This is a genomic window from Filobacillus milosensis, from assembly GCF_004402015.1.
GTDB lineage: Bacteria > Bacillota > Bacilli > Bacillales > Alkalibacillaceae > Filobacillus > Filobacillus milosensis.
The window spans coordinates 173,014-230,684 of the sequence record NZ_SOPW01000001.1 but is presented as its reverse complement, the minus strand read 5'-3'; the positions used below and the strand labels follow the sequence as shown (position 1 = coordinate 230,684).

Sequence of the window (57,671 nt, the reverse complement as noted above, 5' to 3'; positions counted from 1 at the left end):
ATATGGATATTGAATATCCAGATGTAGACCCGTTTCCAGTTATTAAACAGCTGAATATGGAAAAAGAAGTATTAGGCTTTATTATTAGTCCGCATCCTCTTTCATATATTCGTCGCGCCTTAAAAAGAAAAGGAATGCTAACCATCAAAGAGTCAATTGCACGAAAAGGATCGTATGTATTCTTAATTGCTAGCATTAGTTCCATACATCACATCAGAACTAAACGTGGGGAACAAATGGCTTTTTTAACAATCAGAGATGAAACAGAAGAAATTGATTCAGTTATGTTTCCAAAATTACATCGAGAAGTCCATCGCTGGTTAGAAGAGGACCTGTTCATCCAAATTAAGGGTAAGGTTGATGAACGGAATGGAAAAACACAAATTATTTTAAATGAAATTCATCCATTTGAAATAGACCAATTACCAAAGACTAGTGATGCTCAAATCTTTATAAGAATAGGAGAAGGAAATGAGCAGGCTTATTTAAACAAAATTTATGACATTAGCAAACAATATGAAGGGAATACACCAGTAGTGATTTATGATTCCATCAGAAATAGAACCTATCAACTTTCTGAGCAGTATGATTTGCCAGAAGATGAGAACGTTATATCGGAACTGAACCATATTTTTAATGAAGAGAATGTAAAAATTAAACGTACATTTAACTAATTGAAATGCTTTACACTTGTAGGTGTTTTGTTATAATGAATTAAGCTACATAAGAGTGGTCTGACCACTCCGAAATAAGTCTCAGTTTACAAAGGAGAGGTTCTCGTGACGAATCTAAAAGAAGAAGCACTACACTTGCACAAAGTCAATCAAGGGAAATTAGCTACTCATTCAAAGATTCCTATTCGTAACGAAAAAGATCTAAGCTTAGCGTACTCACCGGGAGTCGCGGAGCCTTGTAAAGCGATATATGACAATAAAGATGCTGTATATGATTTTACAATGAAAGGCAACATGGTTGCAGTTGTAACTGATGGTTCAGCTGTATTAGGACTAGGAAATATTGGTCCAGAAGCAGCTTTGCCAGTTATGGAAGGAAAAGCTGCACTTTTTAAAGGGTTTGCAGGGGTAGATTCTTTCCCTATTGCACTAAATACAAATGATGTCGACGAAATTGTCAATACCGTCAAATTAATGGAACCTACATTTGGTGGTGTTAACTTGGAAGATATCGCAGCTCCTAACTGCTTTCAAATTGAAGACCGCTTGAAGAAAGAGACGAATATTCCTATTTTTCACGATGATCAGCATGGTACAGCCATTGTTACAGCTGCTGGTCTAATTAATGCATTACGTCTAAACGGCAAGTCATTCTCAGAAATTAAAGTTGTTGCCAATGGTGCGGGTGCTGCTGGAATTGCAATTATAAAACTTTTATATAATTTTGGTGTACGCGATATTATCATGTGTGATTCCAAAGGAGCGATTTTTGAAGGACGCTCATATGGAATGAATCCAGTGAAGGACGAAGTCGCACGACTCACAAATAAAGATAAGGTTGAAGGGCCTTTAGAAGAAGTCATTAAAGATACAGATGTGTTTATTGGTGTATCTGTTGGCGGTGCTTTAACGAAAGAAATGGTAGAAAGCATGAATCAAGATCCTATTATTTTTGCTATGGCTAACCCAGACCCAGAAATTATGCCTAACGACGCAAAAGCTGCAGGAGCCAAAGTAATCGGGACAGGTCGTTCAGACTTTCCTAACCAGGTTAATAACGTTTTGGCTTTCCCGGGAATTTTTAGAGGGGCTTTAGATGTTCGTGCTACCAGAATTAATGAGCGAATGAAGGTTGCCGCTGCAAAAGCTATTGCAGATTTAGTAGGTGATCAGCTATCTGAGGATTATGTAATTCCAAATCCTTTCGATCCACGTGTCGCTCCAGCTGTAGCCAGTGAAGTCGCTCGTGCTGCAATGGAGTCAGGTGTAGCTAGAATTCAAGTGGATCCTGAACAGGTGAAAAAACGTACAAAGGAATTAACCTCTATTGACAATTCCTAAGAATACTCTTGAGGTGCTAAGATGACTAATTCATCAAAAATTAAAGTTTATCAAGAGGTTTTGGAACAAATACGTTTCTATATTGAAAAACATCAACTTTCAGAAGGTGACAAATTACCTTCTGAAAGAGAATTATCTGAACAATTGAATGCAGCTCGCTCATCTGTAAGGGAAGCACTTAGAGCCATTGAATTACTAGGATTAATAGAAACGAAACATGGTGAAGGGACCTTCTTAAAAACATACCGACCATATCAAACTGTAGAATTGTTAGCCACATTTGTATTAAGGGAATCTACCACGAAGAATGAACTTTTAGAAGTTATGGAAATGTTAGAACATCAATGTTTGATAAAGGTTCAAGAAGTTATAACAGATAATGAAATTGACATCTTGGAACAAGAAATATTGATGCATGAGGAAGAACACTTGCATACTTATGTTTTCAATTATTTTTTTGAAAAAGTTAAAAATCAATTGTTGCTCAAAGTATGGCATTTAATCAATAATTTTGTTCAAGCATCGCATGAATTAACACCAGATCAGAATTATTATTTACACTTATTGAAATTAATTAAAGACAAGAATTCCGTAGAAATCTCAGGACTTTTGAAAGATTTTTATCAGCAAAATTACGTCAATGCACGCTAGATTAATAACGACCTTAATCGAATGAATCAAAGTTATTTTTACGATGAATTCCGACAAACTTTTTAACTAAAATTTTATATAGTTGTGAGTAGCTTGTTTCAATAGGGAGGAATCCGATTTGTTAAAAGATCTTTTTAATAAAAAGAAAAAATACGCAACAGTAAATAAAAACGATGAGCGAGAAGATGTACCCGAAGGCTTAATGGTCAAATGTCCATCTTGTCGTCAAATCTTTTACCGTAAAGAAATAGAGAAAAATCTAATGGTTTGTTTAAATTGTGATCATCATCACCAAATGACTTCACGTGAGCGAATTGATCATTTAATGGGTCATACATTTGAAGAATGGGATGAAGATATGGTTTCACAGAATCCATTAGATTTCCCTGAATATCTAGAGAAGTTAGAGAAAGACCGTAAAAAAACTGGGATTAATGAAGCAGTTGTTACAGGAAAAGGGTATATTAATGGCCAACAGACAGCCATCGCCGTGATGGATTCACGCTTCAGAATGGGAAGTATGGGTTCAGTTGTTGGTGAAAAAATTGCAAGAGCCATTGAAAAAGCAAGAGAAGAACAAATTCCATTTATTATCTTTACAGCTTCTGGCGGAGCACGTATGCAAGAGGGTGTACTTAGTCTAATGCAAATGACTAAAACCTCTGTTGCATTAGAACGCTTTAATCGTTCAGGTGGTTTATTTATTTCTTACATGACAAACCCTACAACTGGTGGTGTTTCAGCAAGCTTCGCCTCATTAGGTGATTATAATTTTGCTGAACCAGGGGCATTAATAGGGTTCGCAGGTCGAAGAATCATTGAACAGACGATTCGTGAAAAGTTGCCAGATGATTTTCAAACGGCAGAATTCTTATTTAATCATGGGCAATTGGATCAAGTTATTCACCGTTCGGATATGAAAGAGATTTTAACTAACATACTTGAAATTCACCAGACTGGAGGTGGCATGTCATGAAGCATGTTTTACCGTTCGAAAAACCTGTCGTCGAATTAAAAGAAAAAATTGCTGAACTTAGAAAGTTTACAAATGAAAGTGATATTGACCTTTCTGATGAAATTAATAAATTAGAAAGCCGTTTAGAAAGTCTAGAGACTGAAGTTTATGGAAACATGTCTCCTTGGGATCGTGTTCAAATGGCTAGACATCCAGAACGTCCAACTTCACTTGATTATATTGGACAATTGTTTACCAATTTTCTAGAACTTCATGGTGACCGCTATTATGGTGATGATGAGGCAATAGTAGGTGGTATCGCAAAATTTGAGGATACCCCTGTCACTGTTATTGGGCATCAGCGTGGTAAGGACACGAAAGAAAATATCCGTCGTAATTTTGGGATGCCACATCCTGAAGGGTACCGCAAAGCATTGCGTTTAATGTACCAAGCTGAAAAATTTAATCGTCCTATTATTACGTTTATTGACACTAAAGGTGCTTATCCAGGTAAAGCTGCCGAAGAGCGAGGACAGAGTGAGGCCATTGCGAAAAATTTAAGAGAAATGGCAGGTCTGACTGTACCGATCATCTGCATCGTTATTGGTGAAGGTGGAAGTGGTGGTGCTTTAGGTATTAGTGTTGGTGACCGTTTATTCATGCTTGAAAATTCTACTTACTCAGTAATCTCACCTGAAGGAGCAGCTGCGCTATTATGGAAAGATTCTAACTTAGCACAAAAGGCTGCGGAATCAATGAGGATTACTTCGTATGACCTTAAAGAACTTGGTGTTATTGATGATGTAATCGGAGAAATTCAAGGTGGAGCCCATCGAAATATTAAAGAGCAATCGGAGGCCATTCGAAATACTCTACGTGAAGCTCTCAATGAGTTGAATCAACAATCAGAAGATGCTTTATTAGAAGGAAGATGGGAGAAATATCAACAAATTGGCGCAGTCACATCAATTGTTCGGAGCTGATGATTCAGCTCCGTTTTTAATTTTGGCGCTATTAAATCTTAATGTTGTTAAATCGTTTAAAAATTTCTAACTTTTGATTGATACAGCGTTAGCATGGTATTTATAGTTTATATGATTTAAAATAGAGCACATAATGAATGAACGAGGTGTTTTGAATGAAAAGAATTGGAATTCTGACTAGTGGCGGCGATGCACCTGGCATGAATGCAGCGATTCGCTCAGTTGTGAGAAGTTGCATTTACAATGATATAGAAGTCTATGGTATTTTTTATGGTTACCAAGGATTAATTGAAGGTGAAATAAAACCATTACATATTGGATCAGTTGGTGACATCATTCAAAGAGGAGGCACCATGCTGTACTCTTCTCGTTCAGAAGAATTCAAAACAGAAGAAGGACAGCAAAAAGCCATTGATCAGCTTGATGCACATGGTATAGAAGCATTAGTCGTTGTTGGTGGTGATGGTTCCTTTAGAGGGGCTCAGAAACTGACAGAAAAAGGTGTACCATGTATAGGAGTACCTGGAACGATTGACAATGATATTCCTGGTACGGATTATACGATTGGTTTTGATACGGCATTAAATACTGTTATTGAAGCAGTTGATAAAATCCGTGATACAGCTACTTCTCATGAACGGATTTACGTTATCGAAGTCATGGGACGTGAAGCAGGTGATTTAGCATTATGGGCAGGCTTAGCCGCAGGTGCTGAAAGTATTTTAGTTCCTGAGTTTCCGCCCAACGTGGACGACGTGATCGATAAAGTAAAACGCGGTCATGAACGTGGAAAACGGCACAGTATTATTATGGTCGCTGAAGGAGCAGGTAGTGCGGTTGATTACGCTGAACAGATAAAAAATAAGTTGAATTTAGAAACTCGAGTAACAGTCTTAGGCCATACTCAGCGTGGAGGATCACCTACTGCTTTTGACAGAGTATTAGCTAGTCGATTAGGTGGTTTCGCCGTTGATTTATTGAGGAATGGAGAAAAAGGTAGAATGGTGGGTTATGAAAATAATAAATTAGTTCATCATGATATTATCGAAGCTTTAAAACTAGAAAATAAAATCTCAAAAGATTTATATAATCTTTCGAATCAGTTATCAATTTAGGAGGGCATATTGTTATGAATAGAACAAAAATTGTATGTACGATTGGGCCTGCCTCAGAATCTGTAGATACATTAAAACAGTTAATTGATGCGGGAATGAATGTAGCTCGTTTGAATTTTTCACATGGAGATCATGACGAGCAGCATCAACGAATCCAAAACATTCGTCAAGCAGCTAAAGAAACAGGTAAGTCTATAGCTATACTATTAGACACAAAAGGACCGGAAATTCGCACAGGATTTTTTGAAAACGGTGCAACTGAGTTAACAAAAGGTTCGACTGTAACGTTAACAATGGATGAAGTAAAAGGAACTAATGAACGATTCACTATTACTTATAAAGGATTAATTGACGATATCGAAGAAGGTAGACAAATCTTATTAGATGATGGACTCATTGCTTTAGAAGTCACTGAAGTTCGTAAAAATGAAAATGAGATTGTGACGAAAGTTCTTAACACAGGAACGATTAAAGATCGTAAAGGTGTCAACGTTCCAAATGTAAAAGTAAATTTACCAGGAATCACTGACAAAGATGCTAGAGACATTTTATTCGGTATTGAAGAAGGAGTAGATTTCATTGCAGCATCTTTTGTTAGAAGACCGACAGATGTATTAGATATTCGAGAGTTATTAGAAAAGAATAGAGCAGATCATATTAAAATTATCCCTAAAATTGAAAATCGCGAAGGTGTAGAGAATTTAGATCAAATCATTAAAGTTAGTGATGGGATTATGGTAGCACGTGGGGACTTAGGTGTAGAAATTCCTGCTGAAGAAGTGCCATTTATTCAAAAGACAATGATTCAAAAGTGTAATTTAGCTGGAAAGCCAGTTATTACGGCAACACAGATGTTGGATTCTATGCAACGAAACCCAAGACCAACGCGTGCTGAAGCGAGTGACGTAGCTAACGCCATTTATGATGGTACAGATGCCATTATGTTGTCAGGTGAAACAGCAGCGGGAGATTACCCGGTAGATGCCGTGACAACAATGTACAATATTGCTGTTTATACTGAGAAAACTTTAGTTAATCAATCATTAACAGAAGAGCGTCTATTAGAATCTGATCTGACCATTACGGATGCGATTAGTCACTCTGCAGCAAGTCTGGCTAAAGATCTATCTGTTAAAGCGATTATCACACCAACGGAAAGTGGAAATACAGCTAGAATGGTATCGAAATATCGTCCACAGGCGCCAATCGTTGCAGTGACTTCACAAGAACATGTAAGTCGCCAATTAAGCCTTGTATGGGGTGTTCACGCTATTCAAGGTGACCGTGTAGATACTACAGATGAGATGCTGGCTTTAGCTATTGATAAAGGATTAGATTCAGAATTATTTAGTCATGGTGACCGTGTTGTAATTACAGCTGGTGTTCCTGTAGGTGAAAGTGGAACGACTAACTTAATTAAAGTACATGTAGTCGGGAATGTTGTGGCTAAAGGCCAAGGAATCGGACAGTCAGGTGCAGCTGGAAAAGCATTTGTAACGACTGATTCATCTCGATTAGAGAAAGAATTTAAAGAGGGAGATATTCTAGTAACTTCTGGTACTGATAGAGACATGATGACTTATATTAACAAAGCATCTGGAATTATCACTGAAGAAGGTGGTTTAACTAGCCATGCAGCTGTAGTTGCATTAAATGTTGGAATTCCAGTTGTCGTAGGAGTAAAGGATGCCATGAAGTTAATTAAAGATGGAGAAGAGATTACGATTGATCCATCTAATGGAAATATCTATCAAGGACGTACAAGCGTCATCTAAAATAAGGGGAATGCCAAATGTTTCGTATCTTGTTTTTGTTAATTGTTGTGATTTCTGCGGTTGAGATAGCTTTATTTGTTTGGCTGGGTAATGTATTTAATGTGTGGTTTGTATTATTTGGAATCATTCTAACAGGCATTACTGGAGCATATTTAGCTAAAAATCAGGGGCTAGGCACGCTTAGTCGAGCGCAATATGAGCTCGGTCATGGACGTGCACCAACAGAAGAAATAATTGACGGTATTGCCATTCTAGTTGGTGCAGTCCTTTTATTCACACCGGGGTTTGTTACAGATGCGATAGGGTTTCTATTGTTAATACCACAAACTCGTAAGCCTGCTAAAGTTTGGTTGAAGAAAATTTTATCTGAGATGTTTCGAAAAGGTTCTATTAAAGTTTTTCGGAATTATTAGATTGGGTTAAAATATAATCTAAAGCTGATTGAGTCACACCAGATTGGGTTAGAGCTCGAAAACTGACAACTGCAATCGGTCCTAGTAAAAAACCTAACAATCCAAAGAAATTAACGAAAACAAATAAAACGATTATAAGCATTAAGGGATGGATTCCTATTGAAGAGCCTATTAATTTAGGCTCTATTATATTACGAGTAATAATTAGTATGATGTATAATATGCTAATTTCTATTGTTAATAAATAACTACTCGTTATAAATAAGTACAATAACCATGGTACAAATAATGCACTAACCCCGATAAAAGGTATTAAGTCTAATATAATAGCTATACATGCTATTGCAAGAGCATGTCTCACATCAAAAAATGTTAGTCCGATTAAGACCATTGACCCTGTAATAAACACAATGATCAATTGTGCTATCGCATATTTTTTAACCAAGGCAATAAAATTGATTTTCATCGAAGACATTTTTTCTTTAATGGCTTGGGGCATGCTCTTTTTTACAGTTTTAAGCCATTTAGGGCCATCAGCACTAATGAAAAAGGTGCTAATGAAAATGAATAATAGATAATAGCTACCTTTTAAGACATTTGTAATACTAGACATTACATTGTTTAAGAGAACAATTAAGAGCTGTTGACTATACTCCTTTAATGTCCTGACCGCTTCTGTAATTATCTCTTTTAAAAATTGCTGAGATTGAGGTTGTACAGAATTAAAGTAAGAGGATATTAGTTGATAGGATCTTTCGATTGTTTGTGCACTAATTTGTTCGAGTTTTATAAATAACTCATCAATTGAGTCAGGCATGATTCGAATTAAGTATTGTAACAGGTGAATGAGTTCAACTAAGCTAAAAGAAATAAATGTTATGAAACAAAGTAAGATCAGAAATAATACAGTTAACACAGACAGTTTACGATTTAAATGAAACTTCTTCTGAATAACTTGTACTACTGGATTAATCATTAATGCAATAATTAAACTGACAGCGAACGGAAAAAGGAATTCAAATACATAATAAACAAGTAGAGTTATGGTAATTAGCCAAGCTATTAATTTAAATAGATTAAGGTAATTAACGGCCATTTATATATTCCTTTCAAACGTTTATAGCATAGAAAGTTGGGATAATTCATGCTGTCATCATCAACATTGTTTTTACTTATTCTATTAGGGCTTGGTTTTATAGCAAAAAACCAGGCAATTTTGATTGCCGTTTACATTTTATTAGGCATAAAATTATTAAAATTAGATGATAAAATATTTCCTTATTTAGAAGCAAAAGGGCTATTTATAGGGGTAGTTATTATTACTGTAGCGGTATTAGTACCTATTGCTACTGGAGAAATAGGTTTTAACGAATTATTAGAAAGTATTAAATCATACTACGCTTGGATTGCATTAGCGGCAGGTATGTTTGTGGCTTACGTTGCAAAAGATGGATTGCAATTATTAGCAAATGATCCGCACTTAACAGCAGCACTCATAATAGGCACCATATTAGCTGTTGTTTTCTTCCAAGGTGTGGCAGTCGGACCATTAATAGGAGCTGGAATAGCATATTTAGCTATGCAGGTAGTCGACTCCATAATTAGAATATTCTCTTAAGTTTATTTCGATTTTTAAAAGGGAATATATATAAATATCTATGCAAATCTTAAAGATAATATTATTTTTAGGCAGAAAGATTTCACATTCATTTGAAATTTGTTTATAATGGTCTGTGGGACAAATGCTAGAGGAATAATAGATGAAAGTGTGTTTACATACACTTATTGCTCTATGATTAAATTGTGGAAAAGGAGAGAGATACTATGTCAAATCCTAAAGGTCTTGAAGGTATCGTAGCAACTGAATCTTCAATTAGTTCAATTATTGATGACAAGTTGACATATGTTGGCTATGATATTGATGATTTGGCTGAGAATTCAAGCTTCGAGGAGATTATTTACTTACTTTGGAATCAGAAATTACCTACGAAATCTGAGTTAGATTCTTTCAAACAAGAACTAGCTGACAACATGAGCCTTCCTCAAGAAATTATTGATCATTTAAAATCTTATGATTTATCAACAGTTCATCCAATGGCTGCATTAAGAACAGCTATTTCCATGCTTGGTTTATATGATGATGAAGCTGATGTTATGGAGGAAGAAGCTAACCGCAGAAAAGCTCTTCGTTTGCAAGCGAAAATTTCTACAATCGTAACAGCATTCGGGCGCATTCGTAAAGGTGAAGAGCCTGTATCGCCAAAGAAAGACTTAGGTTTTGCTGCCAACTTCTTATACATGTTAAAAGGACAAGAACCTAAAGACATTGAAGTTAAAGCATTTAATAAGGCATTAGTATTACACGCCGATCATGAGCTAAACGCTTCTACATTTACGGCACGTGTATGTGTAGCTACACTATCAGATGTTTATTCTGGTGTAACAGCTGCAATTGGCGCACTTAAAGGGCCATTACACGGTGGAGCGAATGAACGTGTAATGAAGATGTTATCTGAGATTGGCGATGAAGATAAAGCAATAGACTACATTGAAGAAAAATTAGCTAATAAAGAAAAAATCATGGGTATGGGACACCGTGTTTACCAAAATGGTGATCCACGTGCTAAACACTTAAAAGAAATGTCTAGACAATTAACAGAAATCACTGGTAACTCTAACTGGTACAATATGTCGGTTAAGATTGAAGATTACATTAAAGAAAATAAAGGTTTACCAGCGAATGTTGACTTCTACTCAGCATCTGTTTATCACAGTTTAGGTATTGACCATGATTTATTTACACCTATTTTTGCTGTTAGCCGTGTGTCAGGTTGGTTAGCGCATATCCTAGAACAATATGCAAACAACCGTTTAATTCGTCCACGTGCTGACTATGTGGGTCCAAGCAAACAAGCTTATACCCCGATTGAGCAACGATAATTCCAGAAGCCGGGTTAACCGGCTTTTGTGATGTTTAAATTTAAAAAAAGATGATATGCAATCTAGGAGGTTATGACTTTGACTAAAGGTGAAAAAATTACAGTTGAAAATGGGAAAATGAATGTTCCTAACAATGCAATTATTCCTTACATTGAAGGAGACGGAACAGGTCCAGATATCTGGGCAGCAGCTTCTCGTGTATTAGAAGCAGCAGTAGATAAAGCATATAACGGTGAAAAAAGCATCGAATGGAAAGAAGTTCTAGCTGGACAAAAAGCTAAAGATAACACAGGTGAATGGTTACCAGCAGAAACTTTAGATACGATTCGTGACTACAAAATTGCAATTAAAGGACCTCTAACAACACCAATTGGTGGCGGTATTCGTTCTTTAAACGTAGCTCTACGTCAAGAATTAGATCTATTTACTTGTTTACGTCCTGTTAAGCACTTCTCAGGCGTACCATCTCCAGTTAAACGACCTGAAGATGTAGACATGCAAATCTTCCGTGAAAACACAGAAGATATCTATGCAGGTATTGAGTGGCAAGAAGGAACTGATGAGGTTAAGAAGGTAATCAACTTCATTCAAAACGAAATGGGCGTTAGCAAAATCCGTTTCCCTGAGACTTCAGGTATCGGTATTAAGCCAGTTTCAAAAGAAGGTACTGAGCGTTTAGTACGTTCTGCGATTGAGTACGCTTTAAATGAAGGTAAGAAGAGCGTAACTCTAGTACACAAAGGTAATATTATGAAGTTCACTGAAGGTTCATTCAAAGCATGGGGTTATGACCTTGCTGAGCGTGAATACGGTGATAAAGTCTTCACTTGGAAAGAATATGACCAAATCGTTGAAGATAAAGGACGCGAAGCTGCAGACCAAGCACAAAAAGCAGCTGAAGATGCAGGTAAGATCATCGTTAAAGATGCAATTGCTGATATCTTCCTACAACAGATTCTAACTCGTCCTAAAGAGTTTGATGTTGTTGCAACAATGAACTTAAATGGTGACTACATTTCGGATGCACTAGCTGCACAAGTTGGTGGAATTGGAATTGCACCAGGTGCGAATATTAACTACGAATCAGGTCATGCTATTTTTGAAGCGACTCACGGTACTGCTCCAAAATATGCAGGTCTTGATAAAGTTAACCCATCTTCAGTTATCCTATCTGGTACTTTAATGTTAGACCACTTAGGCTGGAGAGAAGCTAGTGAACTAATCCATAAAGCAATGAATAAAACTATTGCAAGCAAAGTTGTAACTTATGACTTCGCTCGTTTAATGGACGGTGCTACTGAAGTTAAGTGTTCTGAGTTCGGTGACGAATTAATTAAGAACATGGATTAATATTATTTGGGAGGAGGACACCCAATGACAATTAAGCGTAGAAAAGTGTCTGTAATTGGCGCTGGTTTTACTGGTGCCACTACAGCACTCATGGTAGCTCAAAAAGAATTAGCAGACGTTGTGTTAGTTGATATTCCAGACATGGAAGATCCAACAAAAGGTAAAGCATTAGACATGTTAGAGGCAAGTCCTGTACAAGGATTTGATTCCAACATTATGGGTACGTCAAACTACGAGGATACAGAAGGGGCAGATGTTGTAGTAATCACTGCAGGTATCGCAAGAAAACCTGGAATGAGTCGTGATGATTTAGTTGCAACAAACTCAAAGATTATGAAGTCTGTAACTAAAGAAATTGTTAAATACTCACCAGATTGTTTTATTATCGTCCTAACTAACCCTGTAGATGCTATGACATATTCTGTGTTCCAAGAAGCCGGTTTCCCTAAAAATCGAGTAATCGGTCAATCAGGGGTGCTGGATACAGCACGATTCCGTACGTTTGTAGCACAAGAACTAAATGTATCTGTTAAAGATATCACAGGTTTTGTGTTAGGTGGACACGGTGATGACATGGTCCCAATGCTACGTTATTCTTTTGCAGGCGGTATTCCATTAGAAAAATTAATTTCTAAAGAACGCCTGGATGAAATTGTTGAACGTACACGTAAAGGTGGCGGTGAGATTGTTGGACTGCTAGGTAATGGTTCAGCTTATTATGCACCTGCTGCCTCAATTACGGAAATGGTCGAAGCTATCTTAAAAGACCAACGTCGCATCCTGCCATCTATAGCTTATCTAGAAGGTGAATATGGCTATAGCGGTATGTACTTGGGTGTACCGACAATCCTAGGGGGCAATGGTCTTGAAAAAATCATTGAACTCGATTTAAACGAAGAAGAAAAAGCTCAATTAGACAAATCAGCTGATTCGGTTAAAAATGTCATGAAAGTATTAGCTGATAATGAATAATCACGTTATAATAAAGCTCGAGGAAAAAATACTTTCCTCGAGTTTTTATATTTATGATCTTATCTCGCGCATCATGCAGATATATTATTCAGTTTGCGCGATTTATTATCTACTTTTTTAGAAGAGGATGGACTTCAATGATTCTAATGATTGATCATGAGGACTCATTTACATATAATTTGGTTCATTATTTGGAAGAAACGGGACAAGACGTCAAAGTTATACACCATCAAGACATAACAGACATTAATATAGAAAAATTAAATCCTCAGGCAGTCATATTGTCTCCGGGGCCAGGTCATCCAAGTGAACAAAAAGATTCCATTAATTTGGTACATGCCCTTAAAGAGACTGTACCTTTACTAGGTGTATGCTTAGGTTTTCAAATTATAGTTGAAGCCTTTGGAGGGAGTGTTATTGAAGCAAGCAGACCAATGCACGGCAGAATAGACCAAATCACGCATGATAGAAAATATATTTATAACACTTTAGATGCCCCTCTTCAAGTTACGCGGTATCATTCTTTAATTGCAGATGAGCAATCTTTTCCTGAAGAATTAATGGTTACAGGAAGATCATCTTCTGGTGAGATTATGTCATGTCGACATAAACACTACCAAATTGAAGGGGTACAATATCATCCTGAAGCCATATTAACAAAGCATGGAAAACAACTACTGCAGAATTTTTTAGATCTAGAGCACGGAGTGAAAGTTAATCATGTCTAAACAAATTTTACATTTTAAACAAAAGTGGTTAGAGGACAATACATATCTTTTTGAAGAACCAGTTGATTTTGTTATTGCGAATAAACTTGAAGAAGTTATTCCTGCATTAAACAAAGTAGAGAAATACTCGAGGAAGAATTACTATGCGGTAGGGTATGTAAGTTATGAAGCATCACCTGCGTTTAACCCAAGGATGAAAACGTTTAAAGAAACTAGACTTCCACTCGTTTATTTTGGAATCTATAAAGATTATTGTAAAGATTACAAGGTAGAAAAAGAATTTAACCATGAATTAACTTGGGAAAGTGACACGTCGCGTGATCAGTATAATCAGGCTATTTCTCAAATTCACGAAGCTATTAAACAAGGGATTAGTTATCAAGTGAATTATACGTTACGTCTTTTAGCTGAGTTTGAATCCCTTAATACGAGTGCTCTGTATGAACAATTAAGACAGTCTCAACAAGCAAATTATACTTGCCACTTGAATTTTGATAACTTTGAAATTATTTCTGTTTCTCCAGAATTATTTTTTTCATGGGATGGTCGACAAATTGAGACTAAACCGATGAAAGGTACAAACAAACGCGGTCTAACTTATGATGAAGATCAAGTAAATAAAAAGCAATTAAGTGAATCGGAAAAAGATAAGGCTGAAAATGTTATGATTGTGGATTTATTAAGAAATGATTTATCAAAAATAGCACAACGAGGATCTGTAAATGTTCCGAACTTATTTGAAATAGAACCATATCCAACGGTTTATCAAATGACATCAACCGTGACAGCCGATACACGAGATGATATTTCGCTAACGAACATTTTTGAATCAATTTTCCCCTGTGGATCCATTACAGGTGCACCCAAAGTAAGTACCATGGAATTAATAAATCAGCTTGAAACTTCGCCGAGAGAAGTATATTGCGGGGCTGTAGGTATGGTTACACCTGATCAAAAGGCAATTTTTAATGTGCCAATACGAACGGTATGGGTTGATCACACTGAAAAGCAGGCGGTCTACGGAGTGGGTGGAGGTATCACTTGGGATTCAACATCGGATGGTGAATACGATGAAACCATTGCAAAAGCTCAAGTATTAAAACAAACACCTGATAACTTTCAATTACTTGAGACAATGAAAATAATTGATGGAAAATTAATGTTCTGGGGTGAACATAAAAAACGTCTAAGTCAATCTGCTGAATATTTTCAATATAAGTGTTCAATAGAAGAAATTGAGTACGCAGTATTTGAAACAGCATCTAAAAATATAGATGGTAACTACAAACTAAGGTTATTGCTCTCTGCAGATGGAAAAATTGATTTGGAAGTCAAACCATTATATGAGTTTCCAAAGCAATTAACAACAGCATTATCTAAAAAACCGATCAATAAAAATGATGTTTTATATTATCACAAAACCACTTCACGTATGAATTATGAAAAGCATAAAGAAGAGGGTTATGACGAAACCCTATTATGGAATGAGGAAGGGTTTGTCACTGAGTTTATCAATGGAAATTTAGTTTATGAGTTAGATGGTCAATACTATACACCGCCAATTTCTGATGGTCTATTAGCTGGTACATATAGGCAGCATTTGTTAAACAAAAATAAAATTAATGAGCGCTCTATATTAGTTTCAGACTTATCAAAAGTAGACCAGCTATGGTTTATTAACAGTGTAAGAGAATGGGTGGGAGTTAAAGAAATAGAGGGTCTGTGAAAAACATTAAATACAATCTATATTAAAAAGTGACTAGAGTAAATGTTAGTCACTTTAATTTTCTGTTGAGTTATGAAAAAGATAGTCAGAGTGTAATATCAGTTGAGAAGAATTATGGTAAAATGTATATATATAATATTTACAGATAATTTTGTATTTTAAATAAAGGGGGATATTACAATGTCTGAACAAGAAAATGTTGTATTAGATAAAGAAGAAAAAGGGAAAATTAAAACTGATATTAAGCGATTGGAAGGTGAGCCAACTGCTGCCTTCAAAGGTGCAGCTTGGTCAGCGTTATTAATCGGTGCGATTTCTTATTTAATTGGATTGTATAATGCCACCATGCAGTTGAACGAAAAAGGATATTATTTTGCAATTTTAATGTTTGGTTTATATGCTGCTGTATCACTTCAAAAAGCAGTAAGAGACAAAGAAGAGGGAATACCTGTAACAAGTGTTTATTATGGAGTTAGTTGGTTTGCCTTAATTATAGCTATATCTTTAATGGCCATTGGTTTATACAATGCAGGGAGTATTACATTAAGTGAAAAAGGGTTTTATGGAATGGCTTTTGTACTTAGCTTATTTTCTGCAATTACTATTCAGAAGAACATTAGAGATACACAATTGGCAAGAAATAAGAATTAATTTGGAATTCGAGTTATTAATTATTACCCAACTACATAAATGGATTATTCGTGAAAGGACTTAGACATTTTAAGTCCTTTTTTGTTGTTTAAATGGAATTTATTAACTTCCCACAATTTTATTGAAGATTGATATATTAGATATTAGTTACTTAAAGTTAGTAATACTACATACTAGAAAGGTTGCTCAATACATTGGATAGCATATTAGTAATTCTTAAATATGTCGTACAAACCTCTATGATTTTAGGTGGGATAATATTTATATATTGGTTTCAGTACTCAGCAGAAGCAAAAACAATTTGGACTACAAAAATAAAAAGGTTGAACAATCAACCTCTAAATGAAAAAGAGAAAGAAATAAAATCGTCAAATTCAATTGAAATAATAAAAAATGGATCAAAGTTATTAAAGATCTGGACTAGCTTGTTATGTATCTCAATCATTTCAATAATCTTAATGATTATAATAATTCTGTAAGCCACACATGTAATTAGTTGAATGTGTGGCTATTCAGAATCAAATATTTAACTTTGATTAAGCTTCAAAAACCATTTCTCCCCAATAAATGTTAGAATCATAACTATGATTGAAACAATAACGATAAGAATATCTGATTGAATTTTCACCCATAGGAATGCGGCTAATACAATCCCATCTAGAATTAATGCCGTACTAACTATAAAACGATTGGCATGAATTTCCCCTTTTAGTTTAACTAAAACACCCCAATGTATAATCATATCCATCACCAAATATAAAATAGCGCCCATAGATGCTATTCTACTCAAATCAAATAATACAGTTAATACCATTGCAACAACAATAGTGTAAACCAGAGTGTGTCTTTGGATATGTCCAGGCATTCCAAAATGACTGTGTGGAATTAAATCCATATTGGTTAACATAGCTAACATACGTGAAACAGCAAACACACTTGCTATAATTCCAGAAATAGTTGCAATTATAGCGATAATCACTGTAAACCACACACCTAAGTTGCCTAGAGCTGGTTCAGCTGCGGCTGCCAGAGCATAGTCTTTTTTCTCAATGATTTTATCTAATGCTAAATTACTTGAGACAGCCCAGGCTAATAAAATATATACAATGAGACTAATTATAATGGAAAACATGATCGCTAGTCCGACATTCTTCTTTGGTTTTTTAATTTCCGCACCTTGATTTGTAATTGTTGTAAATCCTTTAAAAGACAATATCGTCAATGCTATTGCAGCAATAAACCCAGCAATAGTTGTATCTGGAGCTTGTCCACTACTTTCAGCCGGACTCAGTGCAAAGTTGGCAACGATCAGCCCTGCACCTGCAAAAATAAGTAATCCAATGATTTTAAGTAAGGATACAAAAGAAGTAAATGATTGAATAAATTTATTTCCTGATATATTAATTAGGAATGCTAAGATGAGTAAACCAACACCTAATATGGGAACCCAATAGCTATTCTCCCCTACATCAAATAGCTGTAAGGTATAGTTACCAAAAGTTCTAGCCACTAAGCTTTGATTTATAACCATAGAAAAGGCCATTAATAGTGCAGCAAATGCTGTCAAAGTACCTTTGCCATATTCTTTAACTAAGTACATCCCAATTCCACCAGCAGATGGGTAAGCATTACTTAACTTAATGTAAGAATAAGCACTAAAACCTGTTACTATTCCACCTAAGATAAATATTAACGGAAACCACTTACCACCTAGTTCTGCAACTTGACCTAATAGGGCAAAAATACCAGCACTAATCATGACGCCAGTTCCTAGCCCAATTGCTCCAATAAGTGTGATGCTATTCTTTTTATATTGAGTTTCTCTTTCCATAAATTCACCTCCATAGTAAACTATTGTATATTTAGGTTTACCCAACAATTGTGCAGAAAATGTGCAAATGACTTATTAGCACTCATCTTTTTAGGAATATTAAATGAAAGAAATAATTTTGAAGCTAAATAGTGTATTTAAAATGAAGAGCAAATATCTAAGGTAAATTATTATGAGACAGCTGTATTGTCAAAAATAAATAAAATTTCTGCATAGAAAATGGATATTTAGTTGATATAATGTCTTTAGTATTATTACGGAGGTAGGAAACAGATGAAGAAGAAAATATTGATCGTGATTAGTATATTAAGTTTAATTATTTTAATTGGATGTAATTCAAACAATAATGAAAATGAAACAACTAAAGGAAAGGAAGAAATTTCAGAAGAAAAAGAGAATGAAGAGATGCAAAACGTAGAACAAAGTTCGAATTTGAAAAAATTAAAGGATGAACAATTAACTCATGTACACGGTATGGGATATATTGAAGGCGGCAATAAACTATTATTTGGAACTCATGCTGGACTAAGAGTTTATAAAGATGATGAGTGGTATGAAACTACTGAAAATATTAACGATTACATGGGGTTTTCAGTAGTGGATCAGGGATTCTATACTTCAGGCCACCCCGGTGCACAATCAGACTTGCCTAACCCGATTGGTTTACAAAGAAGCTTTGATGGTGGACAAACTTTAGAGAGTGTGGGCTTTGAGGGGAAAACTGATTTCCACTTTTTAGCTGTCGGTTATAAAAGCCATGATATTTTCTTATATAACCCCAGCCCTAATTCTAAATTGGAACAAGGCTTTTATTTGAGTCAAGATGATGGTGAGTCTTGGGAAAGCATAAATGCAAGTAATGTAGAGGGTGATTACATGAGTATTGCTGTACATCCATCGAATTCAGATATACTTGCAATCGCCTCTGTTGGAGGGATTTATCTTTCAGAAGATGGTGGGAAAAACTTCGAATTGTTAACTGAAAAAGCACAGGGAGTTGGTGTCTTCTTTAATGAAAGCACACTATTTTACTCCACTTATAAAAATCAAGCTTCTTTAACAGCTTATCAATTACAAAGTAAAGATAAAGTTGAGAAAAATTTACCTGATTTAGGGGAAGATGCTCCTGTAATGATCGCACAAAATCTAAAGAACCTTGATGAATTTGCGATATATACCTATGTAAATGAAAATGTTTTTATTAGTAAAAATGATACAAAAAGCTGGAAACAAATTTCTGAAAGTGGTCGTGTTCAATAAATAATGATGAATAAACTTTCGTTTAAAATTGGTATGTTGTTCTTTGTATTCATAGTTTTGGTTGAGGTATTATTGTTTTTCGTATTATACACGAACTTAGCTAATAATCAGGTAGATGAAGTTATGGATAATTTACTTGCTAGAGGGAATACACATCGAGATGTTCTTGAAGATAACTATAGTCGTTCAACAATGGATCACGTCAGAATCATGGAAGCTGCATCAGACTTTGTGGTGGTCATCACTGATACACAAGGGCAAGTTCTTGTTAAATCTAATCCAATTGAATATGAAATAGAACAAGTTATTCAAAGGGTGATACAAGCACCAATAGACTCTAAAGGCGAAATTGTAGAAAAACGCTGGAAAGATAAGAAATATATTGCCTCAGATAGTCTGATTGTGATTGATAATGAAATCAAAGGTCATGTTTTAATGTTTGCAAAAACTAATAAAGTTAAAAATATGCTTGATCAGCTAAGTTATCAATTTAAAATCATAGGATTATTAACGCTTATCTTAACAATCATTACGATTTTTATTTTGTCTAAGTTAATTACTGCACCGCTTAAAAGAATTAAAGAAGCGTCAGAACAAATATATAATGAAAACAAACAAATTGATTTAAACACCAAAAGGAAAGATGAGTTAGGTGTATTGGCTCGAACAATAACTAGAATTTCTAAAGATTTAGACCAGTTAAAAGCTGAACGTACTGAATTTTTATCTAACATTTCTCATGAACTAAGAACACCTTTAACGTACATTAAGGGTTATGCGGATGTTTTAAATCGGCCTGATTTAAGTGGGAAAGATACTAGGAAATATAGTTTAATCATTAAAGAAGAAGCAGAGCAATTATCCTTACTAGTCAAAAATTTATTTGATTTAGCTAAAGTGGATCAAAACAAGTTTGATATAAATAAAGAATGGGTTTCACTATGTGAAATTATACAATCTGTTACAGAGCGTATGAGACCAGCATTCAATGAAAAGCAATTAACTATAGATACTAAATGCCCTGCTGATTTAATAGCTTTGGTTGATCCTTCACGGCTTCAACAAGTTTTAATCAATGTATTAGATAATGCTAAAAAGCATTCCTATGAAAATAGTGTAATTACATTGAAAGTGAAAGAGGATTTACAACACATTAATATTATTGTTGATGATGAAGGTGAAGGAATTCCAAAAGAAGAGATTCCTTATTTATTTAATAGACTATATCGAGTGGAAAAATCCCGTTCTCGTTTAAGTGGTGGCTCAGGTATTGGTTTGACCATCGCCAAAGAAATAGTTGAGTCCCACGGGGGGGTTATTCATATAGATAGTGAAATTGGAGTAGGAACTACTGTAACCATAGCATTAAAAAAGGGTGAAATTAGTGAATAAAGTTTTAATTGTAGATGATGAAAAGCGAATGCGAGATTTAATCGAACTGTTTTTGCTTCCTCATTCTTTTGAGTGTTTAAAAGCTTCTAATGCAGACAACGCATTAGAAGCTTTTAATAAAAATAAAATAGATTTAGTTATATTAGATATCATGATGCCCGAAGTTAGTGGCTTTGAATTATGTCAAAGAATCAGAAAATTTTCAGATATTCCTATTATCATGCTAACCGCTAGAGACGAACAACAGGATGTCGTTAGAGGACTTAAATTAGGGGCTGATGATTATATAACGAAGCCTTTTGATGAAAGTGAGCTTATTGCACGAATTGAGGCTTTATTGCGTCGAACAAGACCCAAAGAATTGATTGAGGTTAACGGCTTGATTTGGAATAAAGAAAATTTTCAATTGATATACAATCAGAAGGTTATTAATTTAACACCTAAGGAATTTGAGATGGTAGGTTATTTAATCAAAAATCCTAATAAAGTTTATGAGAGGGGAAAATTAATAGATCTTATCTGGGGATATGCATCAGATGTTGAAGGAAGAACGATTGACTCACACATAAGGAATATTAGAGATAAAGTTAGACAAGCCGGATTCCCAATTGAACAACACTTAAAAACAGTGTGGGGTATCGGTTATAAATGGATAAATTAGCATTAATGTTTAAGAATAATAGTTCAGGTAAATATATAAATATCAAATAAATTAACCTAGTGGGGGTATGGGTATGAAACGTGAAAACAATCATCAACATGAATCTACTCATAAAAAAGATGACACTCAACAACATCATGACGACCAAGAGCATGAAAAACACGATAATCATGATGATCACAGTGGACACGACCATCACGACCACCATGAACACATGGTACAAGATTTTAAAAAGCGTTTTTATATTTCACTAGTTGTTACTATCCCAATATTAATATTGTCGCCAATGATTCAATCATTTGTTGGAGTTGATTGGCGCTTTTCTTATGATCAATATATATTATTTGCTTTATCAACCTTCATTTTCTTTTATGGGGGATGGCCTTTCTTAACCGGGGGTAAAGATGAATTAAAAGATAAAAATCCTGGTATGATGACTTTAATAGGTCTGGCCATTGTCGTAGCTTATGTGTATAGTTCGTTAACCGTTTTTGGTTTAGAGGGAAGAAACTTTTTCTGGGAACTAGCGACCTTAATAGACATTATGCTATTAGGCCATTGGATAGAAATGCGTTCTATTATGGGTGCTTCAAATGCATTGGAAGAGTTAGTCAAGTTGATGCCAAGTACAGCTCATAAGCTGGATAATGAGGATAATATTGAAGAAATACCAGTGTCTGAGTTAAGTTTAGAAGATAGAGTTCTTGTAAAGCCAGGTGAAAAAGTTCCGGTTGATGGACTAATATTAGATGGGAACACCTCAATTGATGAGTCTATGTTGACTGGTGAGTCAGTACCAATTGAAAAAAATGCAGATGATGAAGTCATCGGAGGGTCCATTAATAAAGAAGGGTCTATTACAATTAAGGTTCAGAAAACGGGTGATGACTCTTACTTATCTCAGGTTATTGATTTAGTAAAAGAGGCTCAACAGTCTAAATCAAAAGCTCAAGATTTTACAGATCGTGCAGCTAAATGGTTATTTTATTTAGCATTAGCAGCAGGGATTATTACATTAGTTATTTGGTTAGCTCTCGGTTATTCATTTGTTGTTGCATTAGAACGAATGGTGACAGTTATGGTTATTACATGTCCACACGCATTAGGGCTCGCATCACCATTAGTTGTAGCGGTTTCAACCTCAATATCAGCCAAGCAAGGTTTATTAATAAGAAATCGAGTTAATTTCGAAAATTCAAGAAATATTGATACAGTAGTATTTGATAAAACAGGTACTTTAACAAAAGGTGAATTTGGAGTAACTAATATTATTACACAGGACGATTACAGTGAAGAACAAGTTATTCAATTTGCAGCTAGTGTGGAGCAAAAGTCTGAACATCCTATTGCTGAGGGTATTGTAAGGGCTGCAGAAGAAAGAGATATTTCGCTTCAAGAAATATCTGATTTTAACTCAAGAACTGGAGAAGGAATTGAAGCAAATATTGGTGAAGATACAGTTCTTGTTGTTAGTCCCAAATATGTTGATGAAGAAAATATCAATTACGATCAAGATGAATTTCAAAAATTATCCCAAGAAGGTAAAACAGTAGTTTTTGTCTTAGTGGGGAATCAATTAATTGGTATGATTGCCCTAGCTGACATTATTAAAGATGAAGCTAAAGAAGCGGTAGAGAAACTAAAAGAAATGGGAATTAATTCAATTATGTTAACAGGTGACCATCAGAAAGTTGCTGATTGGGTCGCTAAACAAATAGGCATTGATGAAGTTTACGCTGAAGTGTTGCCAGATCATAAAGCCGATCATATTAAAAAGATTCAAAAAGATAATCAAAAAGTAGCAATGACTGGAGATGGAATCAATGATGCTCCAGCGTTAGCAACTGCGGATCTAGGTATTGCCATTGGTGCAGGCACTGATGTGGCAATGGAAACAGCAGATATAGTATTAGTAAGAAGTAATCCAAAAGATGTTTTATCGCTGATTAATTTGTCAAAGAAAACCTACAAGAAAATGGTACAAAACTTGTGGTGGGCAGCTGGTTATAATATTATAGCCATACCACTTGCAGCTGGCATTTTAGCACCTGTAGGTATTGTATTAAGTCCTGCAGTTGGTGCGATTTTAATGAGTTTAAGTACTGTTATTGTGGCTATTAATGCTAAAATGTTAAAAACATAAAATCAAAAAAGAGAGGTAAATTCTTAATGAATTACCTCTCTTTTAATTAAGGTACTAGTTTAGTTAGTATTTCATTCCACTTCTTAATATATAAGAGGTGTCCTTCTTGTTCATATAGGTGTAATTTGCTATTTGGAAGAGTTTTGTCGTAATATCTTGCCATTGATATTGGTACATTTTGATCCTGTTCACCTTGCCAAATATTAACAGGCACACTTATTTCTTCTAAGTTAATTCCCCATGGTTTTACTAATCTTATTAAATCTTCATAGTGACCATTAATACCTTGAGAGTATGCTTGCTTCATATCTTTTATAAATTTATTACGAACGCTTGGCTGCTTTATAATAGCTTGATCATTTTTAGCAAAGCTGGACATAAATTTATCAAAAGTTTCTTCAGGATTTTTCCTAACTTTTTTAGCTATTGGTTTCAAAATTTGTTTTAATAACCATGGTGCTTTTGAAGCTAATGAAAAACCAATTTGGTTAGAGCTAGACATACCATTTGTTAATTCTTTATTTATATTAATTGGTGCAAAACCACTAATTATGCTGCATGTTTCTACTTGGTTGGTAAAATGATATGAACAAGCTAATGCATATGGTGCCCCACCTGAAATACCAGCTACGCTAAATTTATTTATACTATAAAAATTAATGAATTCTTTGACAACATGAGTCCAGTCCGATACAGTTTGTTGAGGTTGAGGGTCAGATATTCCGTACCCTGGACGTTCTAAAATAATTAGCTTAGCATTAAGTTGTTCAAGATCGTTAGAATCGGGTTGATACATTAAACGAGAATTTGGAGTTCCATGAAATAAAAGGATGGGGTACCCGTCTTCTTTACCATATTGGTTGAATCCCAAAATCCTACCATCTTTCAATTCAAACCTACTATTTTGTGTGCTCAAAACTTTTCTCCCCTTTTTCCTAACAATAAATATTTTTACTGTTATAAATTTCCTTTTAGGATTGTAACATACTCTCTGAATAATAAAAAATAGTAGTAAAAAGGTATTTAAAAACCTGTGAATCCATTGTAAAAGGTATCGGATAAGTAGGTTGTTATTAATGTCATCCAATCGAAGAATAAAAAGACTCCCATTATAATCATGGAATATCCGCCGACCTTCATAATACTTCCACTGTATTTATTGATCCATTTCACTTTACTTAAAAATAGGGACATTATGAAAAAAGGTATTGAAAAACCTAATATATACGCAATCATGTATAGGAGTGCTTGATTAGGGTTAGTTACAGCTAATGCAATTACGCCAGCCAGAATTGGCCCTGTACATGGTGTCCAACCAGTGGCGAATGCAAACCCAATAAAAACTGAACCTAAATACCCACTGGAGCGACCTTGATAATTCATTCCTCTTTTTTTAAGTAAAAATTTAGGATTAAAGAAACCAATCACTACTAACCCTAAAAAGACAATAAATATAGCACCTAATTGTCTAATAAGATCTCCGTATAAGGTGAAAAAGCGGCCTATAAAAGAAGTTGAATAGCCAATTGCAATAAAAATAATTGAGAATCCAATTAAAAAGAATAATGTATGTAATAATGCTCTTTTTTGAAAAATACCTTTATTGTTCTTTAATTCTTCTATTGAAACCCCAGTAATATATGATAAAAATGCCGGATATAAAGGTAAACAACATGGTGAAATAAATGATAAGAATCCAGCACCAAAAGCTAAAAATATACTAAGCTCCATACTTACAGCTCCCTTTTTAAGTCTTTATTTACATATTAAAAGATAAATTTGCAAATTTAATGAATTTCTATATATAAATAAAAAAGTGGCAATATCTTATTGCCACTGGAATACTTGATTATAAAATTGATAAGTTTTTGTCTGGGAATCTATCGAAGATTGAGGGACGTATGACCAATCCATCATAGATATTAAACGGCCATATAGTTCCTGTATATGTGCTTGTTGTAAAGCCATTTCTTCGTGAGCCTTTTTAACCCTGGCGTCTTTCATCATTAGGGAAGAGACATAATTCTGGTTAGCCATACATTTAGCTGTATTATGTGTTTCTAATGTGATCCAATTATCATGATATTGATAGTCATTTGAATCAAAATTAAAAGATACATCTTGATAGATGTCCAGTGGTGGTACATTAAGCTCTTGGTTTATTCTTGGATTTATAAAAGACGACATGACTTCGACGTGATTTAACATAATTTCAGTTTGAAGAGATAATATGTCTTTTAATATCTGATTAGAAGCAATTGAGTGATAATATTGCAGTTTATTGATTACCCCTTCATGTGCCGCCAAATGTTCGGCCATGATTCCGAGGTCTACAGAAGGTAAAGCGCGCATAGTGACACCTCTTTATTGATTTTCTATATCCTATGCCCACTAAGTTTTAATAGTTAAAAAACCGACTATATTTATAGCCGGCTTAAAGTTATTTTAATTTATTTTTTAGTCTCTCGTATTCTTCTTCAGAAATCTCCCCTCTAGCAAGGCGTTGTTTTAAAATATCTAGTGATTCATTATTGTTAAATCTATCACTATTATTTTTATTTGATGGCTTAAACATCCAAACTAAAACGGCTATGATTAACAAAATGATAATAATCAAAATAAAAGTAAATATAAAATTACCGAATATGTTACCACCCATGCCACCCATACCGCCGTTATTTCCATTCATCATTTAAAATCACTCCTTCACCAATTTATTCCACAAAGGGTGAAAATACACTTTTATAATCGACAATGGTAATCATACCTCGATCAGCATGATTATTGTCATGACAATGAAATAACCATTCACCTTTATTATCTGCCTTAAAATAAATTTCAAACGTTTCACCAGGTTTAACATTAATTAAGTCTTTTACCATTGGATTTTTAAAGGATTTACCATTTTTAGATACCACTTGGAAACGATGTCCATGTAAATGCATCGGATGATTTAAACGTCCATTATTTTTTACTTCTACCTTTACGATATCTCCTTCTTCCACTTGTATAGGTGGTGTGTCTGGGTATATTTCATTGTTAATTTGAAACACCATACCTTCTCCCATATTCATCCCCATACTTAAGTCCATTACATAGTTAACATCAGGGTCAGTTGGCGTCTGATCAAATATGAGCTGTTCACTACCTATTGCCGTTCCATCAATTTTTGAGCCCTGAGTATTATTATTTGGATTTACATTTGAATAATCTGCATTTTCGTCAGTAACAATTGGAATGTTGACGTTTGCTTTACCTTTTTCTTTTTCTGTAACGTCATTAACGAACCATGGATTAGACTGATTATTTGTTACTTCTAAATCAACACGCTCACCTGGAGCTATTTCAACAATATTATAGGATTCTTTTTGATTCATTGTTTTTGCAGCATCATATGCTAATACTTTAACAGTATCTTTGGGGAATTTTAATTTGTGTACTTGATAACCTGCATTAATGATACGAAATCTAGACTTTTCTCCTTCTTTTATAACAATTGGTTTTACACTATCACCTGATTTTCCGTTGACTGTATAGGTGTCGTACATTTGTTTGGTGTCGGCTTCCCCGTCTCCGTTCATACTTCCCATCATCATACCAGGCATATTGGTAATACTTTCACGCTCACCATCAGTAGACCACTCATCAAGTATCAGTATTTGTTCATTTTGTTCTGATTGATTGTTACCTTTTTCTTCTACTACTAAAGATCCGTATAATCCTTTATCAACCTGGATCGAACTTTGTTTATGTGAGTGGTACCAATATGTACCTGGATGTTCAGCGGCAAATTCATAAGTAATAGACTCTCCAGGTTGCACGGCCTCTTGAGTTAAATCAGGTACTCCATCCATGGCATTGGGCAAAACCACTCCGTGCCAATGAATGGTCACCGGTACATCCAACTCGTTGTTTAGGTTTACTTTTAAGACATCACCTTCTGTAACTCTCAGAGGTTCACCAGGGACCTTGCCGTTATATGTCCATGCGCTAACTTTTTTACCTTGATCAATCGACCATGTAACTTCTTCAGCTTTTAAGTTGTATTCAGTTACATTTTTATTACTAAAGTCATTATTATTTAAATCAACTATACTTGTTTCACCATTAATAATGTTAGGTTGACCTTTACCTGTTTCAAAGAACCAATTGGATGAGAAATATCCTATAAATAATAAAGCTGCTATGAATATAAATCCTATTAATTTTTTCTTCATATTCTAGTCCCTCCTCAATTAGTTTATACCCAAGATTTATGCAGAATTTGTGCAATTTCAATTAAGAATTTAGGAAACTAGTTAAATAAATCAAATGGATTTGGACAGTATAATTCTTGATCAATTACAAAGGAGATGAATCTATGGGAGTATTATCACAATCACCAACCAATATGGATGCTTGTATTGAGGCTTGTTTGAAATGTTTAAGGGCATGTGAAGAATGTTATACAACATGTTTACAAGAACCTGATGTACAAGCTCGTGTAAAATGTATACAAACATTAAATGACTGTGCAGAGATTTGTGGGCAAGCTGCTCAATATATGTCACGTAATAGTGCTTTTTCTACAAGTCTGTGTGGAGTGTGTGCTCAAGTTTGTGAACAGTGCGCTATGGAATGTGAAAATATGCAAGATACACATTGTAAAGAGTGTGCTCAAATTTGTCGTGAATGTGCGCAACAGTGTCGTAACATGGCAGGATAAAAAATACTTAATGGTACAGGCTAATAGTAGCTTGTACCATTTTTATATTGGAGGTTGTAAATATGGAATTAAACGAAGAATACCAGCCTGGTAACATTGTTTATGTCATGTACCGTAATCCCCATACACAGGATGTAGCTCAAATTCAACAGGCAGCAGTTGTTGAACATCCTGAAGAAGAAGGAGAATTGGCCCTTTTCTTGTATGACACTTATTATCCTTTGAACGATCAAGTAGCTATTTTTAGTAGTGAAGCAGAAGCTAATGAAGCTTATGAATTTTATTTTGGAGATGCAGATCAGGAGAATTTGTATGGTTAAGCCGTTTGTTCCGGAGCTCGTATATGTAGAGCCCAAAGCATTGGAATATTCCCTTGGAAAAGAATTAATAAGTAAATTTGAAAAAATGGGAATCGAAATTAGAGAAACAACATCTCATAATCACATTCGGAATTTGCCAGGAGAAAACCATTTTCAACAATACCGAGTAGCTAAATCAACCTTGGTGGTTGGTTTAAGAAAAACGTTGAAATTCGATACTTCAAAACCCTCGGCTGAATATGCGATACCTTTAGCTACCGGTTGTATGGGGCATTGTCATTATTGTTATTTGCAAACAACCATGGGAAGTAAACCCTACATTAGAACATATGTCAATGTAGAAGAGGTACTTGAGAAGGCAGAGCAATACATGCAAGAGCGTGCACCTGAAATTACTCGGTTCGAGGCATCCTGTACATCTGATATTGTAGGAATAGACCATTTAACTCATTCGTTAAAACGAGCCATTGAATATTTTGGTGAATCAGATTTGGGACGATTACGTTTTGTGACAAAGTTTGCTCATGTGGATCACTTATTAGATGCAAAACATAATGGAAGAACAAGGTTTAGATTTAGCATTAATGCTGATTATGTGATTAAATACTTTGAACCCGGCACGTCTAAATTAGATGACCGTTTGGAAGCAGCTAGAAAAGTTGCTGAAGCTGGCTATCCGCTAGGCTTTATTGTTGCTCCAATTTATTTGCATGAGGGTTGGAAGGAAGGCTATAAAGTGATGTTTGAAAAGCTGGAAGCCTTATTACCAAGACATGCAACAAAAGATTTAACATTCGAGTTTATTCAACATCGCTTTACTAAACCAGCTAAGAAAACCATTGAAAAGAATTACCCTATGACCAAACTTGAGCTTGATGAAGCTAAACGTAAGCCTAAGTGGGGAAAATACGGAATATGGAAATATGTTTATACAAACGAAGAACAAGAGGATATGAAACAGACTTTAGGTGATTATTTAAATTATTACTTCCCTGAAGCGAAGTTTGAATATTTTACTTAAAACACCCTGCAACTTTAATGTGGTTGCAGGGTTATTGTGTATCTATTGATTAATAATTATATGTTCCATGTTAGTCGGTAATTTTTGCAGTTCAGTTCTTAAAAACATTGGGTATAGATTAATTTTGTGAAGTTCATCTATGTGCACCCATTCATACACTAAATGGTCTCCTTCTTCGCTAAAAAAAGGACCTTTTTGAAAATGCTCTCTGACAGTTGATAGCAAATAAAATAAACCAATTTCATGAAAGTTTCTATATTTATATTCAAAGAAATTTTCTGTAAACCATAATAGTCGGTCTACTTTACATTCAATGTTCAATTCTTCAGCCATTTCTCTTACAATTCCAGATTTAGAATCTTCTAATACTTCAACTCTTCCACCTGGTAAGGCCCAATGATGGTCTTTGGCTTGTTTATGTATGAGCACATGGTTATCTTCGATGCATACACCAGCAACTCGGTAATTAAAGACCATTTGATCCATTTTGAATGTTGCGTCCATGAATGATCCCCCTTTACAAATTAGGTAGAAATTATAACATAATTTTGATAATTTACCTAAATCGATTTTTAATAAATGTATAAGTTTTATAAATAATCACATCTTAAGATTAAAGGAAGGTGATGAAAGTGAATCAAGAAACATTCGTTGCTGTAAGAAAAGATGGCGATGGTGACATCACACATTTTAAAACGTCAAGTGGGCGAGAACTGGATTATGAACAAGCTTTAGCAGAAGTGCAAAATGGAACGATTGAAGGCGTAAATATTGGTGAAGCCAGAAATGGAAGACCAGTGATTCGTGGAAATGCAGATGGAGATCCTTCTAATAACTTAGATAATTTACAAAGCTTTTAAATAAAGTGATGAACATGTCTTGAGAGTCTAAACAGATTCTCAAGACATTTTTATTAAGACGATTTTTATGTTTAATGTTGATAAATTAGAGAAATGATATATAGATATTTTTTACGAAAAGCGAAAGTCGGCGACTCCTGGTCGACTAAAAGCGGCCACGTCCTGCGCCTGCGGTTACTCGGCGCAAAATAACGCAAAGAAGTAAAGCAAGTAGCTTTTGTGGCCAACGTCGACACTTGAGCGTCCAGCTCTTCGCGGGAACAGCAAGAGCCGAAAATCACGTGGGATGCACCTGCGTCTTCTAGGAATGCTTCGAAGTAGGCTTCCTCAGTGCAAAGGTGCAATGGAGATTTTTCATTGATGTACCTTCGTTGTGGCCGTGCCCGCGGAAAGCGTCCGCCTGTAGCGATTCACAGAATCAACTGCAAAATTATATAGCCTATATTAAAACCAATTCATTTGTTTGAAATAGTCTATATCGTTTATATTAAAACTAGAAAGGAAGTGTTCGTATGAATCGCCTTCAATATGAAAAATCACCTTATTTATTACAGCATAAAAACAATCCTGTGGACTGGTATCCTTGGGGAGATGAAGCTTTTGAAAAAGCTAAAAAGGAAAATAAACCTGTTTTCTTAAGTATCGGTTATTCGACATGCCATTGGTGTCATGTGTTTGAACGAGAATCATTTGAAGATGAACAAGTTGCAGAACTTTTAAATAAGCATTTTGTCTCCATTAAAGTTGATCGTGAAGAGAGACCAGACATCGATGCGATTTATATGAAAGTGTGTCAACGAATGACCGGGCATGGCGGTTGGCCGTTAAGTATTTTTATGACGCCAGAACAGATCCCTTTCTATGCGGGCATTTATTTCCCAAAGGAAAGTAAGTATGGATTGCCCGGCTTTAAAGATGTTATTCGACATTTATCAGATACATATCATAATGATCCGGGACAGATAGAAGAAGTCACAGCAAGCGTACAAAAATCATTAAATCAAGTTATTTTTAAAAAGGGTAAAGAACGTACATCAAAAGAAGTGACTCATCAAGCCTTTCATGAATTGGGAAAGACGTTTGATACCATTTACGGTGGTTTTGAAGGAGCACCAAAATTCCCACAGCCCCATAATTTAATGTTCTTAATGCGTTATTATCATCAAACTGGCAAAACGTTAGCTAAACAGATGGTGGAAAAGACATTAAATGCGATGGCGAAAGGTGGTCTTTATGATCATATTGGTTTTGGTTTTACAAGGTATTCAACAGATGAAGAATGGCTTGTTCCCCATTTTGAAAAAATGTTATATGATCAAGCGCTTTTACTAATCGCATATACTGAAGCTTTTCAACTGACTGGTAATGAATCTTATAAAAGTATCAGTGAACAGATTATAGAATTTGTTTCAAAGGAAATGACAAGTACTGAAGGCGCATTTTATTCAGCCATTGATGCAGATTCAGAAGGTAAAGAAGGTATGTATTATATTTGGGGGCGTAGAGAAATTTATGAGTTTCTAGGAGAAGAATTGGCTGATTTATATACTGAAACTTATAACATCACAACAGAAGGTAATTTTCATGGTAAGAACATTCCAAATTTGATTAAAACGGATATGGGTCAGGTTGCTAAAGACTATAATCTTTCACAAGAACATTTAAATGAAAAGTTAGAACAAGCACGTCAAAAGTTATTAGCAAAGCGTGAAGAAAGAGTTTATCCTCATTTAGATGATAAAACGTTAACTTCATGGAATGCAATGATGATTGCGGCACTAGCTAAAGCCGGACAAGTTTTTCGAAATGAGGATTATATTAATATGGCTGAAAAAGCCATTCAATTTGTAGAGGAAAAGCTGATCTTAGATGGCCGAGTTATGGCGCGTTATCGTGAGGGGGATGTGAAGTTCAAAGGTTATTTAGATGATTATGCTTATTTAATTTGGGCTTATTTGGAACTTTACGACACGACGTTTGAAATAAAATATTTAAAACAAGCCAAAAAGCTGGCTGATGATTTAATTCATTTATTTTGGGATCAAGAGCATGGAGGGTTTTACTTTTCAGGCTCAGACAGCGAACAGCTAATCGCTAATGAAAAAGATGTTCATGATGGGGCTACACCTTCTGGTAACAGTGTTGCAACTGTCGTGTTATCTAGGTTAGCCAGCTTAACAGGAGAAAGTAAATACGCTGATTGTGTAGAGGATCAATATCGAGTTTTTTATCCAGCTCTTTCAAGAATTCCACAAGGGAGTACGTTCTTTTTAAATAGTTTGATGATGACAGAGTTCCCTTCAAAAGAAGTGGTCGCTATTAGTCCAACGAATGATGAGACTTATAAACAACTTATGGAGTTTAAGGCTAATCAATTTCTGCCTCAAATAACTTGGCACGTTACCCAAAGTAATGAAAACATTGCTGACTTGGCGTACTTTATAGAAGGTTATCGGTCTATGGATGATCAAACTACCATATATGTTTGTGAAAATTTCGCTTGTCAGAAACCAACGATAGATGTGAGTGAAGCAATCAGGCATTTAAAAACTTAGTTTTCTTTTCAAACCGTATGAAAACAGATATGATATAAGCAAAAGACGAGACTAGGAGTTGGGGATATTGGATTATCGCATTCTTATAGTAGATGATGAAGAATCTATTTCCACATTAATTGATTACAACTTAGTGCAAGAAGGGTATCAAACCGTCGTTGCTCATGATGGTGAGTCAGCTTTAAATTTAGCTAACCAGAATACATTTGATTTAATCCTGTTAGATTTAATGTTGCCTAATATGAACGGGTTAGAAGTATGCGAAAAATTACGTCAAATGGGCGTTCAGGTTCCAATCATTATGCTTACTGCAAAAGGTGAAGAAGAAGACAAAATTACAGGTTTAGACGTGGGTGCTGATGATTATATTACTAAACCGTTTAGCCCTAAAGAGCTAAATGCCAGAATCCGTGCAGTCTTAAGACGTTCTCAACCTAACACAAGCGAGTCTCAAGATATTATTGCATTTAAGGATATATCGATCAATAAAGAAACATATGAAGTCTTTAAAAAAGAGCAGCCTGTGGAATTTACTAAAAAAGAATTCGAATTGTTATTATATTTAGCAGAGCGAATTAACAAACCTGTTAAACGTGAAATTCTTCTGCAGGATGTTTGGGATTTTGACTTTATTGGAGATACAAGAATTGTTGATGTACATGTTAGTCACCTCAGAGAAAAACTAGAAGATCAACCAAAAAAGCCAACTTTAATTAAAACGGTTAGAGGAATTGGTTATAAACTTGAGGGGTAACTATGAAAGGTCTTAGTGATCGCAAAACATTAATTATATATGTCGTTATCAGTATGGTTTTTATACTAATACTGGGGTTAATTTTTGTTCAAGTGGCGAGACATTATGTCGTTCAAGCCTACGAAGAACAACTGGAGTATGATGCCAACTTTGTTGCTTCAGATATAAAGCTGGATGAGGCATCTACCGATGAACTTCAGAATCAATTGGAGAATTACAATACGTCTTTTCCAATAGATGTTGTTGTACTGAATCGAAACACACAGGAATATTTACATACGTTTTCATCTTCAGAAACAGCTTTACTCACTAAAACATTACAACGAAATTTGCAGCAGGACGAAGTTGAGCAAATGGACTCCAGGTTAGTTCAAACAAAGAATGTGGGTGAAGAAATTTCATTAGTTGTCATTTCTGAGCCTGTTCCTGTTAAATATTTAAATACAACGATTTGGTCAATTATTATTAGTTTAGCGCTTTTGGTCGGTGTGTTCATATGGGGTTTAGGTAATCGAATATATGAAAATTACGTTACACCAATACAGAAGGCTTCAGAAACTGCTTCTGAATTAGCTAAGGGTAATTATAATGCACGAATTCAAGATGCACCATATGGAATTGTTTCGGAATTAAGTCAATCCATTAATATGCTGGCAAGAAACCTGCAGCATATTACCTCTAAATATGAGAATCAAAATGATCGATTGAAAACGGTGGTTAATAACATGGAAAGTGGACTGTTATTAATCAATGAAAAGGGAATTACTCGGCTAGCTAATCAGGCTTTTATCAATAATTTCATTTCAAAGACTCCTTTTGTAGGTGAAGTTTATTATGATGTGATCAAACATCAAGAATTAAATGATGCACTACAAGAAGTTATTTTTATGGAACGCAAAAAGCAGATTACGATTCATACGGAAACTGGTTATTATTTTGAAGTTTATTTAGCGCCAATTAAAAATGATAACCAAACCTGGAAAGGGGTTGTCGTGGTTTGTCATGACATAACAAAAATTAAACAGCTTGAGAACGTACGGAAAGATTTTGTTGCAAACGTTTCACATGAACTTAGAACACCGATCACTTCTATTCAAGGTTTTGTCGAAACATTATTAGACGGAAACCAGCATGAAGAAGAAGTAATTAAAAAGTTTTTAGGTATTATTGAAAAAGAAACGAAACGATTAAATACTTTGATTCAAGACCTTCTTGACTTATCTTCTATTGAGAAAGATGATTTTACTTTATATAAATCTCACTTCTCAGCCAATGAATTGATTCATGAAGTGAAATTGGTTGTTGATCGAAAATTAGAGGAGAAAAACATAGACTCAACAATTGACGTTCCTAAAGACCTTATGGTGCTAGGAGATTACAATAGAATTTATCAACTAGTTTTAAATTTATATTCAAATTCTATTCAATATACACCTGAAGATGGTCATATCAATTGGAGATGTTTTTTAGAAGATGGTTACGCCAAGTTACAAATTAAGGATACCGGTATCGGGATCTCTAAACAGGAGCAGGATAGAATATTTGAGAGGTTTTATCGTGTAAATCGAGATCGAAGTAGACAAACAGGTGGAACAGGATTAGGTTTATCGATCGTTAAGCATATTGTAGAAGCACATGAAGGAATCATTGATATAGAAAGTGAGGTTGGTGTAGGTACAACCATTACAGTCTCCATACCCCAACCCCATTAATTTGTTATAATAGTTAATAAAACAAAGACTTTGTAAAACAGAGTCAATGATATAAAGAGGTGTTATTTTTGTCAGATGAAATTGTATTAATAGACGGAAACAGTGTATTATACCGTGCATTTTTTGCTTTACCTTTATTAAGTAATGACAACGGTGTACATACAAATGCAGTTTTTGGTTTTACTAATATGTTATTAAAGATTCTTGAAGATAAAGATCCAAGTCATATTTTAGTAGCATTCGATGCCGGGAAAACAACTTTTCGTCACAAAACTTATAAAGAATATAAAGGTGGCAGACAGAAAACACCTCCAGAATTGTCAGAGCAGTTTCCAGTTATGCGTGAAATTCTAGATGCTTTTGGTATTAAGCATTATGAATTAAATCAATATGAAGCAGACGATATTATTGGAACGATTTCAAAACAAGCTGATGAAAATAATAAAAAGACGTTTATTTATTCGGGCGATAAAGACTTATTACAATTAGCTTCAAATCATGTCACAGTTGGGGTAACTCGAAAAGGGATTACCGACATTGATGAATATAACCCCGATCAAATTAAGGAGAAAATGGGTGTTACTATTGATCAAATTATTGATTTGAAGGCATTAATGGGAGATAAATCAGACAATATTCCTGGTGTGCCTGGAGTTGGTGAAAAAACAGCAGTCAAACTATTGAATCAATATGGAACATTAGAGAATTTGTATGAACACATTGATGAAGTTAGCGGTAAAAAGCTTAAAGAAAACTTAATTAATCATAAAGATGATGCGTTCATGAGTAGAGAACTCGTCACAATAAATCGAGAGTCGCCGATTGAAATTAATGTTAATCAGTTATCTTATGAAGGTTACCAGTCACGAGATTTAATTGAGTTATTTAAAACATATGGTTTTAAATCATTGATGGGGCGTATTGAAGGTTCTGAAGAAGAAGTCGAACGTGAAGACATTACTTTTGAAAAAGTTAATCAATTTTCTACTGATTTAATTAGTTCTGAAGATAATTACTTGATTATGGAGATGCTTGAAGATAATTATCATGAAGGAGATATTTTGGGATTTGCACTTGTGAATGATCAAGGTCAATTCTACATTCCTACTGAAGTAGCCCTCAATTCTGCAGAGTTTAAAGCATGGGTTGAAGACGAAAAGCAATCTAAAATTGTAGCTGATACAAAGCGTCTGAAAGTGGCGTTAAAGTGGAGAGGTTTAGATTTAAAGGGAGTAGAATTTGACTTAATTCTGGCTTCATACATTGTTAACCCTTCTAATAACAACCATGATTTACCTTCCATAGCTCAAAGTTACGGGTTAGTCGATGTGTCTTATGATGAAGAAGTCTACGGAAAAGGTGCAAAACAAAAAATACCTGAAGACGAGGTACTGTCTGAACATATTGTGCGTAAAGGTTGGGTAGCTAGAAAACTTTACCCAACATTAAAAGAAGAAGTATTAAAAAATGAACAGGAAGAGTTAATTTTTAACTTGGAAATGCCGCTTTCACTTATTTTAGCTGATATGGAATATGAGGGTGTAAAGGTTGATGTTAATCGACTTGAAGAGATGCAAAAAGATCTAAGCGAGCGATTAGATAAGATTGAAGAAGACATTCACAACTTAGCTGGACAATCATTCAACATCAATTCACCAAAGCAATTAGGTAAGATATTATTTGAAGAATTAGAGCTTCCTGTAATCAAGAAAACCAAAACAGGTTACTCAACATCAGCGGACGTGTTAGAAAAATTGCAGCATGAACATGAGATTGTAGAGAAAATTTTGCTGTATCGTCAATTGGCTAAACTTCAATCCACATATATTGAGGGCTTATTAAAAGTCGTTCATGATGATACGAATAAAATTCATACTCGTTTTAATCAAGTTTTAACGCAGACGGGCCGATTAAGTTCCACGGATCCTAATCTGCAAAACATTCCAATTCGTCTAGAAGAAGGTAGAAAAATTCGCCAGGCTTTTGTGCCTTCTCAAGAGGAATATGTGATTCTAGCAGCAGATTACTCTCAGATTGAATTAAGAGTCTTAGCACATATTGCTAATGATGAGAAGTTGATCTCTGCGTTTAACGAAGGTAAAGACATTCACACTCAAACAGCTATGGATGTATTTAATGTCAAAGAAGATGAAGTTGACTCGTTAATGCGACGTCATGCTAAGGCTGTAAACTTCGGTATTGTTTATGGAATTAGTGACTACGGTTTAAGCCAGAGTCTTGGAATTACACGTAAAGAAGCGGGACAATTCATTGATAAGTATCTTGAAAGTTATCCAGGGGTTAAAGCCTATATGGACGATATTGTTCAGCAAGCTAAAAGAGAAGGTTTTGTTGAAACGATTATGAAACGCAGAAGATACTTGCCTGATATCAATAGTCGTAACTTTAATAAACGAAGTTTTGCAGAACGTACTGCTATGAATACACCAATTCAAGGAAGTGCAGCTGACATTATCAAAAAAGCAATGATTGATGTGATGGACAAACTTGATTCTTCTAATATTAAAGCGAAGATGCTCCTTCAAGTTCATGACGAATTAATATTTGAAGTGGCTAAAGACGATATTGACGCATTAAACGATTTAGTTAAAAAAGCAATGGAAAATACAGTAGACTTAAAAGTGCCGTTACTTGTTGATGCTGAGTACGGTACAACTTGGTACGACGCGAAGTAAGGGAAGGATACAGCTATGCCAGAATTACCTGAGGTAGAAACCGTTAGGCGAACGTTAGAGCCGATTATTAATAAGAAACAAATTGAAGATGTGATCATTCATTATCCAGGTATTATAAAAGAACCCCAGGATTCCGAAGCTTTTAAACAGCAAGTTATTGGTCAGACATTCAGAAATATCGATCGTTTAGGTAAGTTTCTAATGTTTAATCTAGATGATTATACTTTAGTTTCACACCTGAGAATGGAAGGGAAATATGGAGTTTTTGATCAAGGGGAACCATTAGATTTGCATACGCATATCATTTTCGTGTTAAATGATGGTAAAGAACTTCGGTACAGAGATGTTCGTAAATTCGGGACAATGCACCTAAAAACACCTAAGGAATTATTACACACAGCACCTTTAAATAAATTAGGTGTAGAGCCATTTAGTGAAGAATTTACACCTGAACATCTATATAAAAGGCTTCAAAAAACATCTCGTAAAGTTAAGCCTGCATTACTTGATCAAGCCATTGTGACAGGCTTAGGTAATATTTATGTAGATGAAGTTCTGTACTGGAGTCAAATCCATCCTGAGCGAATTGCGCATACCATCACTTTTGAAGAATCGAAGCAATTACGCTTTTATACTATAAAAGTTTTACAAGATGCCATTGATAAAGGCGGATCTTCCATACGATCTTATTTAAATAGTTTGGGAGAAGTAGGTATGTTCCAACTTCAGATCTCGGTATATGGAAAAGAGGGAGAAGCTTGTAAAAACTGTAGTACTGAAATTGTTAAAATTAAAGTAGGAGGCAGAGGGACACATTTCTGTCCTAATTGCCAACCTCTTACAAAATAACACGTGCAACATGCTTCTTTCATAAGATAGGTTGAGTCCTTATGGAGGGAGCTTTTTATTTTGGAGCACATATGGGTAATTATTTTACTACTTAGTTTTGCTGTAAGTTTTGATAGTTATTTTTTTGGTTTTACGTACAGTCTAAAATCCATTAAAGTTAAGAAAACAACTTATATGGTTATTGGTTTAGTCACATCCAGCAGTTTTTTATCTGGTTATTTATTAGGTGGCATTTTTTCGTTACTAACTCCAACAATTACCGAATATTTAGGCGGCATTATATTCTTGTTTGTTGGAGGATATGTAATCTGGCAATGGGTTGGCGAACAACGTGAAAAGATTCGAATGTATTATAAAGATGAACCGCTCAGCTGGAATTTAAAAACATTGTGGTTAATTCTTAAGGATCCTCAAATGGCTGATGTTGACCACTCTGGATCAATTAATGGTAAAGAATCATTTATCGTGGCTCTTGCCTTGTCTTTAGATTCATTTGGAAGCGGTGTTGGGGCAGCATTCACCATACTACCATACCTTTTAACAGCATTCATGGTAGGCCTCAGTTCGATGTTTTTCTTAGCTTTAGGCTCCTTGACCGGTCGATATATGGTACAGTTTAAATGGATGCAACAGTTATCATTTTTACCTGGCTTAATTTTTATTTTATTAGGGATTTGGAATTTCACAAAGTAGGTGATCAATATGTCTGTCGTAATTGGATTAACAGGAAGTATTGCAACAGGTAAGTCGACGATTTCTCAAATGTTTAAAGAATGGAAAATTCCCGTAGTTGATGCTGACCAAATAGCTAGAGATGTGGTTAAGCCGGGTGAACCCGCATATGAAAAAATTGTTGAACATTTCGGTGAAAAAGTTTTATATGAAGATTGTTCACTGAACAGGAAGAAGTTAGGGGAAATTGTTTTTCAAGATCAAGAAGAACGTGAAAAGTTAAATGGTTTTATCCATCCAGAAATCAGAAAAGAAATGTTACGGCAAAGGGATTATTTTGTTAATCAAGGTGAACAGGCCGTTGTATTAGATATTCCTCTATTGTTCGAAAGTCAACTTTTTGATTATGTGGACAAGGTATTAGTCGTTTATGTAGATCCTGAGACCCAATTAAAACGTTTAACAGAGCGAGATGAGTCCAGTAAAGAGGAAGCTTTAAGCAGAATACAATCACAGATTCCTATAACTGAAAAGCGAGACCAAGCAGATGCAGTAGTTGATAATAACGCTTCAGTTGAAAGAAGTAAAGAACAACTCATAGAAATTCTACTAAATTGGGGAATTTCTAATAAGTATCTACAAAAGTAGTAACAAATTTTAAATAACTTCCCCTATAATATATTAAATGTGTTATACTATTTTCGAGAAAAATAAATAGAGTGTAACATATATGTATTGGGAGGTTATTTTCATGACAACACGCATTGCTATAAATGGATTCGGACGTATTGGAAGAATGGTATTTCGTAGAGCGATGAAGGACGAAGAAGTGGAAGTTGTAGCTGTTAATGCTAGCTATCCCACTGAAACTCTTGCTCACTTAATTAAGTATGATTCAGTTCATGGTCAGTATGATGGAGAAGTTACATTTAATGATGAAGAAATCATTGTAGATGGTCATCACATTTCAAAAGTATCGAATCGAAATCCTGCTGAACTACCATGGGCAGACCTTAAAATAGATATTGTGATTGAAGCAACAGGTGTTTTTAAAACTAAGGAATCTGCTTCAGCGCACATCACGGCTGGCGCGAAAAGAGTTATTATTTCTGCACCCGGTAAAGAAATTGACCGCACCATCGTAATGGGTGTAAATGAAGAAGACTTTGATGCAGATTATGACGAGGTTATTTCTAATGCTTCATGTACAACAAACTGCTTAGCTCCAGTTGTTAAGGTATTAAATGATAAATTCGGTATTGATCAAGGTCTTATGACAACCGTTCATTCATTCACTAATGACCAGAAAAATTTAGATAACCCTCACAAAGACTTACGTCGTGCTCGTGGATTAACCCAGTCAATTATCCCAACTTCTACAGGCGCAGCGAAAGCAATTAATGAAGTACTCCCTGAATTAAAAGGTCGTTTACACGGAATAGCTTTAAGAGTTCCTACACCTAACGTATCGTTAGTTGATTTAGTTGTTGATTTAAACCAAGATGTCACAGCTGAAGAGGTTAATCAAGCTTTTTATGATGCAATGGAAGGTGACATGGCTGGTATTCTTTCTATTAATAACGAACCATTAGTATCAGTAGATTATACGACTTCACCATATTCATCAATTATAGATGGTCTATCTACTATGGTGATGGGGGACCGTAAAGTTAAAGTATTAGCTTGGTACGATAATGAATGGGGTTATTCTTGCAGAATTGTAGATTTAGCTAAATATGTTGGTAAAAAAAACAAAATGGTCAAATGACTATATAAATAAGTGATTTAAGAAGCCTTACTTGATACAAGGCTTCTTTTTTTATTCTCAACTACTTATGGTTTTTGTTATACTAATAAAAAGAGTTTACGAATTTCTGATGACCTAATCTGGAGTGAAAAATAAATGAAATGCCCGAATTGTGATGCTAAAAATACAAGAGTATTAGACTCTCGACCTATAGATGAAGGACGCTCGATTCGTCGACGTAGAGAATGCGAATCATGTCAATACCGTTTTACAACATTTGAACGTGTAGAAGAGATTCCATTAATTGTTGTAAAAAAGGAAGGTACTCGCGAAGAGTTTAACCGTGAAAAATTAAAGCGCGGGTTAATTAAAGCTTGTGAAAAGCGTCCTGTATCAATTGAAGAAATTGAGCGAATTGCCTTTGATGTAGAGAAAGATTTACGTAATCAAGGAAATTCAGAAATTGTCAGCGATGATATTGGTGAATTAATTATGGACAGGCTGGCAGAGGTCGATGAAGTAGCTTATGTACGGTTTGCTTCGGTATATAGACAATTTAAGGATATAAACGTCTTTATGAGTGAATTAAACGAAATGATTAATAAAAACAAGAAGTAACAGAATGAACGAGGTGTAGATATGAACGAACGTATACGGCATCTTTTGCCCAATGACCGAATGAAAATATTTAAAGAAAAACCCTTTTTCGAAGATGCTGAAACAGTATTAACTCTATTATATCAACCTCTAATTTCTATTAAAGGTGTGGCCGTATTTCAAGCCTTGTGGAAGGAATCAAATTTTCAACAATCTCAAACATCAATTTCACACCACCAAATGATGAATATGTTGAATATGACCTTAGATGAGTTTTATGACGCTCGGAAGAAGTTAGAAGCTATTGGATTACTCCATTCCTATAAAGAGGAAGGCACTTATCGAACATTATACTATGTGTTACAAAGACCTTTTTCAGTTAATAGATTTTTTGAAGACCCAATGTTATCTGTTCTATTAGAGCATCACGTGGGGCGAGATGTCTATCTGCGATTAAAGAAAAGGCTAGTCAATGTCCCGAGCTTACCAACAAACATACAGTCTGTTACGCATTCTTTTGATGATGTATTTACAACTATTCATCCTAATCACATGGTTGATAATCAACTTATTGAGGAAGAAGAGTCTATTTCCATCCAAACGCAATTACCACTTGAATGGCTTCACAAGATGCTTACTCAACAGAAAATTCATGCTCAAAAGGTCTTAACACAAGCTAATATTGAATATATTGAGAAGATTATCAAGGTCTACGATGTCGATTTTCTTGAATTAGAGAAGGCATTAATATGGGCAATTAATGAAGACCAACAGTTTGACCGAAAAGAATTTCAAGATATGTGTAAAGATATTTTTTATAAAAAACATGGTAGTGTTCCACCACGGTTGTATTCAAAAGCAAGCCAGGATGAACAACCAACAAATAAACAATCTGAAACTAACCAAAATACTGAGCAGCCGAAATCGAAGGAAGGTCAATTAATACAGCATTTTAATAACATAACACACCGTGAATTACTAGAGGATTTTTCGTCATCCGGTCGGGCATCTATGAAAGAAGTCGATATGATTACCAATATGATGGAAGAACACGGGTTAACACAACCTGTCATGAATGTATTAGTTGATTATGTATTGAAGCGTAACGGAAACAAACTGTCAAAAAATTATTTAGAAACCATCGCAGCTCATTGGAGTCGTGAAGATATTCAATCAGCGAAAGATGCGATGCAAATTGCTAAACGTGAGCATCACATGTACGAAACGTGGAAACAAAAGAAATCACAAAATCAACGAAAACAACAACGATCAAAAGAAGTTTTACCGAAATGGTTTGAAGAAGAACGAAAAAACAAACGCAAAAGCACACAACCTGCACAAGAACCTAAGAAACAAATTAATACAGGCGAATCACAAAAGAAACGTGAAGAACTCGAAGCGTTTATTAAAAATTATTCTAAAACGAAGCATTAAGGGTGAAATAAATGGAATCAATACAATCAGCGCTTAGTAAATGGATGAAGGGAAAAGAAAGCTTTCAACAGTCGATGAATCAAATGCGTCAAGAAGTATTATCTTCTCCGGAAATACAAGCTTTCTTAAAAGAACATCCAGAAATAACATCTGAACAAATAAATAAGCAATTAATTAAGTTATATGAATATGATGTTCAATCCAAAGCATGTGAAAAGTGTCCTTCACTTGAAGGGTGTAAGAATGTCGTTTCAGGCTATGCACCTGATATTAGACTTGAAAATGGACGAATTAAATTGATTTATCATGAGTGTCCGCGTAAAGAAAGGCATTTGGAGGAAGTCGAAAAGAAAAAGTTCGTTCAAAGTTTACACATGCCTAAAGAAATACATGAAGCTTCTTTTGACAAGATTTATTTAGATGAGGAAGCACGTCTCGATGTTTTTGCCCAAGTTAAGAAATTTTTTGATGAGAGTGATAAAGAGGTTCCAAGTAAAGGGCTGTATCTATATGGAAAGTTTGGTGTGGGTAAAACTTATTTATTAGCGGCTTTGGCCAATGCGCTCGCTGAACGGAAAATTGATACTTATTTCATCTATATGCCTGAATTAGTACGGGAAATGAAAGCGTCGATTAATGATTCCACTATTAATGAAAAGATTGACCGATTTAAAAACGCATCTGTATTAATTTTAGATGATATTGGTGCTGAATTTTCATCTGCTTGGTTTAGGGATGAAGTGTTAGGGGCGATTTTACAATTCAGAATGATGGAAAGGTTACCAGTCTTTTTCACTTCTAATTATTCGCCTGATGAGCTTGAGTCCATATTATCAAAATCCGGTAAAGGTGATCATGAGCAATTAAAGGCTGCAAGAATTATGGAACGAATCACACAATTAAGTAAGCCTGTAGAAGTTTTAGGTGACAACTATAGAAATTGAGAGGAGGTATTAAGACCTTTCCTTAATTTTTTTATATTACAAAAATAAAGATTGTCCTAAATTTTCATGTTTTACAATTCTCTTTCATAAACTGTATTACTGTGAATGAAGTGGAAAGAGGGATGAAACATGAAAGAGACGCTATTTCTGTTTCAAGATGAGAAAGACGCTAATCAATTTTATCTGTTTGTATTAGCATCAACATTCAATGGAAACGTACAAATTAATGGGAGTGAAGTACGGATTTCTAATTATTCGATGTTAAAACAGACAAGCCTTGTAGATTTGATTTTTCCTTTTATTGTTAATTATTACGTGCCAAGAATTTCAAATTATTTACTAAAGAACACTTATTACTATCACGATGATGAGATTGAACAAATCATACCTTTTGTATTATCAGTAAGTTCTATTTCGAAAGAGCTTCATACGGATTTATCATTTTCTTTATACGAGCGTTTGATTTATTATTTATACACCCATCAGACAAGAGGGTTAGTGGACATGAAGCACTTATATTTATCATTGTTTCAAAATGAAGAGGCTTGGATTGAAATTGTTGGTTACGGAATCGAAGAATGGCAATTTGAATTAAATTTTCAAGATAAGATGAATGACATAAGAGAGTATGTCTTCAAAAGAAAGCCTAAACTCCCAAAAGTAGTTGTAAACATTAAGGAAGATATTCGTTTTTTCGATAGCCATGGACAACCCATTCGCGAAGAAGTTTTAAAACACTTTAGAAGGGTCTCAGGTACCACTGTAATTGAAGAGTATGACCAATCGAAGTTAGTGTCTACATTATTATCTATAGCACCACAACAAATTGATGTCTATGCTTCTAATGAACATATCCACAATTTATATTGGATGATGAGTATCTTTCAAGAGCGGATGAAATTGTTCCCACTAGAACAATTTCCATTTAAATTTGTCGAATAGCTTGATTTTCTTTTCAGACATCGTTATAATACCTACATAAAATATGAACAGTGAATGTATTGATGAGGATAAGATCAAATGGAAACAGCTTTACAGAGAAGAAAGTAGCGCTGAGAACTTTCTAGTATGACTATTTGTTTACCACCTCGGAGCATCAATTGTGAACTAGGTATAGCTAGCGATTGACGTACAATCGGCGTTAACGATGTCTGAAAGTGCTGCAATTCATTGCAGAAACTGGGTGGAACCACGGGTATATAACACTCGTCCCTATTATTAGGGATGAGTGTTTTTTATTTTATAAAATTCTGTTAAAGATGTTGTTTAAGTTGAAGTTGAGCGAAAGGCGGCGACTCCTGCGGGAACAGCACGAGCCGAAAATCACGCAAAACGAACGGCAGTGAGTTTTGAGAAGTTGAGGCCGTGCCCGCGGAAAGCGTCCGCCTGTAGCGCCAAAATACAACAGTAGTCTTTAATAGATAAGAAAAAGGAGTGTTAGATGATGTCTGAAATGATTCAAATCCAATTCCCAGACGGAAATAGCAAGGAGTTTCCTAAAGGGACAACGACAGAAGAAATCGCGTCTTCAATCAGTTCAGGGTTAAAGAAACAATCTTTAGCCGGTAAATTCAACAATGAAATGGTTGATTTACGTACCCCATTAAATGAAGACGGTCATATACAAATCATTACGTATCGTGATGAAGAGGGGGTAGAGGTTTTAAGACACTCGACAGCCCACTTAATGGCACAAGCGATTAAACGCTTATATCCAAACGTTAAACTTGGTGTAGGACCTGTCATAGAAAATGGCTTCTACTACGACATCGATATGGAAGAAACAATTACACCTGAGGATCTTCCAAAAATCGAAAAAGAGATGAAGAAGATTGTTGATGAGGCACTTGAAATTAAGCGTGAAGAATTATCACGTGAGGAAGCAAAAGAGCGTTATAAAGAAATTGGTGATGACTTAAAGCTAGAATTAATTGATGATATTCCTGAAGGTCAACCGATTTCGTTTTACGAACAAGGTGAGTTTTTCGATCTATGTCGTGGTGTTCACGTTCCTCACACAGGAAAGATTAAAGTATTCAAGTTATTAAATATCTCAGGAGCTTATTGGCGTGGAGATAGTGATAACCAGATGTTACAACGTATTTACGGTACTGCTTTTGAAAAGAAAAGCCAGTTAGAAGAGTATTTACACTTACTAGAAGAAGCAAAAGAGCGCGATCACCGTAAGTTAGGTAAAGAACTGGATATTTTTACTGTTTCACAAAAAGTCGGTCAGGGGCTACCGCTTTGGTTACCTAAAGGTGCGACAATTCGCCGTACTATTGAACGGTATATCGTTGATTTAGAAACTCGTTTAGGATATGACCATGTTTATACTCCTGTTTTAGGTAGTGTAGATTTATACAAAACAAGTGGTCACTGGGATCATTATCAAGAAGATATGTTTCCGAAAATGGAAATGGACAATGAAGACTTAGTACTTCGTCCGATGAACTGTCCGCACCATATGATGGTTTATAAAAATGAGTTACACAGTTATCGTAATTTACCAGTTCGAATTGCTGAACTTGGTCAAATGCACCGATACGAAATGTCAGGGGCTTTGGCTGGTTTACAGCGTGTGCGTGGCATGACATTAAACGATGCTCACATTTTTGCACGTCCAGATCAATTAAAAGATGAATTCATCCGGGTAGTAGAATTAATCCAAAATGTTTATAAAGACTTTGGAATTAATGACTACTATTTCCGTTTATCTTACAGAGATCCTGAAGATAAAGAGAAATACGTGGATAATGATGAAATGTGGAACAATGCAGAAGCGCTCCTTAAAGAAACAATGGATGAGATGGATGTTGAATTTGTTGAAGCTAAAGGCGAAGCAGCATTCTACGGACCTAAGCTTGATGTACAGGTGAAAACAGCTTTAGGTAAGGATGAGACTTTATCTACTGTTCAGTTGGATTTCCACCTGCCTGAACGCTTTGACTTAACTTACATTGGTGAAGACGGTAAAGAACACCGACCAGTCGTTATCCACCGCGGTGTCGTTTCAACAATGGAACGTTTTGTTGCTTTCTTAATTGAAGAGTATAAAGGTGCCTTCCCGACATGGTTAGCACCTGTTCAAGCAAAAATCATTCCAGTTTCATTAGATGCCCATATGGAATACGCTAAAAAAGTAGAAGACCGTTTGCGTCGTGAAGGTATTCGAGTTGAACTGGATACACGTGATGAAAAACTTGGTTATAAGATTCGTGAATCACAAACACAAAAAGTTCCTTATTCATTAGTTTTAGGTGATAAGGAAATGAATGATGAAGCCGTTAACGCTCGTAAATACGGTGAACAAGATAGTGAGACAGTTGGTTTAGAAGGTTTTGTTCAACAAATGGTTGATGAGGTTAAACAGTATAAGTTATAATACAAAGCAGTTGCGCTTTAAGCGTAGCTGCTTTTATCTTTTTTAAAGTCTTGACATTTTAATTGTGCAGTTATATACTGTTAAGAGTGAATTAAATAAGGTCATTGATAGACAAGTAGAAGCACCCGCTTCTCACCTGATCGACGCAAGAAGCAGTTGGCAGGTTACTATATTTCTGACACATACAGATGAGTATGTTCTTTTAGAAATGTCGTGTGGGTGCAACTATTGTGCCGACACTTTTTTTATTGTTTAAACACTTGTCGTGAATGCCTTATCTTTTTACGAATATTGTGGAGGTGGCTCACTATTAGCAGAGATATGAATGTTAATGAGGGAATTCGTGCTAAAGAGGTACGTCTCATTGACGCGAATGGCGAACAATTAGGAATTAAATCTCGTCAAGAAGCTTTAGAGATTGCTGATCGTGTTAATCTCGATTTAGTGTTGGTTGCGCCAAACGCTAAACCGCCGGTATGTCGAATTATGGACTACGGTAAATATCGCTTCGAACAGCAGAAAAAGGAAAAAGAGCAACGTAAAAACCAAAAGATCGTTAACATCAAAGAGGTGCGTTTAACGCCAGCTATTGAAGATCATGACTTTAATACGAAGTTACGTAACGCTCACAAATTCCTTAAAAAAGGCGATAAAGTAAAAGTTAGCGTTCGTTTCCGCGGCCGCGCGATTACGCATAAAGAGTTAGGTAGAGAAGTCTTAGATCGTTTTGCTAACGAGTGTAGCGAACTAGCAACACTTGAAACAAAACCTAAGATGGAAGGCCGTAACATGTTTATGATGCTTGCTCCTAAAGCTGAAAAATAAGGAGTACAATCTTTAGAAGGAGGACTTTACGATGCCAAAAATGAAATCTCATAAAGGCGCTCAAAAGCGTTTCAAGAAAACAGGAACTGGAAAATTCAAGCGTTCTCACGCTTTCACTAGTCACTTATTTGCGAACAAATCTACGAAACAGAAGCGTAAATTACGTAAAAGTGCTATGGTTTCTAAATCAGACGAAGGTCGTCTAAGCAAACTATTACCTTACAAATAAGATTATTAACGGATAGATCTAGGAGGGATTACAATGCCACGTGTAAAAGGTGGAACAGTTACGCGTCAACGTCGTAAGCGCGTATTAAAATTAGCAAAAGGTTATTATGGTTCTAAAAGAACGTTATTCAAAACAGCAAAACAACAAGTAATGAAGTCAGGTCAGTATGCATACCGTGACCGCAGACAGAAAAAACGTGACTTCCGTAAACTATGGATTGCACGTATTAACGCTGCAGCACGTATGAATGACATGTCTTACAGCCGTCTAATGCACGGTTTAAAACTTGCTGGTATTGACATCAACCGTAAAATGCTAGCTGAATTAGCAGTAAGCGACGAAAAAGCTTTCGCTGAACTAGCTGACCAAGCAAAATCAGCTCTTAAGTAATAATAATGTAAACCCTGAAAGGACGCTCCTTTCAGGGTTTTGTTTTACATAAAATATTTTTTTAGAATCCAGTTAAGGAGCAATAACATGACTTACTTAATTTATGTAATTATAATTATGAGTTTCATTGGTTTTATTTCGATGGGTTATGACAAACGCAAAGCTAGAAAAGAGCAGTGGCGGATTCCCGAGAAGACACTTTGGACTTTTGCGGTTCTAGGTGGAGCTACAGGGATGTGGCTCGGTATGAATTTTTTCCGTCATAAGACGAAGCATCTCTCTTTTAAGTATGGACTACCTATTTTGACAATCTTATGGATAGCAGCACTCATTTACATGTCATAATAGCTCGTCTTATGTCATATAGTTATATGTAAGACGAAAGGAAGGGAGATCGTCATGGAAAATATAGTTGCATGGGCTCAAGAATCACTAACAACTACGAGCTATGCTGCACCTGTGCTATTTATAGTTTTTCACCTTATTCGACCTTTCTTATTTGTTCCTGTTGCCTTTATTTGTATTACTGGTGGGCTAATATTTGGTTTAACTTATGGTGCGATTTATTCCTTAATCGGGGTAACGTTATCAAGTTTAGTTTTTTATTTCTTTATTAAACAAATGCCAAATTTATTTTATCGCTTCCATCGGTTAAGAGAAAAAATGTTTGGAAAGCATCGTCAGTTATCTTTCCCACAAGTGATGCTTTTACGAGTGACGCCATTTATACATTTTCATTTAGTTTCGATTTTTCTAATCGAAATGACGAGAAACTTTAAAGAATATGCTAAGTTATCGATTTTGTCCAATCTACCATTAGCTGTTCTTTACACGTCATTTGGTCAATGGTTTCAAGCGCTAAAGGTCCACCACATTTTTGTTTTATTAGGCCTTGTTTTAATCGTCTTCTATTTACTTAGAAAAAAAGAAATCGTCATGAAGTGGGAAGATTTCTTCTCGCCAGACCTTCAAAAGTAGTATGTAAACACTTACTTTAAACGTGTTATACTAACGCTTAGGAGGTTTTTTTAATATGAATTGGGACGAGCTGTATGATCTGCAAAAAGAGTTAGATGAAAAGATACGTGAAAGTCATTCTTTAACTAGAGATGCTATTCTGGAAGACAAGTTTCTTGCCTTACTTGTTGAAGTAAGTGAACTTGCTAATGAAACAAGATGCTTTAAATTTTGGAGTCAAAAAGGGCCAAGTGATGATTCGGTGATCCTGGAAGAATTTGTGGACGGTATACATTTTATCTTATCGCTTGGTCTTGATTTTAATTATAGATATAAGCAAGAATCTATTAAAAAAATTAATGATTCCCAGACTAAATTATTCCACTTAATTATTGAGAAAATATATCAATTCAAACAAAACCCTACCAAAGAAAACTATCAAGTGATGATGAAGGCATACATTCAGTTAGGGTATCAGCTTGGATTTAATGAACAAGAAATATATAATGCTTATTTGGACAAAAATAAAGTGAATCATAATCGACAAGAGTTTGGTTATTAATTTTGTGAAATATTCGTAAAACCTTTATAATGGAATAGGCAGATAAATAATATAGTTGATTTAGGAGGAAGACACATGGCAAATTTTGATGAAACTCTTACGATGTTAAAAGATTTAACAGATGCCAAAGGAATTCCAGGTAATGAAAGAGAACCGCGAGAAGTGATGAAAAAATACATAGCTTCACATGCGGAAGAAGTTACAACGGATCATTTGGGGAGCTTAATTGCTAAGAAGACAGGTGAAGAAAACGGACCAAAAGTTATGGTGGCAGGTCACCTGGATGAAGTTGGTTTTATGGTGACTAGAATCGACGACAAAGGTTTTATTTTCTTCCAACCAGTAGGTGGCTGGTGGAATCAAGTTATGTTGGCACAGCGTGTGACTATTATGACGCGTGAAGGTGACCTAACAGGGGTAATTGGTTCTAAGCCTCCACATATTTTATCTCCTGAAGCTCGTAAAAAGCCAGTAGAGATTAAAGATATGTTTGTTGACATTGGTGCTTCAAGCAGAGAAGAAGCTGAAGAGTTTGGTGTACGCCCAGGCGATTCAATCGTTCCTTATTTTGAATTTACTCAGATGAAGAATGATAAACTTCTACTTGCTAAAGCGTGGGATAACCGTATTGGTTGTGCAATCGCAATTGAGGTATTAAAACGTCTTAAAGATGAAAAACATCCAAACGTGGTTTACGGTGTTGGTACGGTTCAAGAAGAAATCGGACTACGCGGTGCTGGTACTTCTGCTCATGCTATTAAACCTGATATCGGTTTTGGTGTTGACGTAGGTATTGCAGGAGACATGCCTGGTGTTGATGATAAGGACGCAGCAAGCGAAATGGGTAAAGGCCCACAAATCGTTCTTTATGATGCATCAATGGTATCTCATAAAGGTGTTCGTGATTTCGTTATTAACACAGCTGAAGAAAACAACATCCCATTCCAATATGAGTCTATGCCTGGTGGTGGAACTGACTCAGGTAAAATTCACTTAACTGGTGATGGGGTACCGTCATTATCAATCACGATCCCAACTCGTTACATTCACTCACATGCAGCTATGCTACACCGTGATGATTTTGACAATGCGGTTGACTTAATAGTTAAAGTTATTAAAAAGCTAGATCGTAAAACTGTAGAGAGCATTACATTTAGCTAATTATAAAAATCTCGCTGACACAAGTCAGCGAGATTTTTTGCGTTCACAGAAATAATTGAGCGTTCACAGAAATAATTGAGCGTTCACAGAAATAATTGAGCGTTCATCGAAATAATAGCGCGCTTTGTAAAAACAACCCCACTTGCTTCAATGCAAGTGGGGTACCCTTAACCTAATTTTTGAGCCTCTTGTTCTAATAATGTAAGCATTTGTTCTTTTTCATTATCATCGGCATTTTGCCAAATCATTTCAAAAAGTACACCTAGACCAGGAAGCATCTTTTCTTCTCCGCTTTCAATTGCATCTAAAATTGTTGCTTCTAACTGCTCTTCGTTATTACCTGCGATATTACTTTTTATAGCTTTTCTTAAATTTAAATCCATTGAAGGTCACCTCATTTTGAATATACATTTTATATGTAGTTTGACCAAACAGTTCTAAACTATGTATGATGGTAAAAAAGCTATTTAGGAGTAAAATACAGATGATTGAATCAAAACAAAATAAGCAAGTTAAACAATGGAAAAAATTGCATCGAAAAAAGTACCGTGATGAATTAAATACGTTTTTAGTTGAAGGATGGCATTTAGTTGAAGAAGCAATTAAAAGTGATTGGACTATTGAAAAACTGATTGTACATGAAGATGAAACAGTTCCAAATGAATGGGAAAATCATGAATTCATTTATGTGAGTGATGAGGTATTTAATGAATTATCGCAGACAGAGACACCTCAAGGTATTATGGCCTTGGTTCAAATTAAAGTTGAAGAGAAAAATGATTTTCAAAAGGTGTTGCTTATTGATGCGGTCCAGGATCCGGGTAATGTTGGCACGATGATTCGGACAGCCTTAGCTTTTGATATCGATGCCGTGACCTTAGGTAAAGGCTCTGCCGACTTATTTCATGATAAAGTCATTCGTGCAACACAAGGTGCGTTATTTCATATACCTGTAATACGAGGAAATCTGGATGAATGGATTGATAAATGCCGAACTAACGATATAAAAGTGTTTGGAACAGCATTAGATGAACAGGCTAAACCACTTAACGAAATTCAATCACCAGGTACTTTTGCAGTTATTGTAGGAAATGAAGGCAGTGGAGTAAATCCTGAATTTCTATCCAGAGCTGATGAAACGGTATATATTCCAATTCATCGTCAAAGTGAATCATTAAATGTCGGTATTGCAACCAGTATTGTTTTATATCATTTTTCACTTGTGACTTGATAAAATGTCAAATGTTTTCTATAATTATTCTCAGAACAATTGAATTATAAAAGCTGTGAATGAGGTCAAGTAAGCTTTTCAGCTGATTGATGAACAGGGAATGGATACCTTGGACTGGAAGTATCCTCATTAATTGAAAAGCCGAATTTCACTCTGGAGCTGGCACCTGGACCTGTTTAGTAAAGGTGACCCGGAGATCGTCCGTTATCGAAACGAAGTGGGTAACTTACATAGTTATCAATTAGGGTGGTAACACGGATATACAACTCGTCCCTTTTCCTTAGGGAGGAGTTTTTTTATTTGCATAAAAAAGGAGGAAACAAAGTGAAGGAACGTCTACAAGAAATTAAAGAAGAAGCGTTGAAACAAATTCAATCATCTGATGATGAAAAACAATTACAAGATGTACGTGTGTATTTCCTTGGTAAAAAAGGTCAGATTACAGAAGTTTTAAAAGGTATGGGTAAACTTTCAAAAGAAGAGCGTCCAGTGATTGGTCAATTAGCTAATGAGGTACGAGACGAAATTACGGAAGCATTGGAAAGCAAGAAAACTAAATTAGAGCAAGCAGCCATGGAACGTCAGTTAAAAGAAGAATCGATTGATGTGACATTACCTGGACGACCTGCTCAAGTTGGTGGCCCGCATTTATTAAGAAAAGTTATTCGTAATATTGAAGACCTATTTACAGGTATGGGTTATCAAGTGGCTGAAGGACCAGAAGTTGAAACAGACTTCTATAACTTCGAATCGTTAAACTTACCTAAAAATCACCCGGCTCGTGATATGCAAGATTCATTCTTTATTACAGAAGAACTATTAATGCGTACACAGACCTCACCGGTGCAGGCACGTACTTTAAGAAAGCATGAAGGTAAAGGACCAGTTAAAATCATTTGTCCCGGTAAAGTTTATCGCCGTGACACAGATGACGCGACACACTCACACCAGTTTACACAAATAGAGGGCTTATATGTAGATGAAAATGTTCGCATGAGTGATTTAAAAGGAACCTTAAATGAATTTGCTAAACATTTATTTGGCGAAGAGCGTGCCATTCGTTTACGCCCGAGTTTCTTCCCGTTTACTGAGCCTTCAGTTGAAATGGATATCTCATGTAAGATCTGTGGTGGAGAAGGTTGTTCAGTTTGTAAAGGGTCTGGTTGGATTGAGATTTTAGGTGCTGGCATGGTGCATCCAAATGTATTAGAAATGGCTGGCTTTGATTCTGAGAAATATTCTGGATTTGCTTTTGGAATGGGACCCGAGCGTATCGCGATGTTGAAATATGGTATAGAAGATATTCGTCACTTCTATACAAACGACGTACGATTCTTAAAGCAATTCCATGGGGTATAAAGGAGGAATGAAATCATGTTAGTATCACGAAAATGGTTAGAACAATATGTGGATTTAAACAATATAGAAACAAATGACTTAGCTGAAACAATTACTAAAAGTGGGCTTGAAGTTGAACAAGTGCACGGGCCGGCTTTAGCTCATGAAAAAGTAGTCGTAGGCTATGTCAAAGAGTGTGAACAACATCCAAATGCAGATAAATTAAATGTATGCCAAGTAGACGTAGGTGAAGAGGAGTTAGCACAAATCGTTTGTGGAGCACCGAATGTGGCAAAAGGTCAGCATGTTGTTGTTGCAAAACCTGGAGCGCGTTTACCAGGTGGATTTAAAATTAAAAAAGCTAAACTACGTGGTGAAGCATCTGAAGGTATGATTTGCTCATTACAAGAGTTAGGGATCGATGAAAAATACGTGCAAGATGAATTCAAAGAAGGTATTTATGTCTTCCAAGAAGATGTTAAAGCAGGAGAACCAGCTTGTCCTATACTAAACCTTGATGATGAGATTATTGAAATTGAATTAACGGCTAATCGTTCAGATTGTTTAAGCATGTTTGGAATGGCTTACGAAGTTTCAGCTGTTTACAATAAAGACATCAATTTACCAAATCCTGAAGTTCAAATCTCTAATGAGGCTTCAAGTGACTATATTTCGGTAAAAATTGAAGATGAAAAAGCTAACCCATATTACGGAGCTTGGATCATTAAAAATGTAACAGTTAAGTCATCTCCATCATGGTTACAGAACCGTTTAATCAGTGCAGGCATCCGTCCAATCAATAATGTGGTAGATGTGACAAACTACGTATTATTAGAATATGGTCAACCTCTACACGCTTTTGATTATGATCGTTTTGGTTCTAAAGAAGTCGTGACTCGTTTGGCCAAAGATGGTGAAACGATAAAAACTTTAGATGGGGAAGAACGTACATTAACTTCTGATCACCTTGTCATTACAAATGGAAAAGAAGCTCATGCCATTGCTGGTGTAATGGGTGGAGAAGAGTCAGAAGTTCAGGATGATACAACGACGATTTTACTTGAAGCGGCTTATTTTGATCCAGGTGTCGTTCGCCAAGGCTCTAAAGATCACGGCCTTCGCAGTGAAGCGAGCGTTCGCTTTGAAAAAGGATTAGACATTACGCGCGTAAAAGAAGCGGCAACTCGTGCAGCAGAGCTTTTATCTGAATTAGGTAACGGAACTGTTTTAGGGGAATTAGAGGAAGAAGGATCAACTGATTATACTCCTGAAGTTGTTAAGTTCACTCAAGATGAAATCAATAAGAAAATTGGAACAGACATTTCAACAAATGAAATGAAGAGTATTATTGAGCGTTTGCGTTTTGATGTAGAAGTAGATGGTAACTCATTCACAGTAACTGTTCCTCCACGTCGAAATGATATTTCAATCAAAGAGGATATGGTTGAAGAAATTGCTCGTTTGTATGGATATGACAATATTCCATATACATTACCAATTGGATCAGCTCACAAAGGTGGCTTAACGAGACGCCAAAAATTAATTCGAGAAACACAAGACTATTTACAAAAAGCAGGCCTTAATGAATCATTAACTTATTCTTTAACTAAAGAAGATTGGGCAACTAAGTTTGTCAGTCCAGAAATCAAATCAATGAATACTGAGCCGATTAACTTAGCTTTACCAATGACTGACTTGCATAGCCACTTGCGTTTAAGCGCTATTCCTGAGCTATTATCAAGCGTTCAGTATAATGTTGCTCGTAATCAATATAATGTAGCATTATATGAAATTGGTTCTGTCTATCTGCAAAAAGAAAAAGGCTCTCAGCCTGAAGAAAACTTACGCGTATCAGGAGCTGTTACTGGCCTTTGGGAAAATCATCCTTGGCAAGGTGAAAAGCTTGAAGTCGACTTCTTTGTCATTAAAGGTATTTTAGAGGGAATGTGTGAACACTTATTAGGTAGAAATGTTGAGTTTGAAAAGGCTGATTTGGATGATATGCATCCAGGTCGAACGGCTGTCGTGAAATTAGATAATGAAGTGATTGGATATGTCGGCCAAGTTCATCCAATGGTCCAAAAAGGTTACGACTTACAAGAAACATATGTATTTGACTTAAATTTAGATCAGCTTTTAGATCAAGCTAATGCTAGTGAAAAATATCGTGCAATTACTAAATACCCAGCAATTGCTCAAGACTTAGCATTTGTTGTAGATCGTGACGTTCCAGCTAAACAATTAGAAGATGCGATTCTTCAACAAGGTCAACCTTACTTAGAAACGGTTCGAGTTTTTGACGTTTATCAAGGTGAGCATATGGAAGAAGGTAAAAAATCAATCGCGTTTAACTTAGTATTCCAAAATGATGAACGCACACTTAAAGATGAAGAGATTGAAGAGGCAAGAAATACAATTGTGAAATACATTGAAGATAACTTTAATGCAGTCCTTCGTGGATAATAGAAACCCCAGCTACAAGAAATATTGTAGCTGGGGATTTTAATTATCTAGCCTTCTTCGTATTAGCAAAATGAACTTTGGCTATTTGATCTAAGAACGGTTCTCCTTTTGACTTAACTATACGCTTAATTTGCTGGTCGACAATTTTAGAAGCGCCTTTTTGTAAATCAAAACCTACTAATTTTGAAAGTTTGTTCATCTCACTTAAAAATCTATACCTTGCAATCATAGATGCAGCAGCTACTGGAATGGAATAACTTTCAGCCTTAGTCATAAACGATAAGTCTTGACGCGGCGTGCTTCGAGTTGCTTTCACATGTTTAAAGAAAATTTCTGGTTCACAGAATTGGTCGACTAAAATACCTTCGTAATCAGCTTTACCCTCTGATTTTTTTATTATATTCTCAATTGCATGATGGTGCATCCATGCTTTCATTCGACCTTGTGTCCAGCCTTTGCGTTGAAGCTGATTGTATTTTTCATTGTTTAATGTTAGTGAACTATAAATGATATCAGTTTGCAAGACATCTTTTACGATTTTCCTAATAGTTGGATCTTTCAAGGTTTTTGAATCTTTAACCCCTAATTCACGTAGTAGTTCTTGCTGCCTTTCAGTAGCATAGACCGCAGCCACAGTAATTGGACCAAAATAGTCACCTGTTCCTGCTTCATCTGAACCGATATGAGCTTGGTCTAAGAAATT

General features: G+C 35.4%; 56 protein-coding genes and 3 other annotated features (2 of these 59 only partly in view). Of the genes, 46 read left to right on the top strand and 10 right to left on the bottom strand.

Translation table 11 applies throughout. The annotated features are described in order from the left end of the window. The 8 genes from dnaE to E3U55_RS01140 form a co-directional block, all read left to right on the top strand. Nucleotides 1-674 carry the end of a DNA polymerase III subunit alpha gene (gene dnaE, locus E3U55_RS01175; RefSeq protein WP_194840782.1) on the top strand. Its footprint begins 2,668 nt before the window's first position, so 674 of the gene's 3,342 nt are visible here — the last part of the coding sequence; its start codon lies beyond the left edge, outside the window; it ends in the stop codon at nt 672-674. A 105-nt stretch (nt 675-779) separates the two neighbouring features. Further along, on the top strand, nt 780-2,015 hold the full coding sequence (locus E3U55_RS01170; RefSeq protein WP_134338492.1) for an NAD(P)-dependent malic enzyme: 1,236 nt from the start codon (nt 780-782) through the stop codon (nt 2,013-2,015). 21 nt (nt 2,016-2,036) lie between these two features. After that, nucleotides 2,037-2,666 carry a FadR/GntR family transcriptional regulator gene (locus E3U55_RS01165; RefSeq protein ID WP_134338491.1) on the top strand — a complete coding sequence of 210 codons (630 nt, stop codon included), beginning with the start codon at nt 2,037-2,039 and terminating at the stop codon, nt 2,664-2,666. 118 nt (nt 2,667-2,784) lie between these two features. Beyond that, nucleotides 2,785-3,642: an acetyl-CoA carboxylase, carboxyltransferase subunit beta gene (gene accD / locus E3U55_RS01160; protein ID WP_134338490.1), complete on the top strand. Its 858-nt coding sequence runs from the start codon at nt 2,785-2,787 to the stop codon at nt 3,640-3,642. Then, nucleotides 3,639-4,604 (top strand): acetyl-CoA carboxylase carboxyl transferase subunit alpha, encoded by a 966-nt coding sequence (gene accA / locus E3U55_RS01155; RefSeq protein ID WP_134338489.1) that lies wholly within the window; start codon nt 3,639-3,641, stop codon nt 4,602-4,604. The genes accD and accA overlap by 4 nt, the downstream gene beginning before the upstream one ends. A gap of 155 nt (nt 4,605-4,759) precedes the next feature. Then, a complete protein-coding gene (pfkA, locus tag E3U55_RS01150) occupies nt 4,760-5,719 on the top strand; it encodes a 6-phosphofructokinase (RefSeq protein WP_134338488.1) in 960 nt (319 codons plus the stop codon). A 14-nt stretch (nt 5,720-5,733) separates the two neighbouring features. Next, complete coding sequence (gene pyk / locus E3U55_RS01145; RefSeq protein ID WP_134338487.1) at nt 5,734-7,494, top strand: pyruvate kinase; 1,761 nt, start codon at nt 5,734-5,736, stop codon at nt 7,492-7,494. A 17-nt stretch (nt 7,495-7,511) separates the two neighbouring features. After that, complete coding sequence (locus E3U55_RS01140; RefSeq protein ID WP_134338486.1) at nt 7,512-7,907, top strand: FxsA family protein; 396 nt, start codon at nt 7,512-7,514, stop codon at nt 7,905-7,907. Here E3U55_RS01140 and ytvI read toward each other — a convergent pair. Continuing rightward, nucleotides 7,885-9,003: a sporulation integral membrane protein YtvI gene (ytvI, locus tag E3U55_RS01135; RefSeq protein ID WP_134338485.1), complete on the bottom strand. Its 1,119-nt coding sequence runs from the start codon at nt 9,001-9,003 to the stop codon at nt 7,885-7,887. The two genes, E3U55_RS01140 and ytvI, sit on opposite strands and share 23 nt — an antisense overlap. 48 nt (nt 9,004-9,051) lie before the next feature. Between ytvI and E3U55_RS01130 the strand changes: the two genes are divergently transcribed. The 7 genes from E3U55_RS01130 (at nt 9,052) to yiaA (ending at nt 16,274) form a co-directional block, all read left to right on the top strand. Then, nucleotides 9,052-9,525: a DUF441 domain-containing protein gene (locus E3U55_RS01130; protein ID WP_134338484.1), complete on the top strand. Its 474-nt coding sequence runs from the start codon at nt 9,052-9,054 to the stop codon at nt 9,523-9,525. Nucleotides 9,526-9,731: 206 nt separating this feature from the next. Then, entirely contained in the window at nt 9,732-10,847 is a 1,116-nt protein-coding gene (gene citZ, locus E3U55_RS01125) for a citrate synthase (protein WP_134338483.1), read from the top strand. A 78-nt stretch (nt 10,848-10,925) separates the two neighbouring features. Next, nucleotides 10,926-12,197 carry an NADP-dependent isocitrate dehydrogenase gene (gene icd, locus E3U55_RS01120; RefSeq protein ID WP_134338482.1) on the top strand — a complete coding sequence of 424 codons (1,272 nt, stop codon included), beginning with the start codon at nt 10,926-10,928 and terminating at the stop codon, nt 12,195-12,197. 24 nt (nt 12,198-12,221) lie between these two features. After that, nucleotides 12,222-13,169 (top strand): malate dehydrogenase, encoded by a 948-nt coding sequence (mdh, locus tag E3U55_RS01115; RefSeq protein WP_134338481.1) that lies wholly within the window; start codon nt 12,222-12,224, stop codon nt 13,167-13,169. Between the two features lie 137 nt (nt 13,170-13,306). Then, nucleotides 13,307-13,897, top strand: a complete 591-nt coding sequence (locus E3U55_RS01110; RefSeq protein ID WP_134338480.1) for an anthranilate synthase component II — start codon at nt 13,307-13,309, stop codon at nt 13,895-13,897. Further along, a complete protein-coding gene (gene pabB / locus E3U55_RS01105) occupies nt 13,890-15,623 on the top strand; it encodes an aminodeoxychorismate synthase component I (protein ID WP_134338479.1) in 1,734 nt (577 codons plus the stop codon). The genes E3U55_RS01110 and pabB overlap by 8 nt, the downstream gene beginning before the upstream one ends. 180 nt (nt 15,624-15,803) lie before the next feature. Beyond that, on the top strand, nt 15,804-16,274 hold the full coding sequence (gene yiaA, locus E3U55_RS01100) for an inner membrane protein YiaA (RefSeq protein WP_134338478.1): 471 nt from the start codon (nt 15,804-15,806) through the stop codon (nt 16,272-16,274). A gap of 526 nt (nt 16,275-16,800) precedes the next feature. On the opposite strand, the gene E3U55_RS01095 is transcribed toward yiaA, so the two are convergent. After that, nucleotides 16,801-18,105: an APC family permease gene (locus tag E3U55_RS01095; RefSeq protein WP_134338477.1), complete on the bottom strand. Its 1,305-nt coding sequence runs from the start codon at nt 18,103-18,105 to the stop codon at nt 16,801-16,803. Between the two features lie 273 nt (nt 18,106-18,378). On the opposite strand from E3U55_RS01095, the gene E3U55_RS01090 reads away from it, so the two are divergent. The 4 genes from E3U55_RS01090 to E3U55_RS01075 all read left to right on the top strand — a co-directional run bounded on the left by E3U55_RS01090 (nt 18,379) and on the right by E3U55_RS01075 (nt 23,561). Then, entirely contained in the window at nt 18,379-19,365 is a 987-nt protein-coding gene (locus E3U55_RS01090) for a F510_1955 family glycosylhydrolase (protein ID WP_134338476.1), read from the top strand. Between the two features lie 3 nt (nt 19,366-19,368). After that, entirely contained in the window at nt 19,369-20,757 is a 1,389-nt protein-coding gene (locus E3U55_RS01085) for a sensor histidine kinase (RefSeq protein WP_134338475.1), read from the top strand. Beyond that, the gene (locus tag E3U55_RS01080; RefSeq protein ID WP_134338474.1) at nt 20,750-21,418 is read left to right on the top strand and encodes a response regulator transcription factor; all 669 of its coding nucleotides are present in this window, start codon (nt 20,750-20,752) and stop codon (nt 21,416-21,418) included. Before E3U55_RS01085 ends, E3U55_RS01080 begins: the two co-directional genes overlap by 8 nt. 73 nt (nt 21,419-21,491) lie before the next feature. Beyond that, entirely contained in the window at nt 21,492-23,561 is a 2,070-nt protein-coding gene (locus tag E3U55_RS01075) for a heavy metal translocating P-type ATPase (RefSeq protein WP_134338473.1), read from the top strand. A gap of 46 nt (nt 23,562-23,607) precedes the next feature. Here the strand turns inward: E3U55_RS01075 and E3U55_RS01070 are convergent, their stop codons facing one another. The 5 genes from E3U55_RS01070 to E3U55_RS01050 all read right to left on the bottom strand — a co-directional run bounded on the left by E3U55_RS01070 (nt 23,608) and on the right by E3U55_RS01050 (nt 27,778). Then, nucleotides 23,608-24,477 carry an alpha/beta fold hydrolase gene (locus E3U55_RS01070; protein ID WP_134338472.1) on the bottom strand — a complete coding sequence of 290 codons (870 nt, stop codon included), beginning with the start codon at nt 24,475-24,477 and terminating at the stop codon, nt 23,608-23,610. A gap of 107 nt (nt 24,478-24,584) precedes the next feature. Next, the gene (locus E3U55_RS01065) at nt 24,585-25,292 is read right to left on the bottom strand and encodes a cytochrome c biogenesis CcdA family protein (protein WP_134338471.1); all 708 of its coding nucleotides are present in this window, start codon (nt 25,290-25,292) and stop codon (nt 24,585-24,587) included. Nucleotides 25,293-25,388: 96 nt separating this feature from the next. Further along, complete coding sequence (locus tag E3U55_RS01060; RefSeq protein ID WP_134338470.1) at nt 25,389-25,913, bottom strand: hypothetical protein; 525 nt, start codon at nt 25,911-25,913, stop codon at nt 25,389-25,391. Between the two features lie 88 nt (nt 25,914-26,001). Further along, entirely contained in the window at nt 26,002-26,253 is a 252-nt protein-coding gene (locus E3U55_RS01055; RefSeq protein WP_134338469.1) for an SHOCT domain-containing protein, read from the bottom strand. Nucleotides 26,254-26,275: 22 nt separating this feature from the next. Further along, on the bottom strand, nt 26,276-27,778 hold the full coding sequence (locus E3U55_RS01050) for a multicopper oxidase family protein (protein ID WP_134338468.1): 1,503 nt from the start codon (nt 27,776-27,778) through the stop codon (nt 26,276-26,278). Between the two features lie 143 nt (nt 27,779-27,921). Between E3U55_RS01050 and E3U55_RS01045 the strand changes: the two genes are divergently transcribed. The 3 genes from E3U55_RS01045 to splB all read left to right on the top strand — a co-directional run bounded on the left by E3U55_RS01045 (nt 27,922) and on the right by splB (nt 29,607). Continuing rightward, nucleotides 27,922-28,266: a four-helix bundle copper-binding protein gene (locus E3U55_RS01045; protein ID WP_134338467.1), complete on the top strand. Its 345-nt coding sequence runs from the start codon at nt 27,922-27,924 to the stop codon at nt 28,264-28,266. Between the two features lie 62 nt (nt 28,267-28,328). Continuing rightward, a complete protein-coding gene (locus E3U55_RS01040; RefSeq protein WP_134338466.1) occupies nt 28,329-28,586 on the top strand; it encodes a transcriptional regulator SplA domain-containing protein in 258 nt (85 codons plus the stop codon). Beyond that, complete coding sequence (gene splB, locus E3U55_RS01035; protein WP_134338465.1) at nt 28,579-29,607, top strand: spore photoproduct lyase; 1,029 nt, start codon at nt 28,579-28,581, stop codon at nt 29,605-29,607. Before E3U55_RS01040 ends, splB begins: the two co-directional genes overlap by 8 nt. Before the next feature lie 42 nt (nt 29,608-29,649). On the opposite strand, the gene E3U55_RS01030 is transcribed toward splB, so the two are convergent. Continuing rightward, complete coding sequence (locus tag E3U55_RS01030) at nt 29,650-30,111, bottom strand: NUDIX hydrolase (protein WP_134338464.1); 462 nt, start codon at nt 30,109-30,111, stop codon at nt 29,650-29,652. A 122-nt stretch (nt 30,112-30,233) separates the two neighbouring features. Here E3U55_RS01030 and E3U55_RS01025 point away from each other — a divergent pair, with 122 nt between their 5' ends. From E3U55_RS01025 to E3U55_RS00925, 21 genes are all read left to right on the top strand, one after another. Continuing rightward, complete coding sequence (locus tag E3U55_RS01025; protein ID WP_134338588.1) at nt 30,234-30,467, top strand: DUF3892 domain-containing protein; 234 nt, start codon at nt 30,234-30,236, stop codon at nt 30,465-30,467. A 512-nt stretch (nt 30,468-30,979) separates the two neighbouring features. Next, nucleotides 30,980-33,022: a thioredoxin domain-containing protein gene (locus E3U55_RS01020; RefSeq protein ID WP_134338463.1), complete on the top strand. Its 2,043-nt coding sequence runs from the start codon at nt 30,980-30,982 to the stop codon at nt 33,020-33,022. A 67-nt stretch (nt 33,023-33,089) separates the two neighbouring features. After that, nucleotides 33,090-33,776, top strand: coding sequence for a response regulator transcription factor (locus E3U55_RS01015; protein ID WP_134338462.1), 687 nt, complete (start codon nt 33,090-33,092; stop codon nt 33,774-33,776). Between the two features lie 2 nt (nt 33,777-33,778). Further along, a complete protein-coding gene (gene pnpS, locus E3U55_RS01010; RefSeq protein ID WP_134338461.1) occupies nt 33,779-35,488 on the top strand; it encodes a two-component system histidine kinase PnpS in 1,710 nt (569 codons plus the stop codon). A gap of 68 nt (nt 35,489-35,556) precedes the next feature. Beyond that, nucleotides 35,557-38,184 (top strand): DNA polymerase I, encoded by a 2,628-nt coding sequence (polA, locus tag E3U55_RS01005; RefSeq protein ID WP_134338460.1) that lies wholly within the window; start codon nt 35,557-35,559, stop codon nt 38,182-38,184. A gap of 15 nt (nt 38,185-38,199) precedes the next feature. After that, on the top strand, nt 38,200-39,033 hold the full coding sequence (gene mutM, locus E3U55_RS01000; RefSeq protein ID WP_134338459.1) for a DNA-formamidopyrimidine glycosylase: 834 nt from the start codon (nt 38,200-38,202) through the stop codon (nt 39,031-39,033). A 60-nt stretch (nt 39,034-39,093) separates the two neighbouring features. Next, nucleotides 39,094-39,726, top strand: a complete 633-nt coding sequence (ytaF, locus tag E3U55_RS00995; RefSeq protein ID WP_194840781.1) for a sporulation membrane protein YtaF — start codon at nt 39,094-39,096, stop codon at nt 39,724-39,726. A 9-nt stretch (nt 39,727-39,735) separates the two neighbouring features. After that, nucleotides 39,736-40,353 (top strand): dephospho-CoA kinase, encoded by a 618-nt coding sequence (gene coaE / locus E3U55_RS00990; protein ID WP_134338457.1) that lies wholly within the window; start codon nt 39,736-39,738, stop codon nt 40,351-40,353. Between the two features lie 103 nt (nt 40,354-40,456). Next, nucleotides 40,457-41,473: a glyceraldehyde-3-phosphate dehydrogenase gene (locus tag E3U55_RS00985; RefSeq protein WP_134338456.1), complete on the top strand. Its 1,017-nt coding sequence runs from the start codon at nt 40,457-40,459 to the stop codon at nt 41,471-41,473. A 135-nt stretch (nt 41,474-41,608) separates the two neighbouring features. Continuing rightward, a complete protein-coding gene (gene nrdR, locus E3U55_RS00980) occupies nt 41,609-42,070 on the top strand; it encodes a transcriptional regulator NrdR (RefSeq protein ID WP_134338455.1) in 462 nt (153 codons plus the stop codon). Nucleotides 42,071-42,091: 21 nt separating this feature from the next. Further along, the gene (locus E3U55_RS00975) at nt 42,092-43,483 is read left to right on the top strand and encodes a replication initiation and membrane attachment family protein (RefSeq protein WP_134338454.1); all 1,392 of its coding nucleotides are present in this window, start codon (nt 42,092-42,094) and stop codon (nt 43,481-43,483) included. Between the two features lie 11 nt (nt 43,484-43,494). Next, nucleotides 43,495-44,427: a primosomal protein DnaI gene (gene dnaI / locus E3U55_RS00970; protein WP_134338453.1), complete on the top strand. Its 933-nt coding sequence runs from the start codon at nt 43,495-43,497 to the stop codon at nt 44,425-44,427. Between the two features lie 129 nt (nt 44,428-44,556). Beyond that, nucleotides 44,557-45,369 (top strand): sporulation protein YtxC, encoded by an 813-nt coding sequence (gene ytxC / locus E3U55_RS00965; RefSeq protein ID WP_134338452.1) that lies wholly within the window; start codon nt 44,557-44,559, stop codon nt 45,367-45,369. 50 nt (nt 45,370-45,419) lie between these two features. Continuing rightward, nucleotides 45,420-45,644 (top strand) — a binding site (T-box leader). A 227-nt stretch (nt 45,645-45,871) separates the two neighbouring features. Beyond that, nucleotides 45,872-47,812 carry a threonine--tRNA ligase gene (gene thrS, locus E3U55_RS00960; RefSeq protein ID WP_134338451.1) on the top strand — a complete coding sequence of 647 codons (1,941 nt, stop codon included), beginning with the start codon at nt 45,872-45,874 and terminating at the stop codon, nt 47,810-47,812. Between the two features lie 107 nt (nt 47,813-47,919). Then, nucleotides 47,920-48,064: a sequence feature (ribosomal protein L20 leader region), on the top strand. Nucleotides 48,065-48,133: 69 nt separating this feature from the next. Further along, nucleotides 48,134-48,637: a translation initiation factor IF-3 gene (gene infC, locus E3U55_RS00955; protein ID WP_134338450.1), complete on the top strand. Its 504-nt coding sequence runs from the start codon at nt 48,134-48,136 to the stop codon at nt 48,635-48,637. Nucleotides 48,638-48,668: 31 nt separating this feature from the next. After that, nucleotides 48,669-48,866 (top strand): 50S ribosomal protein L35, encoded by a 198-nt coding sequence (gene rpmI / locus E3U55_RS00950; RefSeq protein ID WP_134338449.1) that lies wholly within the window; start codon nt 48,669-48,671, stop codon nt 48,864-48,866. 33 nt (nt 48,867-48,899) lie between these two features. After that, nucleotides 48,900-49,256 (top strand): 50S ribosomal protein L20, encoded by a 357-nt coding sequence (gene rplT / locus E3U55_RS00945; protein ID WP_134338448.1) that lies wholly within the window; start codon nt 48,900-48,902, stop codon nt 49,254-49,256. An 87-nt stretch (nt 49,257-49,343) separates the two neighbouring features. After that, the gene (locus E3U55_RS00940) at nt 49,344-49,601 is read left to right on the top strand and encodes a DUF1294 domain-containing protein (RefSeq protein ID WP_134338447.1); all 258 of its coding nucleotides are present in this window, start codon (nt 49,344-49,346) and stop codon (nt 49,599-49,601) included. Between the two features lie 54 nt (nt 49,602-49,655). Then, entirely contained in the window at nt 49,656-50,234 is a 579-nt protein-coding gene (locus tag E3U55_RS00935) for a TVP38/TMEM64 family protein (protein ID WP_134338446.1), read from the top strand. Nucleotides 50,235-50,289: 55 nt separating this feature from the next. Beyond that, entirely contained in the window at nt 50,290-50,775 is a 486-nt protein-coding gene (locus E3U55_RS00930) for a dUTP diphosphatase (protein ID WP_134338445.1), read from the top strand. Between the two features lie 75 nt (nt 50,776-50,850). Beyond that, nucleotides 50,851-51,936, top strand: coding sequence for a M42 family metallopeptidase (locus E3U55_RS00925; protein WP_134338444.1), 1,086 nt, complete (start codon nt 50,851-50,853; stop codon nt 51,934-51,936). Between the two features lie 167 nt (nt 51,937-52,103). Here E3U55_RS00925 and sspI read toward each other — a convergent pair whose 3' ends face one another. Then, nucleotides 52,104-52,319, bottom strand: coding sequence for a small acid-soluble spore protein SspI (sspI, locus tag E3U55_RS00920; RefSeq protein ID WP_134338443.1), 216 nt, complete (start codon nt 52,317-52,319; stop codon nt 52,104-52,106). 101 nt (nt 52,320-52,420) lie between these two features. On the opposite strand from sspI, the gene E3U55_RS00915 reads away from it, so the two are divergent. From E3U55_RS00915 to pheT, 3 genes are all read left to right on the top strand, one after another. Beyond that, the gene (locus E3U55_RS00915) at nt 52,421-53,167 is read left to right on the top strand and encodes a TrmH family RNA methyltransferase (RefSeq protein WP_323740388.1); all 747 of its coding nucleotides are present in this window, start codon (nt 52,421-52,423) and stop codon (nt 53,165-53,167) included. A 46-nt stretch (nt 53,168-53,213) separates the two neighbouring features. Next, nucleotides 53,214-53,445, top strand: a binding site (T-box leader). A 46-nt stretch (nt 53,446-53,491) separates the two neighbouring features. Further along, nucleotides 53,492-54,526, top strand: coding sequence for a phenylalanine--tRNA ligase subunit alpha (gene pheS, locus E3U55_RS00910; protein WP_134338442.1), 1,035 nt, complete (start codon nt 53,492-53,494; stop codon nt 54,524-54,526). A gap of 15 nt (nt 54,527-54,541) precedes the next feature. Beyond that, a complete protein-coding gene (pheT, locus tag E3U55_RS00905) occupies nt 54,542-56,968 on the top strand; it encodes a phenylalanine--tRNA ligase subunit beta (RefSeq protein ID WP_134338441.1) in 2,427 nt (808 codons plus the stop codon). 43 nt (nt 56,969-57,011) lie between these two features. On the opposite strand, the gene rnhC is transcribed toward pheT, so the two are convergent. Further along, on the bottom strand, nt 57,012-57,671 hold the 3' portion of the coding sequence (gene rnhC, locus E3U55_RS00900) for a ribonuclease HIII (protein WP_134338440.1). The gene runs 246 nt beyond the window's last position; only the last 660 of its 906 coding nucleotides appear in the window; the start codon falls outside the window, past its right edge; its stop codon occupies nt 57,012-57,014.

Bases quoted from the DNA above. Each gene is read 5' to 3' on its own strand.
- pabB (WP_134338479.1), top strand. From the start codon at position 13,890: ATGTCTAAACAAATTTTACATTTTAAACAAAAGTGGTTAGAGGACAAT.
- mdh (WP_134338481.1), top strand. From the start codon at position 12,222: ATGACAATTAAGCGTAGAAAAGTGTCTGTAATTGGCGCTGGTTTTACT.
- E3U55_RS01165 (WP_134338491.1), top strand. From the start codon at position 2,037: ATGACTAATTCATCAAAAATTAAAGTTTATCAAGAGGTTTTGGAACAA.
- E3U55_RS01040 (WP_134338466.1), top strand. From the start codon at position 28,329: ATGGAATTAAACGAAGAATACCAGCCTGGTAACATTGTTTATGTCATG.
- sspI (WP_134338443.1), bottom strand. From the start codon at position 52,319: ATGGATTTAAATTTAAGAAAAGCTATAAAAAGTAATATCGCAGGTAAT.
- E3U55_RS00985 (WP_134338456.1), top strand. From the start codon at position 40,457: ATGACAACACGCATTGCTATAAATGGATTCGGACGTATTGGAAGAATG.
- E3U55_RS01090 (WP_134338476.1), top strand. From the start codon at position 18,379: ATGAAGAAGAAAATATTGATCGTGATTAGTATATTAAGTTTAATTATT.
- nrdR (WP_134338455.1), top strand. From the start codon at position 41,609: ATGAAATGCCCGAATTGTGATGCTAAAAATACAAGAGTATTAGACTCT.
- pfkA (WP_134338488.1), top strand. From the start codon at position 4,760: ATGAAAAGAATTGGAATTCTGACTAGTGGCGGCGATGCACCTGGCATG.
- pheT (WP_134338441.1), top strand. From the start codon at position 54,542: ATGTTAGTATCACGAAAATGGTTAGAACAATATGTGGATTTAAACAAT.
- E3U55_RS01085 (WP_134338475.1), top strand. From the start codon at position 19,369: ATGATGAATAAACTTTCGTTTAAAATTGGTATGTTGTTCTTTGTATTC.
- E3U55_RS01055 (WP_134338469.1), bottom strand. From the start codon at position 26,253: ATGATGAATGGAAATAACGGCGGTATGGGTGGCATGGGTGGTAACATA.
- yiaA (WP_134338478.1), top strand. From the start codon at position 15,804: ATGTCTGAACAAGAAAATGTTGTATTAGATAAAGAAGAAAAAGGGAAA.
- ytvI (WP_134338485.1), bottom strand. From the start codon at position 9,003: ATGGCCGTTAATTACCTTAATCTATTTAAATTAATAGCTTGGCTAATT.
- mutM (WP_134338459.1), top strand. From the start codon at position 38,200: ATGCCAGAATTACCTGAGGTAGAAACCGTTAGGCGAACGTTAGAGCCG.
- accA (WP_134338489.1), top strand. From the start codon at position 3,639: ATGAAGCATGTTTTACCGTTCGAAAAACCTGTCGTCGAATTAAAAGAA.
- ytxC (WP_134338452.1), top strand. From the start codon at position 44,557: ATGAAAGAGACGCTATTTCTGTTTCAAGATGAGAAAGACGCTAATCAA.
- E3U55_RS00925 (WP_134338444.1), top strand. From the start codon at position 50,851: ATGGCAAATTTTGATGAAACTCTTACGATGTTAAAAGATTTAACAGAT.
- E3U55_RS00940 (WP_134338447.1), top strand. From the start codon at position 49,344: ATGACTTACTTAATTTATGTAATTATAATTATGAGTTTCATTGGTTTT.
- E3U55_RS01030 (WP_134338464.1), bottom strand. From the start codon at position 30,111: ATGGACGCAACATTCAAAATGGATCAAATGGTCTTTAATTACCGAGTT.
- E3U55_RS01095 (WP_134338477.1), bottom strand. From the start codon at position 18,105: ATGGAAAGAGAAACTCAATATAAAAAGAATAGCATCACACTTATTGGA.
- E3U55_RS01050 (WP_134338468.1), bottom strand. From the start codon at position 27,778: ATGAAGAAAAAATTAATAGGATTTATATTCATAGCAGCTTTATTATTT.
- E3U55_RS00935 (WP_134338446.1), top strand. From the start codon at position 49,656: ATGGAAAATATAGTTGCATGGGCTCAAGAATCACTAACAACTACGAGC.
- rplT (WP_134338448.1), top strand. From the start codon at position 48,900: ATGCCACGTGTAAAAGGTGGAACAGTTACGCGTCAACGTCGTAAGCGC.
- dnaI (WP_134338453.1), top strand. From the start codon at position 43,495: ATGGAATCAATACAATCAGCGCTTAGTAAATGGATGAAGGGAAAAGAA.
- E3U55_RS01110 (WP_134338480.1), top strand. From the start codon at position 13,307: ATGATTCTAATGATTGATCATGAGGACTCATTTACATATAATTTGGTT.
- infC (WP_134338450.1), top strand. From the start codon at position 48,134: ATGAATGTTAATGAGGGAATTCGTGCTAAAGAGGTACGTCTCATTGAC.
- pnpS (WP_134338461.1), top strand. From the start codon at position 33,779: ATGAAAGGTCTTAGTGATCGCAAAACATTAATTATATATGTCGTTATC.
- E3U55_RS01060 (WP_134338470.1), bottom strand. From the start codon at position 25,913: ATGCGCGCTTTACCTTCTGTAGACCTCGGAATCATGGCCGAACATTTG.
- thrS (WP_134338451.1), top strand. From the start codon at position 45,872: ATGTCTGAAATGATTCAAATCCAATTCCCAGACGGAAATAGCAAGGAG.
- E3U55_RS01065 (WP_134338471.1), bottom strand. From the start codon at position 25,292: ATGGAGCTTAGTATATTTTTAGCTTTTGGTGCTGGATTCTTATCATTT.
- E3U55_RS01130 (WP_134338484.1), top strand. From the start codon at position 9,052: ATGCTGTCATCATCAACATTGTTTTTACTTATTCTATTAGGGCTTGGT.
- E3U55_RS01075 (WP_134338473.1), top strand. From the start codon at position 21,492: ATGAAACGTGAAAACAATCATCAACATGAATCTACTCATAAAAAAGAT.
- coaE (WP_134338457.1), top strand. From the start codon at position 39,736: ATGTCTGTCGTAATTGGATTAACAGGAAGTATTGCAACAGGTAAGTCG.
- rpmI (WP_134338449.1), top strand. From the start codon at position 48,669: ATGCCAAAAATGAAATCTCATAAAGGCGCTCAAAAGCGTTTCAAGAAA.
- E3U55_RS01025 (WP_134338588.1), top strand. From the start codon at position 30,234: ATGAAAGTGAATCAAGAAACATTCGTTGCTGTAAGAAAAGATGGCGAT.
- E3U55_RS00930 (WP_134338445.1), top strand. From the start codon at position 50,290: ATGAATTGGGACGAGCTGTATGATCTGCAAAAAGAGTTAGATGAAAAG.
- pyk (WP_134338487.1), top strand. From the start codon at position 5,734: ATGAATAGAACAAAAATTGTATGTACGATTGGGCCTGCCTCAGAATCT.
- E3U55_RS00915 (WP_323740388.1), top strand. From the start codon at position 52,421: ATGATTGAATCAAAACAAAATAAGCAAGTTAAACAATGGAAAAAATTG.
- E3U55_RS01045 (WP_134338467.1), top strand. From the start codon at position 27,922: ATGGGAGTATTATCACAATCACCAACCAATATGGATGCTTGTATTGAG.
- splB (WP_134338465.1), top strand. From the start codon at position 28,579: ATGGTTAAGCCGTTTGTTCCGGAGCTCGTATATGTAGAGCCCAAAGCA.
- citZ (WP_134338483.1), top strand. From the start codon at position 9,732: ATGTCAAATCCTAAAGGTCTTGAAGGTATCGTAGCAACTGAATCTTCA.
- E3U55_RS01020 (WP_134338463.1), top strand. From the start codon at position 30,980: ATGAATCGCCTTCAATATGAAAAATCACCTTATTTATTACAGCATAAA.
- E3U55_RS01140 (WP_134338486.1), top strand. From the start codon at position 7,512: ATGTTTCGTATCTTGTTTTTGTTAATTGTTGTGATTTCTGCGGTTGAG.
- E3U55_RS00975 (WP_134338454.1), top strand. From the start codon at position 42,092: ATGAACGAACGTATACGGCATCTTTTGCCCAATGACCGAATGAAAATA.